The following is a 46,265-nucleotide window of genomic DNA, read 5'->3' as shown; positions in this document are numbered from 1 at the left end:
TACTCCCCCCCCTCTTTTTTTTTTTATAAAACTCGTTTTTGGGCGCCCCCGCCGGGGGGGGGGGGGGGCCCCCCCCCCCCCCGCGGCCCCGCATGGTGACCTGTCACCCAGATCAGTTGACAAGTGTCGCCGCCGCAGCCTGTGCCACGGATTCAATACCAAACAGGTTGACGACCCCCAGCAGCATCGCCGCCGCCGACGCCATCAGGAACCCATACAGGATCGGCGATCCGCCACGGTCCAGAACCTCGTCCCGTTCTTCGCCGAAATACATATAGAACACGATCCGCAGGTAATAGAACGCACCAATCACCGAGGCGATCACACCGGCAACCGCCAGCCAGACCAATCCGCCCTCAACCGCCGCACGCAGCACATAGAATTTACCAAAGAAACCCACCATCGGCGGCACACCCGCAAGCGAGAACAGCAGAACCAACATGGCCAATGCCTTGCCCGGTTCGCGTTTCGAATACAGATGCAGGCTGTCAATCGACACCACCGGCTGGCCATCTTTTTGCATCGACATGATGAAGGCAAAGGTGCCGACATTCATCGTCACATAGATCGCCATGTAGATCAGCATCGCCTGCACGCCAAAGACCGTGCCCGACGCCAGCCCCATCAGCGCATAACCCATATGTGCAATCGACGAATAGGCCATCAGCCGCTTGATGTTACGCTGGCCAATCGCGGCAACCGCGCCCAGGAACATCGACAGCACCGACAGCAGCGCAATGATCTGTTGCCAGTCGCTGGTGACGCCACCAAAGGCATCATGCAACACCCGCGCAAACAGGCCCATTGCCGCCACTTTCGGGGCTGTGGCAAAGAACGCTGTGACCGGCGTGGGCGAACCTTCGTAGACGTCAGGCGTCCACATGTGGAACGGCACCGCCGACACTTTGAACGCCAGACCGGAAATCAGGAACACCAGACCGAACAACAGCCCAAGCGACACTTCGCCCGACGCGGCCTGAATGATGCCCGCAAATTGCGTGGTGCCCGCAAAGCCATAGGTCAACGAAGCGCCATACAGAAGTAGCCCGGACGACAGCGCGCCCAGCACAAAATACTTCAACCCGGCTTCGGTCGATTTGATCGAGTCGCGGCGCAGTGCGGCCACAACATAAAGTGCAAGGGATTGAAGCTCCAACCCCATGTAAAGCGACATCAAATCGCCCGCCGACACCATCATCATCATGCCAACCGTGGCCAGCGCAATGAGCAGCGGATATTCGAATTTCAGGAACCCACGTGCCGCCATATACCCCTGGCTCATCACCAGGACCGCAGCCGCGGACAACAGGATCGTCACCTTGGCGAAGCGGGAAAATCCATCGTCGATGAACATGCCGCCAAAGGCCAGATGTGTGCCGCCGCCCGAAGTGCCGATCCAGAACGCCACAACCACAAACAAGGCTGCGGTGGCCCAGGTCAGCAGGCCGGCCATCTTGTCCTTGGTGGTATAGACCGCCAGGACCAGCGCCAACATCGCAAAGACCGCGATGATGATCTCGGGGAGGATGATAGTCAGATCAGCCTGGATCATGCTCCGGCTCCCTTAATGTCCGGCAACCTGAACCGCATCACTCGATGCGGCCAGCGCCGTCTGGTAGTTGGAAACAAGCGCCTCGACCGAGGGCCCGATGATGTCGGTGACCAATGCCGGGTAAACCCCCAGCAGAATGGTCATCACCACAAGCGGCGCAAAGATCGCGCGTTCGCGGCTGTTCATGTCAGTGATGGAACGCAGGCTTTCCTTGATCAACCCGCCCATGACAACCCGACGATAGAGCCACAGCGCATAGGCCGCCGACAGGATCACACCGGATGTGGCAATCGCGGCCACCCAGGTGTTGACCTGGAAAATGCCCATCAAGGTCAGGAATTCACCAACGAAACCCGATGTGCCCGGCAGGCCGACGTTGGCCATGGTGAACAACATGAAGATCAGCGCATAGGCCGGCATCCGGTTCACCAACCCGCCATAGGCGTCGATGTCCCGCGTGTGCATCCGGTCATAGATCACACCGACACACAGGAACAGCGCGCCAGAGATGAAGCCGTGGCTGACCATCTGAAAGATCGCGCCGTCGATGCCCTGTTGATTGGCAGCAAAGATACCCGCAGTCACATAGCCCATGTGGGCGACCGACGAATAGGCAATCAGCTTCTTCATGTCTTCCTGCACCAGTGCCACCAGCGAGGTATAGACAATCGCAATCGCCGACATCCACAGCACCAGCGGCGCCATGACATCCGCCCCGACCGGGAACATGGGAAGGCTGAACCGCAAGAAGCCGTAGCCGCCCATTTTCAACAGGATCGCCGCCAGAACAACCGAACCAGCCGTCGGGGCCTGAACGTGGGCGTCGGGCAACCAGGTGTGGAACGGCCACATCGGCATTTTGACCGCGAAGCTGGCAAAAAAGGCCAGGAACATCAACGTCTGTGCCCCGCCGACGATGTGGATACCCAGGACTGAGAAATCCTCAGACCCGAATTCATGCCGCATCAGCGTCGGAATGTCGGTGGTGCCGGCCTGATAGAACATCACAACCATCGCCACCAGCATCAGAACCGAACCGATGAAGGTGTAGAGGAAGAATTTGAAGCTGGCGTAGATCCGGTTCTTCCCGCCCCAGATACCGATGATCAAGAACATCGGGATCAGACCGGCCTCAAAGAACAGATAGAACAGCACGATATCCAGCGCCATGAACACGCCGAGCATCAGCGTTTCCAGCAGCAGGAAGGCAATCATGTATTCCTTGACCCGCGTGCTGATATTCCAGCTGGCAGCAATACACAGCGGCATGATGAAGGTGGTGAGCAGAACAAACAGCACCGAAATGCCATCCACACCCATCTTGTACTTCAGGCCCAACAGCCATTCGCCTTCTTCGACGAATTGAAAGCCGGTGTTGCTGGGATCGAACTGCGCCAGAATAAACAGCGAGATCAGGAATGTCGCCGCCGTGGCGATCAAGGCCAGCCATTTGGCGTTGCGATTGGCCGCAGCATCCTCGCCGCGCAGGAACACCCCAAGGATCAGCGCGCCCAAAGCCGGGATGAAAGTGACAATGGAAAGAAGGTTATCCATCAGTGCGCTCCTCCGCCGATCGACATCCATGTGACAAGGATCGCGATCCCGATCACCATGGCAAAGGCGTAGCTGAAAATGTAACCGGACTGGAAACGGCCGGCGAGACGGGTGAAGAACGGGATAAGTCCCATCGAGACACCATTGATGGTGCCGTCAATCGTGTTTTCATCGCCGCGTTTCCACAGGAAACGGCCGACGGCCTTGGCCGGTTGGATGAACAGGAAGTCATAGATCTCGTCGAAGTACCATTTGTTCAACAGGAACTGGTAGAGCGGCCGCTGCTGCTCGGCCAGTCGGACCGGCACCGTTGGATCGACGATATAGAACCAGAATGCCGTGGCAAAACCGATCAACATCGCGATGAAGGGCGAGATTTTGACCCAAGTCGGCGCGTGGTGCGCGTCGTCCATGACATGGTTGTCCGGGTGGATAAAGATCGCGCCCTGCGGCGCCTCTCCGGCCACATCATGCCCGGCATCTGCCGCGTCGCCATGCGCCTCATCGGCGGCATGCGCCGCTTCTTCGGCGTGGCCATCGTCGGCAGCCGCGTGATCCGTGGCATCGTCGTGACCGGTATCTTCGCCATGTCCGGCATCCATCTCTGCGTGATGGGCAGGAATACCAAAGAATTTGTTCACCCGGTCATGATCGCCAAAGAAAGACCCATACCAGATCATGCCCGCAAGCACCGATCCCGTCGCCAGCACACCAAGCGGCACCAGCATGACCATCGGGCTTTCATGCGCATGTTCGTGGGTGTGTTTGTCGCCACGCTGCTTGCCATAGAAGGTCAGGAACATCAGCCGCCAGCTGTAGAAGCTGGTGAACAATGCCGCCACAACCAGCGCCCAGAAGGCAAATCCGCCCTGAGTGCCCGCATAGGCGCTTTCGATCACCGCATCCTTCGACAGGAAGCCTGCGAAACCGATGTGGGTCAGCGGAATGCCAACGCCGGTGATCGCCAAAGTGCCGATCATCATCGCCCAGAAAGTATAGGGGATCTTTTTGCGCAGGTTGCCGTAATTGCGCATGTCTTGTTCGTGATGCATCGCGTGGATCACCGAACCGGCGCCAAGGAACAACATCGCCTTGAAAAACGCGTGGGTGAACAGGTGGAACATCGCCACCGAATAAACCCCGACCCCGGCCGCCACGAACATATAGCCCAGCTGCGACATGGTCGAATAGGCGATCACGCGTTTGATGTCGTTTTGCACCAGACCGATGGTCGCCGCGACAAAGGCCGTGGACGCGCCAAGGAACGTGACAAAGGCCATCGTTTCCGGGGCATATTCCATCAACGGCGACATGCGGCACACAAGGAACACACCCGCGGTTACCATGGTCGCGGCGTGGATCAGGGCCGAAACAGGTGTCGGACCTTCCATCGCGTCCGGCAACCAGGTGTGCAGGAACAGCTGGGCCGATTTGCCCATCGCGCCGACAAACAGCAGGAAGGCAATCAGATTGGCCGCATTCCATTCGCGCCACAGGAAGGTGATCTGAACATCCACCAAGGACGGAGCGGCGGCAAAGATATCATCAAACCGGATTGAATCTGTCAGGAAGAACAGACCAAAGATCCCGAGCGCAAAACCAAAGTCACCAACCCGGTTGACCACAAAGGCCTTGATCGCGGCGGCATTGGCCGAGGGCTTGCGATAATAGAACCCGATCAACAGGTAGGAAGCAACGCCCACACCTTCCCAGCCAAAGAACATCTGAACCAGGTTGTCGGATGTCACCAGCATCAGCATGGCGAAGGTAAAGAACGACAGATAGGCGAAGAAACGCGGTTTGTAGCTTTCGCCATCTTTCCACTGCGGATCATGCGCCATGTAGCCAAAGCTGTAGAGGTGAACGAGCGAGGACACGGTGGTGACCACAATCAACATGATGGACGTCAGCCGGTCCAACCGGATCGACCAATCGGTCGACAGCGAGCCGCTTTCGATCCAGCGCAGGATCTGAATGTGCTGGGTTTCCGGGCCATGGGTCAGGAAGACAATCCAGGAAAAGGCGCAGGCCGTGAACAGCAGGCCGGTGGTAATCCACATCGCGCCGCGTTCGCCGATCAGCTTCCAGCCGAACCCGGCAATCAGCGCCCCGACCAGCGGGGCAAAGAGAATGATGCTTTCCATGGTCTCAGCCCTTCATCACGTTGACGTCTTCGACGGCAATGGTGCCGCGGTTGCGGAAGAAACAAACGAGGATGGCAAGGCCAATCGCCGCTTCGGCTGCGGCCACCGTCAACACAAACAGCGTGAACACCTGCCCGACCAGATCACCAAGATGGGTCGAAAAGGCGACCAGGTTGATATTCACAGCCAAGAGCATCAGCTCAATCGACATGAGCAGAATGATCACGTTCTTGCGGTTCAGGAAGAGGCCGAAAATGCCAATGACAAAAAGCGTCGCCGCCACCGTCAGATAATGTTCAAGTCCGATCATGTCGTCCCTCTGGGCTTTTGCCCGTTTGGTCTTTCATCTCTCCCGTCCTTGTTGGACGGGTTGTTATCTCAATTCGGGGTCCGTTGCCGCCAGGCACGCAACCACCGCAGGGCCACCAGCCCCAACATCGCCTTCAACACCCAAAGCCCGGCAAACCCGAGGACCCCAACCTTCAGAAAAAAGGCATGGGCCAGCGCAATCATGTCCGCCATGATCAGAGCCCCTGCCCTGGTTTGACGTCTTTCAATTCCATGGCCGTCGCCGGATCGCGGTACATCTGCGCCAGCACATTCTGACGCTTCACATCCTGACGATGGCGCAGGGTCAATACGATCGCCCCAATCATCGCCACCAAAAGGATCAGGCCCGACAATTGGAACAGCAGGAAGTAATCGTCATAAAGGATCACGCCCAGAGCATGGGTATTGTGCACATCCGTCGGTGTCACCTGTGCCCGCAGGCTCTCGGCGACTTCGGCGTATTGCCAGGCCCCGACAGCCATGGCGAATTGCATCAGCAGGATCACACCAATCAACAGCGCCAACGGCATATAGCGCGCCATTTCGGCCTTCAGCTCGGCGAAATCAATGTCCAGCATCATCACCACGAACAGGAACAACACCGCCACCGCGCCGACATAGACAATGATCAGCAGCATCGCGACGAATTCCGCGCCCAGCAGGACAAACAATCCGGCGGACGACAGGAATGCCAGGATCAGCCAGAGCACCGAATGCACCGGGTTGCGGCTGATCACCGTGAACAGCCCCCCGGCGATGGTGCTAAGTGCAAACAGGTAAAAGGCGAACACGGCCATTATGCGTCATCCTCATTTTCGACCATGACATCGCGGGCCATTTCCATGGCGCGATTCATGGCGGGAAGGCCTGCGAACATCGACATCTGTGCGATGGTCTCGGCAATTTCATCTTTGGTGGCACCCGCCGCAAGGGCGTGGCGCACGGTCATGCGAAACGGTGTGTCGGCCTGTGCGCCCTGCATCGTCAGACCCGCAAGGGTCAACAACAACCGTGTCTTGGCGTCCAGCCCTTCTTTGGAAATTCCGCGGCCAAAGGCCATTTCCATCATTTCCTTGGGCATCGTCGGCCAAATCGCCTCGAACCCCTTGGGCGAAAATGTCTCAAGCGCCGGGTTAAAGGCCTTCGCCATTTCCTGGGCTTGTTCCATCATCAATTCGAACGGTGTCTTGCCTTCGCTCATGTGGCTTCCTCCTCGGATTCGAAAACCTCAAGAGCGGCGTTCAGCGCATTGATCATCGCCGGAAAGCCACCATAAAGCGTCATCTGAAAGATGATTTCTGCAATCTCTTCACGAGATGCACCAACCGCGCGGGCGCTGGCAATATTCACCTTCAATTGCGGCTTGGTCTGACCACCCAACGCCGCAAGCGCCGCAATGGTTGCCAGAAGCCGGGTCTTTTCGTCCACCACACCGCGGGCATAGAATTGGCCATAAGCCACATCCACCAGGGTCCGCGACAAACCGGGCACCAGCGCGTCATACCGCGCCTTCAAAGCATCCTCCATACCGGGATTGACCGCTTCGGAAAGCGTCTTGCCGCGGGCATAGCTGTCGCTGTTATGTGGTTCGTCGAGGCTCATCTGTAAGGTGCGTCCACTTCGAGGTTCGCCGCAATTTCGGCTTCCCAACGCTCGCCATTGGCCAGCAGCTTGTCCTTGTCATAGAACAGCTCTTCGCGGGTCTCGGTGGCGAATTCGAAATTCGGACCCTCGACAATCGCATCCACCGGGCACGCCTCCTGACAGAAACCGCAGTAGATGCATTTGGTCATGTCGATATCATACCGCGTGGTCCGGCGGCTGCCGTCGTCGCGGGGTTCCGCATCAATGGTAATCGCCTGTGCCGGGCAAATCGCTTCGCACAGTTTGCAGGCAATGCAACGTTCTTCGCCATTGGGGTAACGGCGCAGGGCGTGTTCCCCACGGAAACGCGGCGACAGCGGACCTTTTTCATGCGGATAGTTCAGGGTCGCCTTTGGGGCAAAGAAATACTTCAGCCCCAGTTTGAACCCCTGAACAAAATCAGCGAGCAGGAAATATTTGGCCGCGCGGCCATAGTCGATCTGGGTCATGTCAGTTCCCTTGCTCAAATTGGGATGTCATCATGTTGGATGTGTCCCCGGTCGTCATGTCGTTGTCTGCCGGGACAGGCCCGGCTGGTTTGGTTGTCTCGGCCTGTTTCGCCGCCCAGCGAAAGATCGCGGCGGCGACCTCGTTCTGTTGGGGCAGCGGGTTGCCGTCGTCGTCACTGTCCGGCAGCCCGCAATCCTGCACCACGAAATCAGCCAACGACACCATGTCGATGTATTTCGCGTCCAGAATGGCAGCTTTCAGATCAATCATCTCAGCCCCCAATGGCCCAGCGGGCATAGACGCCCCAGAACCAGCCGAATTTCGCAGCAAAGGCGACAAAGACCACCCAAACCAGGCTGAACGGCAGGAACACTTTCCAGCCCAGACGCATCAATTGGTCATAGCGGTAGCGCGGGGTGATCGCCTTTACCATCGCGAAGATGAAGAAGAAGAACGCCATTTTCGCGACCATCCACAGCACCCCGTCCGGCAGCCCCGGAATGGGCGACAGCCAACCGCCAAAGAACAGCAGCGAGGTCAGGGCGCACATCAGGAAGATGGCGATATATTCCCCGGCCATGAACAACAGGAACGGCGTGGCCGAATATTCCACCTGATAGCCCGCCACCAGCTCTGATTCCGCTTCGGGAAGGTCGAACGGCGGCCGGTTTGTTTCGGCCAGACAGGAGATGAAGAACAGGAACACCATCGGGAAGTGCGGCAGCCAATACCAGGAGAAGAAGCCAAAGCGGCCATCCTGTGATTGGACGATATCGCCAAAATTCATGCTCCCGGTCGAGATGATCACACCGATGATGATCAGACCGATCGACACCTCATAGGAAATCATCTGCGCCGCAGAGCGCAGCGACCCCAGGAAAGGATATTTCGAGTTCGAGGCCCAGCCGCCCATGATCACGCCGTAAACCTCAAGCGAAGACATGGCGAAGACATACAGAATGGCGACGTTGATGTCCGACAGGACCCAACCATCGGCAAAGGGGATCACCGCCCAGGCAATCACCGCCAGAACAAAGCTGGCCATCGGCGCAAGGAAGAACACCGGCTTGTCCGCACCTGCGGGCACCACCACTTCCTTGACCACATATTTCAGCGCATCCGCCACCGATTGCAAAAGCCCAAAGGCCCCCACAACGTTTGGTCCGCGCCGCATTTGGACCGCGGCCCAGATTTTGCGGTCACCGTAAACCAGGAACAGCAGCGAAATCATCACAAAGCCCAGCACCGCAAGGCACTGCGCGAGGATGAGAACACCAATTCCCAGTGGAGTCGAAAAGAAATCAGCCATGGTCCCTCACACAGTCGGAATGCGTTGTTCGCGGCAGTTCGCCACCACGACTTCGGCATCTATCGTCTTCAATCCATCGGGCAGCGACGGCGAGATGGTGTAAACCGCATCACCCCGCCAAAGGCCAGCCTCAACTTGCGTATTCGTGCGCAGATGTCGCGCAAATCCGTATCCACGGATCAGCGTATACTGCGCCGCAGCACATTCCGCGTAATCCGCCACATCCTGGGCGTCGCGCGCACCGGCCATTTCCACATGGAAATTCACCAGATCGCCGTCCAACAGCCGGGTTTCGATGCCACGATATTCGGGCTCGAACGGGATATCATTGGCCGCTTCAGACATTTCGCATCCGATCAGGGCGAACGCCATCGCGGGCAAAATTGCTGCCCGGGGCAATATCCGCTTGTGGTCGATCATTCCGCTGCAATCTTCGCCTCCCCGCGCGCCTTCGCATTGGCGCTCAGCTCGGCCATCAACTGGCTGGCACGGGCAATTGGGTTGGTCAGCCAGTAATCCTTGACCGCATTGCGGAAATCCGCAGCGCCCAGTTTGCCGGGTTCAACCACTTGCCATTTGTTTTCCGGCACGTCGTCAATATTGCCGAGATGCGGCACGTCCTTGATCAGGCTTGTCCGCAGTTGCGCCAGCGAATCATACGGCAGTTTGCTGTCCAACTCGCCCGACAGCGCACGCAGGATGGCCCAGTTTTCCTTGGCCTCGCCCGGCGCAAACCCGGCGCGCAGCGCCAGTTGCGGGCGGCCCTCGGTGTTGACGAACACCGCGTTTTCCTCGGTATAGGCGGCGCTCGGCAGGATCACATCGGCGCGGTGCGCGCCACGGTCGCCATGCGACCCCTGATAGATCACGAACGGTCCTTCGGCGATGTCGATCTCATCTGCACCAAGGTTATAGACCACGTCGGTGCCTTCCAGCGCGTCCATGCCACCCTCGGTCACCGCGCCGACATCCATCGCACCGACACGCGCGGCGGCGGTATGCAGCACCATGAGTTTGGAACTGGCCGCTTCGGCCATTTTCATCGCTGTGCCAAGCACCGCGGCGCCGTCGGCCTCGCGCAATGCGCCTTGGCCGATGATCATCACCCCGGCGGTGTCTGCCTTGTCGGAGTGGTCCATCTCGGCCAACTTGGCCAAAGTGGCCCGGTCCGTGCCCAGATGGGTATAGTCAAACGTCAGATCGACCGCCTCGCCGATCAACGCAACCTTGGCGCCACGCGCCCAGGCCTTGCGGATACGGGCGTTCAGCACCGGCGATTCTTCCCGCGGGTTTGTGCCGATCAACAGGATCATGTCCGCGCTGTCGATATCCTCAATCGCGGCGGTCCCGACATAGCCGGAACGGTTGCCAGCAGGCAGCTTCGCGCCGTCGGTCCGGCATTCGACATTGCCGCCCAGACCTTCGATCAGGTTTTTCAGCGCATAAGTGGCTTCAACCGGGGCCAGATCACCCACAAGGCCAGTGGCCTTCTTGGCCCCTTTCAGGGCCTCGGCGGCTTTGGTCAGCGCCTCGCCCCAAGTGGCGGGACGCAGTTTGCCATTGTCACGGATGTAAGGCTTATCAAGCCGTTGGCGGCGCAGACCGTCCCACACAAAGCGTGTTTTATCGGAAATCCATTCCTCGTTCACGCCGTCATGGTTGCGCGGCAGGAACCGCATGACTTCGCGGCCTTTGGTATCGACGCGGATGTTGGAACCCAGCGCATCCATCACGTCGATGCTTTCGGTCTTGGTCAGCTCCCACGGGCGGGCGGTAAAGGCATAGGGTTTCGACACCAGCGCGCCAACCGGGCACAGGTCGATGATATTGCCCTGCATGTTGCTGTCGAGCGTTTCGCCAAGATAGGCGGTGATTTCGGCATCTTCGCCGCGTCCGGTCTGGCCCATCTGGGTGATGCCGGCCACTTCGGTGGTGAAACGCACACAGCGGGTGCAGGAAATGCAGCGCGTCATATGGGTTTCAACCAGCGGGCCGAGGTTCAGATCGTCGGTCGCGCGCTTTGGTTCGCGGAAACGGCTGAAATCCACGCCATAGGCCATCGCCTGATCCTGAAGATCACATTCGCCGCCCTGATCGCAGATCGGGCAATCCAGCGGGTGGTTGATCAGCAGGAATTCCATCACGCCTTCGCGGGCCTTTTTGACCATGGGCGAATTGGTTTTGACCACCGGCGGTTCACCATCCTTGCCGGGACGCAGATCGCGGACCTGCATCGCGCAAGAAGCGGCAGGTTTCGGCGGGCCGCCCACAACCTCGACCAGACACATCCGGCAGTTGCCCGCAATCGACAGACGTTCGTGATAACAGAAGCGCGGCACTTCAACCCCAGCCTGTTCACAGGCCTGGATCAGGGTCATGGCCCCGTCTACTTCGATCTCGTTACCGTCGATGATGATCTTTTTCAGGTCGCTCATGGCTCTCACTTCACTCTCAGAAAGGCGCCGATCTGGCTGTCTTTCGCAACTTCTTGACGCCCCAGGGCGCAATATGTTTCTGGCTCGCCCGACTTGACACCGTTGGCCCGCATATAGGCTGCGGCCTCGCCTTCAAGGCGTTTTCGCTGCGCTTTGCTTTCCACGAAATCGGAAATCTCGTCCTTGCTGTAGCCCATTTCACTGGCGCGCGATTGCAACGACCGCGCAAAGGACCAGCCGGCCACCATCCGCGCGCTGATCGACGGACAGGCAATGCGAATTTGATCGGCGATCATCAAGCTGCGCAAACCGTCATTGATGAAGGCCACGCTGGACAACGGCGGCAGCGCCGCCACCGATGTCGACATCGCAAACAGGGATATGAGCGCCAGTCGCATCATTCCACACACCGGCCTTTCAGCACGACCTTGTCACTGTCGATTGGCAGAACTTCTGCATCCGGGTCGATGTCCCAGGCGATATCGGAAATGCCGAACCAACGGATGCAATAGCGTGTGCCCTGATGGCGCACCGCTTCGCGCACACCATCAAGCGACCGCGACGCCGGACCGGCCGTCGCAATGAAAATGCGGCGGTCTGCCTTGTCCACGGTTTTGGCCGTGCCACGGAACCGCTCACCATCAAATGTGATCTGACGGCTGTCATCCCGGGAACAGGCCGCAACCGCCCCCAGCGACATACAGAGAAGAAAGATCACAGCCCGCATTTTATCAGCCTTCCACACAGAGCACTTCGAATTCCGCCGCCGCGCCCCGGATGCCCGCCACAACGGTGCCCAGTGGCTTGCCACCGGAACAGGCCACAACGCTGGCAAATCCGCCGGCGGCGGTCATGTCACCCTGCCGCACCGGTGCGCCGTCCAGCCGGGTCACACTTACAAACACCTGTTTCGCCGGGCGCGTGCCGCCCGAACCGCGCGACGTCAGGGACACCGCAACGCTTTGGGTCACGGCCTGATAGGTCGAATTCTTGTAGGTCGCCGCCGCAAGCGGGGCCGCAGCCACCGACAGAGCCACAAGAACAGGAAAGAGGTGTTTCACTGTCATCACTCCGCGGCCATTGCGCCCATGCGGCCCGATTTCTGGGCCTTGATACGATCCTCGATCTCTTCGCGGAAATTGCGGATCAGGCCCTGGATCGGCCAGGCCGCCGCATCGCCAAGCGCACAAATGGTGTGGCCCTCGACCTGTTTGGTCACATCGAACAACATGTCGATTTCTTCGACCTCGGCCTCGCCACGCACAAGACGTTCCACAACCCGCATCATCCAACCGGTGCCTTCGCGGCAGGGGGTGCACTGGCCACAGCTTTCGTGTTTGTAGAATTTGGACAGCCGCCAGATCGCCTTGATGATGTCGGTATTCTTGTCCATCACGATCACCGCCGCGGTGCCAAGGCCAGACCCCAGCTCTCCGCGCAGGTAATCGAAATCCATGATCGCATCGCGCATGTTTTCGCCGCGCACACAAGGCACCGAAGACCCGCCCGGGATCACCGCCAGAAGATTGTCCCAGCCGCCGCGAATGCCGCCGCAATGGGTCTCGATCAGCTCTTCAAAGCTGATCGACATGGCTTCTTCGACGACACAGGGGTTGTTGACATGGCCCGACACCGCAAACAGCTTTGTGCCCGCGTTGTTTGGACGGCCAAACCCGGCAAACCATTCCGGCCCACGCCGCAGGATCGTCGGCACAACCGCAATCGATTCCACATTGTTGACCGTGGTCGGGCACCCATAAAGACCAGAGCCGGCCGGGAACGGCGGCTTCATGCGCGGCATGCCCTTTTTGCCCTCAAGGCTTTCGAGCAGCGCGGTTTCCTCACCACAGATATAGGCCCCTGCCCCGTGGTGCAGATAGATGTCGAAATCCCAACCGGACCCGGCAGCATTCTTGCCCACCAGACCAGCGTCATAAGCTTCGTCAATGGCGTTTTGCAGCGCTTCACGCTCGCGGATGTATTCACCCCGAATATAGATGTAACAGGCATGCGCCTGCATCGCGAAGCTGGCAATCAGACACCCCTCGACCAGCGTATGCGGATCATGACGCATGATTTCGCGGTCTTTACAGGTGCCCGGCTCTGATTCATCGGCATTGACCACCAGATAGGACGGTCGGCCATCGCTTTCCTTGGGCATGAAGGACCACTTCAAACCGGTCGGGAACCCCGCGCCGCCGCGACCACGCAGGCCACTGGCCTTCATCTGGTCGATGATCCAGTCGCGGCCCTTTTCGATGATGCCCGACGTGCCATCCCAATGGCCACGTTTCTTGGCGCCTTCGAGCGTGCGATCATGCATCCCGTAGATGTTCGTAAAGATCCGGTCCTGGTCCTGCAGCATGTGCGATGCCACCCTTTTAATTGTCCTGACGCTTGCGCCAGATCTGATAGATATTGACAAACGCCCAGATGAACGCCGCCAGAGCAAAGAGATCAATCAGCAGCGCATAGCGCCCTGCCAGACCGATCCTAGGCCCGATGAACTGGGCCGCGATCCAGATCAGCATCGCCCCGGCAATCACCAGCGCCGTCAGACGCCCTTGCCGCGCAATCGCTTGATCCTTGTCTTGTCCCATCCTTTTGTGTCCCCGTTAATACACGTCGCCGTCGCGCGCGCGTTTCGAGAATTCAGTCACCCCGCCATCGGCAAGGATTTTGGCCTGAGCGACCCAATCATCGCGGCTGACCCGGCCTTTGAAGCCCGCAAGATTGGCATCAACCCAAGCCACTTCCTGCGCCGACCACGCCGCGACCTGGTCGAAATGATAAAACCCCATCGAATGCAGAAGCTTTTCCAACTTCGGCCCGACGCCCTTTATTTCCTTCAGATCGTCGGGACCGCCATCGCGGGCCACATCGAGAGTTTGCGGTTTCGCAACTGCGTCTGAACCTTCGTCTGATCCAAGCTGATCTTCGTCTTCATCTTCCACAGCTTCTACTGTGCCGTCCTTCGTCACCGGACCGTATTTCCACGCGCCCTTGCGCCCGGCCAAATCACTCTCGCCCGCGAGCGGGGCTGATGGTTTGACCAATGTCGCGGCCCCATCCGTATCAGCGGGCGAAGCTGCGACTGGGTCTTCATGCGCGGTCTCGGTTGGCGTCGCCGCTGCTGGTTCGACCGGCTCTGGATCTGGCGCAATGGTCGGCGGCGTCGGGGTAACGGTGGCCGCAGCCGGCGCGGCGGCGGTGCTGGCCAAAGCGGCGGCGGCGGTGGCCGTGGTCATTTCCGTCGATGTCGACGCGGATGCGGACGATTGCACGTCAGCGCGCTGTGCGGTCGTGGCCGCGGTGCAGCCCAACCAGACCAGAAGCATCCCCAAAAGAACCAGCGTGATCACCGCCAGGACAATTGCCGCCAGAAGGCTGTAATCGCCGTTGAATTTCAGCATGAGAAAGACCAGCACCGCCACAACCGTGGCGGCGGCCCAGCATTTGCTGGTGCAGTTTGCGACTGATCCGTTACTCATGGTTCAAAACCCCGTACCGCCCCTTTCGGCTTAATACACGTCACCCTTTTTCACACGCGATGAGAATTCAGTCTCTTCGCCCGAAGCCAGTTTCTTGGCCTGGGCCACCCATTCGTCCCGCGTCACCCGACCTTTGAACCCTTCGAGGTTCTGATCGACCCAGGCCACTTCAGCGGCGGTCCAGGCGGCGATTTGGTCGAAATGGTAGAAGCCAAGAGAATTGCAGAGAATTTCCAGCTTTGGCCCGATACCCTTGATATTTTTCAGGTCGTCTGCACCACCTTCGCGCGGCCCGTCCAGAGCGGCGGGGCGTGAACCCTCGCCCATATCTGCGGCGGCCTCTTCCGTCGTGGCCGACGTCTTCGGCGCATCGGCGGTCACCGGTTTGCCTTTGGTCACGGCCTGGGCCGCGCGGTTGTCGACACCGGTTTCATCAACCGGGACATCCTTTGTCGGGCGCGGTTGGCTGGCCGGGGCGGCGGCGATATGGGCCGCGGCGTCACCGTGATTTGCCCCTTGCTGCCAAGGCGCGCGCAGCTCTACTTCGGTGCCATCAATCCGCTTGATGCTGTCCCCAAGATCCACCGCCAGCTGGGCAGAGCCGTTGTGGTCGGGGCGTCCCTCGGCGTGGTCTTTCAGGCTGGTCAGGCCGGATTTCGGCTCTGACGTGTAGCGCCCGTTTTGCGGACCCGGCACCGGAACCCCACCTGCGGCCATTTCGTCAATGATTTCCGCCAGACGTTCGGTCGTCAGATCCTCATAGTAATCTTTGCCGATCTGGGCCATCGGCGCATTGGCACAGGCCCCCAGACATTCCACTTCTTCCCAGGAGAACCGGCCATCGGCGGACAGTTCATGTGCCTTGGCAGCGATCTTTTCCTTGCAGACGCCAATCAGATCCTCGGCGCCACAGATCATGCAGGACAAGGTGCCGCAAACCTGAATATGGGCCACAGAACCAACCGGTTGCAGTTGAAACATGAAGTAGAACGACGCCACTTCCAGCACCCGCATATAGGCCATGCCCAGCATTTCAGCGACATGTTCAATCGCCGGACGCGTCAACCAGCCCTCTTGTTCCTGTGCACGCCAGAGCAGTGGAATCACGGCGCTGGCCTGACGGCCCTCGGGGTATTTCGTCACCTGCGCCTCGGCCCAGGCGAGATTGGCCGGGGTGAAGGCGAAACTTTGCGGTTGGTCATGATAAAGACGGCGCAGCATGATCGTTCTTTCCGTTCCTCACCGAAGCGCGAAGGCTCCGAAACTTTCTATTCTGGGGGATCCACGCCGCAATCGGCGTGCATCCCATGTATCGGCCCGTGCCTCAGGTCGCGGCGGCGACCGTCTCGGGGGTGCAGGCGCCTGTGGTCAGACGCACGCCACCACTTTGCAACCGCACGGCCTGTTCGCGGGCCAGCCGTTGTTCGGTGATCGCAATCGTCTGTTCACGGGTCAACCCGGCCTGAAATTCCACCGCGCCATAATCCGCATCACTGACCAGCGTGCAGCCGATGCTGCGCACCGCTTCGTCATAAGCAGCGAGATTATCAACGTTGGTGCCTTCTGGCGGCACTTCCATACAGGCGGTCAGCGAGGCCAGCGCGCCCAGGACAATGGCGAAACGAACCCCGGTCACCTATCAATCTCCCCAAAGACGATGTCCATGGTGCCGATGATCGCCGCAACATCCGCGAGCTGGTGCCCACCGGCGACGTAATCCATCGCCTGAAGATGCGGGAAACCCGGTGCGCGCAGCTTGGCGCGATAGGGTTTGTTGGTGCCATCCGCCACCAGATAGACGCCGAATTCCCCTTTGGGGGCTTCAACCGCGGCATAAACTTCGCCCGCAGGTACTTTGAAACCTTCGGTGTAAAGCTTGAAGTGATGGATCAAGGCCTCCATCGACTGCTTCATCTCACCGCGTTTCGGCGGCGACAGCTTGCCCCGCGCCATCACATCGCCTTGCCCCTCGGGGGCACGCAGCTTCTCAATGGCCTGATGGATGATCAGCAGCGACTGACGCATCTCTTCCATGCGGACGAGATAGCGATCATAGCAATCGCCATTCTTGCCAACCGGAATCTGGAAATCGAATTCATCATAGCATTCATAGGGTTGCGCGCGGCGCAAGTCCCAGGCGAGGCCCGATCCACGCACCATGACACCCGAAAACGCCCAATTCTGGATGTCTTCTTCGGTGATGATGCCAATGTCGGCATTCCGCTGTTTGAAAATGCGGTTTTCGGTCAGAAGCCCGTCAATATCCGCAAGCACACGCGGGAAATCCTTGGCCCATTCCTCAATATCGTCGATCAGATCAGGCGGCAGATCCTGATGCACACCGCCGGGGCGGAAATAGGCCGCGTGCAGACGGGCGCCACAAGCGCGCTCGTAAAACACCATCAGCTTTTCACGCTCTTCAAAGCCCCAAAGCGGCGGTGTCAGCGCGCCAACATCCATCGCCTGGGTCGTAACGTTCAGCAGGTGGTTCAGAATGCGGCCAATCTCGGAGTAGAGCACCCGGATCAGACTGCCACGGCGCGGAACCTCGACACCGCAGAGCTTTTCAATTGCCAGACACCAGGCATGTTCCTGATTCATCGGCGCCACATAATCCAACCGGTCAAAATACGGCAGGTTCTGCAGGTAGGTCCGGCTTTCCATCAGCTTTTCGGTGCCACGGTGCAGCAGGCCGATATGCGGATCGCAGCGTTCTACGATTTCGCCGTCCAGCTCCAGCACCAAACGCAACACCCCATGCGCCGCAGGGTGCTGCGGGCCGAAGTTGATGTTGAAATTGCGGATTTTCTGTTCGCCCGACAGCGCGTCGGTGCTGCCATCATCAAACTTGGAACCGTCCATCAGCGCTTCTCCAACTCTTGCAGCTTCATCGCCATCCACCACAACAGGGCCAGCGCACCAAAGGGCACGATGCATACGGCGGCCCAAACCTTATCAATACCGAAATGCGGCAATAGTTTCAGCATCGGAATGATCGACACAGCCGTGACGATGATCCACCAGAGGAATTCCATTACTTGGCCCCCTCTTCGGTTTTCTCATCCCCCGGCAGGATGTATTCCGCACCTTCCCAGGGAGACATGAAATCGAATTGGCGGTATTCCTGCACCAGCGACACCGGTTCATAGACCACGCGCTTCTGCGCCTCGTCATAACGCACTTCGGTATAGCCGGTTGTCGGGAAATCCTTGCGCAGCGGATAGCCGCGAAAGCCATAATCGGTCAGGATGCGGCGCAAATCGGGGTGGCCGGAAAACAGGATGCCGAACATGTCAAACACTTCGCGCTCGAACCAATTGGCCGAGGGGTGAATGTCAAGGATCGACGGCACCATATCTTCTTCACGCACGCTCAACCGCAGCCGAATGCGGTGGTTCTGGTACATCGACAGGAAGTGATACACCACATCGAACCGCTTGGCGCGGGCCGGGTAATCCACCGCCGTAATGTCGACCAGCGTTGAAAACTGACAGTTCGGATCGCTGCGCAGGAATTCCACCAACCCCGGCAGATTGGCCGGGGCGACATCAATCGTCAGCTCACCAAAGTCGACCGACCAGCCAAGAACGCAATCGGTCCGTTTGATTTCGATATGAGCGCCAAGCTCTTGCAATGCTGCGGTCATGACCCTGCCCCTTACCTTGTGATCGTGCCGGTGCGGCGGATTTTGCGTTGCAATTGCATCAGACCATAAAGCAGCGCCTCAGCCGTGGGCGGGCATCCGGGCACATAGATGTCGACCGGCACAACCCGGTCACAGCCGCGCACCACGGAATAGCTGTAATGGTAATAGCCCCCGCCATTGGCGCAGGACCCCATCGAGATCACATAACGCGGCTCTGGCATCTGGTCATAGACCTTGCGCAGCGCCGGAGCCATCTTGTTGGTCAGGGTGCCGGCAACGATCATCACGTCGGATTGGCGCGGGGATGCACGCGGGGCGATCCCGAAACGTTCCGCATCGTAACGCGGCATCGAGGTGTGCATCATCTCGACCGCGCAGCAGGCCAGACCGAAGGTCATCCAATGCAGCGAGCCGGTGCGCGCCCAGTTGATGATATCCTCGGTCGAGGTCAGCAGAAACCCTTTGTCCTGCAACTCTGCGTTCAGCGCCTGGGTCGCGACCTCTTTGTCGAAGCCTGCGGTATTGGCGGCGGTACTTACTGCCATTCCAGCGCCCCTTTCTTCCATTCATAGGCAAAGCCGATGGTCAGCACGGCAAGGAACACCATCATCGACCAGAACCCGAGCATCGACACATCCCGGAACGCAACCGCCCAAGGGAAAAGGAACGCGATTTCAAGGTCAAAGATAATAAACAGGATCGAGACCAGATAAAACCGGACATCAAATTTCATCCGCGCGTCATCAAAGGCGTTGAACCCGCATTCATAGGCCGACACTTTTTCCGGGTCCGGGTTGCGGACGGCCAGAATCACGGCGGCAAGAATCAGGACAATACCAAGTCCGATGGCGACGGCGAGAAAGACGAGAATGGGAAGGTATTCCCTGAGCATCTCTTCCACGGGGCAGGCTCCTTTCAACACGCGCAAAAGGCGTGCGCTCAGTTGGCTCGCTTGGCTTGTTGGTCGGTTTATCGCTGCACCGCAGGGGGGTCAATGCGTCGATGAAACATTCACAATCGTGAATGTAATATCCTATCCCTGCCAAAGATAATTTAATTCAATGACTTACCGACACTAATGCGGATTCCAGACATGACAGGCCCGGAATTCGGTCAAAAATCACACCGCTTCGATCTTAGGCGATGCAGTTGCGGCAAAAGCCCTAGCTTTTTTGTCAGAAATGGAGTGTGAGATAGCGCTCACACCCATTGCGGCGGACGCTTGTCGAAAAACGCCGAAATCCCCTCTTGCGCTTCGTCTGTGTTCCAACGGTTTGCCAGCGCGTCGATGGCCAAATCCATGTCGCTTTGGCCGACCCCGCCGCCCAATGCCTGGATCAACGCCTTGGCCTCGCCAACGGCCCCCGGTGCGCAGGACAGATAGGGCAGGATCTGGTCTTCGACCGCCTGATCCAATTCATCGGCCTGCACCGCCTTGGCCACCAATCCCAGTGTCACCGCTTCTTCGCTGTCAAACAGCCGTGCCGACATAAACACCCGCCGCGCCATCGCCGCGCCCATGCGGCGCAGTACAAACGGGCCGATATTGGCCGGAATCAGTCCCAACCGGGTTTCGGTAAATCCAAACCGCAGGCCCTGCGCCGCGATCACCACGTCACAGACCGACATCAACCCCATGCCACCGCCAAAGGCATTGCCCTGCACCCGGCCAATCACCGGCTTTGGCAACCGGTCGAGCGCTTGCAGCATGATCGAAAGCTTGGCGCTCTCGCGTCGGCGGGTGTCGCTGTCCATATCAAATTGCGCCCGCATCCAGGCCAGATCGCCCCCGGCGCAGAATGTCTTGCCCTCGGCGGCCAGCACAACAACACGCACCGTGTCGTCCGCCCCCAACGTCTGGGCAGCATGGACAAGCTCGTCCAGCATCTCGGCCGACATCGCATTGTGTTTTTCGCTACGTGCCAGCCAGAGCGTGGCAACCCCGCGCGCATCGCTCTCGATTTTCAATGTCTGATACATGCCCGTTCCCTTTCGTCGTGCGCCAAATTCCGTGCAAGGCATTGCAATGATCCGTGCAGATTATTGCCCCGCATTCCGCAACCCGCGTGCCATATCCGCAGCCCTTGCAATCACGTCGTGATCAAGCCCGGTCTCCCAACCCAGATCCGCCAGTCGCCTTGCCACGGATTCGGTCGCGACATTGCCCGCCGCCCCCGGCGCATAAGGGCACCCGCCAAGTCCGCCGACCGCCGCATCAAAGACCCGTAGACCCTTGTCCAGCGAGACCTCGATATTGGCCAATGCCTGGCCGCCGGTATCGTGGAAATGCCCGGCCAGTTTCGCGGCCGGCACCACCGCGAGAACCGCATCCAGCATCGCCGCCACACTGTCCGGCGTGGCGCGCCCGATCGTGTCACCCAGCGAAATCTCGTAACAGCCCATCTCCAGCAAGGCCTTGACCACACGCGCCACCTGATCCGGCGCCGTCGGCCCGTCATAGGGGCATTCTACGACGCAGGACACATAGCCGCGCACCGGCAATCCCGCCGCCCGGGCGGCCTCGGCCACTGGCGCGAAACGCAACAGACTCTCGGCAATGGTGGCGTTGATATTGGCCTTGGAAAACCCTTCCGAGGCCGACCCGAAAATCGCCACCTCATCCGCCCGCGCGGCAATCGCGCCTTCAAGACCGCGCATGTTCGGCGTCAGCGCCGCATAGGACACCCCCGGCGCCCGCCTGATCCCCGCCAGCACATCGGCGCTGTCCGCCATCTGCGGCACCCATTTCGGGCTGACAAAACTGGCGCATTCAATGCGGCGGAACCCCGCCCTGCTCAGGCAATCCACCAGCGCGATCTTGTCCGCTGTCGCGATCCGGCTTTTCTCGTTCTGAAGACCGTCACGCGGCCCGACTTCGAAAATTTCTACAGTGTCAACCATGTCATACATCCGGCACAGGATAGAAATCCTGCGCAAAAAAGTCCTGTGTTCCATCCCGCGCCTTGGCCCGCTGATAGGCGGGACGCGCCTTCAGCCGATCCCAATAGGCCAAGAGCCCCGGAAATTCGTCAATCCGTGCGTAATATTGCGCCAACTCAAAGGTATAGGCGCACATGATGTCCGCGGTCGAAAACCCCGACGCCAACAGAAAATCACCCGCGATCCGCCCCTCCAGCGCGCCCAGCGCCGCGCGCAGCCGTGCGGTCAACAACTTGATCACCACGGGCGAGGCCTGAGCCGGGTCGCGCAGAAACACGCGGTTCAGGTTCAGATTTTCGACAAGACAGCCGATCGTCTCGGAATAGGCCATCATCTCAAGGTATTGCGCCCGCTCTGCATGCCCGGGCAGCGGTTGCAACCCCGCCTCTGGGTGAAGCTCGGTCAGGATCTGAAGGATCGCCGCACTTTCGAAAAACACCTCGCCCTTATATTCCAACGCCGGCACGCGCCCGGCAGGTGAAATTGCCAGAAACTCCGGTGCCCGCAACGACCCGTCACGGATCGAGTAATAGGCGACGTCATAGTCCAGCGCCAATTCCTCCAGCATCCACATCACCCGCAACGACCGTGCGAGCGGCACATGATGCAACCGGATCATGCGGCTGCCTCGTCGTCTTCTTCCTCCAGCCGGATAAGCGCGGCACCTGCGCTCACCTGATCCCCGGCTGCGACCAACACCTCTGCCACCACACCATCGCGCGGCGCGGTCAGCGCATGCTCCATCTTCATCGCCTCCAGCACGGCCAGACGGTCACCGGCGCTGACCTTGGCCCCAGCGGCGACCTCGACCCGCTGCACCAATCCCGGCATCGGCGCTTCGATGACAGACGCATCGCTGCCCGCCGCCGCTGCCCGATCCAACGCGCGGATCACACGGTATGCGCGCCCGTAATCGGCAAACACCGTCACCACGTCCCCCGCCACCGCAAAGGGCCAGGCGCGGCTGCCATCCAATGTCCAGCCGCCCGGTGCGCGCAGGCATTCCACCTGGTGGCCGTCAATCTCAACCAGACAATCCCCCGGACCCCGCACCATCAATCGCAGCTGATGACGCGTCTCGCCCTCGTCCAGAACCATCACCCGCCAAAGCGGCTGCCACAGGTGGAACCCGGTGTCCCAACCGTCGCTCTGCCACAACCCGGCCTCGATCAGCGCCGCCTGGGCCAGCGCGCTGCGGTTCTCTGCCGGAACTGCGGTCAGCGCGTCAATCTCGCGCCCGATCAGCCCGGTGTCGACCTCCCCCCGGCCAAAGCCCACATGCCCCGCCAAGGCGCCCAGAAACGCAAGGTTGGTCACCGATCCCGCCACTTCCGTCCGCGCCAGCGCCTGCCGCAGCCGCTTCAGCGCAATCTCACGTGTAGGGCCATGGGTGATCAGCTTGGCAATCATCGGATCATACCAGGGGCTGATCTCGTCGCCCGAACGCACGCCGGTATCGGCCCGCGCGCCCGCCGGAAACCCCAGATGGGTCAGCGTGCCGGTGGCAGGCAGGAACCCGGCTGGCACATCCTCGGCATAGAGCCGCGCCTCGAAAGCATGACCGTTGATCGTCAGATCTTCCTGCCGGGTATCCAGCGGCTCGCCCGCTGCCACCCGCAATTGCCATTCCACCAGATCGACGCCGGTGATCATCTCCGTCACGGGATGTTCGACCTGCAAACGCGTGTTCATCTCCATGAACCAAAACCCATCGGCGCGCAGCCCGTCCGAGCCGTCGACAATGAATTCCACCGTGCCGGCACCACTGTACCCAATGGCCTCCGCCGCGCGCACCGCCGCAGTGCCCATCGCGGCGCGCATCTCTTCGGTCATGCCCGGCGCCGGGGCCTCCTCGATCACCTTCTGATGACGGCGCTGCAAGGAACAATCGCGCTCAAACAGATGCACAGCGCGCGTGCCATCACCAAACACCTGCACCTCGATATGGCGCGGCTTGGTGACAAACTTCTCGATCAGCACCGCATCATTGCCAAAGGCGGTACGTGCCTCGGCCCGCGCACTCTCCAACGCCCGGTCAAAGTCCGACGCAGCCTCGACCAGCCGCATCCCCTTGCCGCCGCCGCCCGCCACGGCCTTGATCAACACCGGATAGCCGATCTCTTCGGCCCGCGCCTGCAACCCGGTCTGATCCGCCCCGTGATAGCCCGGCACCACCGGCACACCGGCCTTCTCCATCAGCGCCTTGGCCGCATCTTTCAGCCCCATCGCCCGGATTGCCTCCGCCGAGGGGCCAATAAACACCAATCCCGCCGCCACAACCGCATCAACGAATTCCGGGTTCTCGGACAGGAAACCGTATCCGGGATGAATGGCTTGCGCCCCGCTGGCCAGCGCCACCTCGATGATCCGGTCACCGCGCAGGTAACTGTCGGCCACCGCTGCGCCACCAATGCAATGCGCCTCATCCGCCATCGCCACATGCGCCGCCCCGGCATCCGCCTCGGAATAGACCGCCACGCACCGCACACCCAGCCCCTGCGCCGTGCGCATCACACGACAGGCAATCTCGCCCCGGTTCGCAATCAGGATCGTGTCAAACATCGCTTATTCCTTCCCAATCCGCAGGTCTTCTTCTGTTCAAAAATATCCCGGGGGAGTCGCCCCGGCGACGGGGGCAGAGCCCCCAATCTCTTACATCCGGAACACGCCAAAACGTGTCTCCTCGATCGGGGCGTTCAAGGCCGCATTCAGGCTCAGCGCCAGCACGTCGCGTGATTTGCGCGGGTCAATGATCCCGTCATCCCAAAGCCGTGCGCTGGCATAAAGCGGATGGCTCTGTTCCTCGAACATGTCGATCGTCGGTTGCTTGAACGCGGCCTCTTCCGCTTCGCTCCAGCTCCCGCCAGAGCGCTCGATCGCGTCGCGTTTCACCGTCGCCAGCACGCCCGCCGCCTGCGGTCCGCCCATCACCGAAATCCGGCTGTTGGGCCAGGTCCACAGGAACCGCGGCTGATAGGCCCGCCCCGCCATGCCGTAATTGCCAGCCCCGAACGAGCCGCCAACCAACATGGTGATCTTGGGCACCGAGGTGCTGGCCACCGCTGTCACCATCTTGGCGCCATGCCGGGCGATACCCTCGTTTTCATATTTCCGCCCGACCATGAAGCCGGTGATGTTTTGCAGGAACACCAGTGGCGTTTTCCGCTGCGAGCACAATTCGATGAAATGCGCGCCCTTTTGCGCGGCTTCGGAAAACAGCACGCCATTGTTGGCGATGATGCCCACCGGGCAGCCGCGCACATGGGCAAACCCGGTCACCAGCGTTTCGCCAAACCGGGGTTTGAATTCATCAAAGCGGGATCCATCGACCAGCCGGGCAATCACTTCGCGGATGTCATAGGGCGTGCGCAGATCGGCCGAAACCACACCAAGGATTTCCTCCGGGTCATAGGCCGGTTCTTCGCTGGTCTCCAACGTCAGGCTGCATTGGTTCCGGGCACCGCCCAACGATCCCACTGCGCGCCGCGCCAGCGCCAGCGCATGGGAATCATCCTCGGCCAGATAATCCGCCACCCCCGACAGGCGCGTGTGCACATCGCCACCGCCCAGATCCTCGGCGCTCACCACCTCGCCCGTGGCGGCCTTGACCAATGGCGGGCCCGCCAGAAAGATCGTGCCCTGTTCGCGCACAATGATGGTCACATCCGACATCGCCGGCACATAGGCACCACCAGCGGTACAGGACCCCATGACAACCGCGATCTGGGCGATCCCCTTGGCCGACATCCGCGCCTGATTGTAGAAGATCCGCCCGAAATGGTCGCGATCCGGGAACACCTCGTCCTGATTGGGCAGGTTCGCGCCGCCGCTGTCGACCAGATAGATGCAGGGCAGATGGTTTTCCTCGGCGATCTCCTGGGCACGCAGGTGCTTCTTGACCGTCATCGGATAATAGGTGCCGCCCTTCACCGTGGCATCATTGCAGACCACCATGACCTGCCGGCCCATGACCCGGCCAATGCCGGCAATCGCCCCGCCACCCGGCGCCGCACCACCGTACATGCCATGCGCAGCCGTGGCCCCGACCTCAAGAAACGGCGAACCGGGATCCAGCAGATTTGCCACCCGGTCGCGCGGCAACATCTTGCCCCGGTCAAGATGGCGCTGGCGCGATTTTTCACCGCCGCCTGCCATCGCGGCTTCTGCCGCTTGCCTGACGACATCAAGGCTCTCCAGATGCGCGGCCCGGTTTGTCTTGGCCACATCGGACCCGGCAACATACGTCGTTTGCAGTTTCATTTTCCGTCCCTCTCAGGTGTCGCTACGCGGCTATTGGGGTCACTTGTCATTTCTGGCCGATTGTTTTTTTGGCCCGACTGAATTCCTGGGCCAACTCATTGTTCGGGCCGCAGCCGGGGCCGCACAGGCGGCGGTGGGTTGACCCAGCCGATCTCGACCGCCGGGGCAACCAAATCCAGATATCGCGCCACTTCCCAGGCCAGAACCGCGTTTTGCAACCGCGTATTCGCCTCACGGGCCTCGCACCACACCTGCAAAACCTCGGTCGACCCGGCGCAATCCGGTCCCGCCGATGTGCCCCGCGCCAGGGCAAATGCCCGTGCATAAAACGGCACCGCCCAATGACCGTTCCAAGCCTCCGTGTCGAACGCCACGGCGTCCGGTTTCGGCAAATGGTTCAGCACCGCGACGCTCAGATTGTCCTGCCTGTCGACCAGCTGTTTTTGACAGGGAATCGGGGCTTCGGACCGATCACAGGACACAATGCCAACCGATCCGCAGTAATAGACCCCCTGCACCCCGGCGATCGAAAACTCTTCCGCGCCGCCTTCGCGTCGGTGCAGCCAGGTCAACGCGCGTTCAAAACGCGCGATTTCGATATCCATACAGGTGGCAAAATCCGGCAGCCGGTCACGCTCTTGCGCGGGGCTGCCTGTGGCGACCCATGCGCAAAACGCGGCGGTCAGAAACGTCCGAACCCTAAGCCTCATCCGCCACCTCCGCCGTGGCCCAGGCCTTGAGCTCCTTGCGAATGACCTTGCCGGTGACCGTCATCGGCAAGGCGGCGACCAGCGACAGTTCTCTGGGATAGGAATAGCTGGCCAGCCGATCCTTGACCCATTGCTGCAATACGCCCGGCTCTGTCGTCACGCCCGGTTTCAACACCACATAGGCTTTGACGATCTCATGCCGGATCGCATCGGGCTTGCCGACCACACCACAGGTGGCAACGCCGGGATGGGTCATCAGACAATCCTCGATCTCGGCCGGACCAATGCGATAGCCGCCCGAAGAAATCACATCATCCTCACGCCCGACAAAGCGGACGTAGTCGCCTTCTATCTGCCCGCGGTCGCCGGTCAACATCCAGTCGCCGCGAAACTTTTCCGCCGTCGCCTGGGGGTTATTCCAATAGCGCAGCATCATCGACGCCGCCCCCCGGCGCACGGCAATGTCACCTTCGCCTGCGGTTGGCGCGCCAGCCGCGTCAACAACCGCAACCTCACAGCCCGGCACGGCCCTGCCGATGACACCCGGCACCGGGTGGAAGAGGCGCCCGCAAGAGGACACCACCATGTTGCATTCAGTCTGGCCGTAGAACTCGTTTATCGTCAGGCCAAAGGCCCCCTGCCCCCAGGCCAGCATCTCTGCGCCCAGCGGCTCGCCGCCCGATGCGACACTGCGCAATCCCGGGATTGCGAAATCCGCCGCTTTCAACATGCGCAAGGCCGTTGGCGGAAAGAACACGTTGCGCACCCCGCCCTCCAGGCAAATGCGCAGCGCCTCTTCGGGGGTGAATTTGGCCATACGGCAGGCCACTACCGGCACGCCCAGCGCCAGCCCCGGCATCAGCACATCGAACAACCCGCCGATCCAGGCCCAATCCGCAGGCGTCCAAAGACAATCGCCCCGCCCATCATCCGGTTGCCCCAGAAAATCATGGCTCATCTCTACACCGGGCAGATGCCCGCGCAGCACCCGATGTCCATGCAAAGCGCCCTTGGGTTTGCCCGTGGTGCCAGAGGTATAGATCAACACCGCAGGCGTTTCCGGTCCGGTCGCGGCAAACGCCACCGGCGCGGTCGCAGACGCTGGCAGCGCATCGACCAGAACCGGCACCGCCAAATCGCCAAGCAACGCCGCCCCCGGTGCATCCGTCACCACCAAGGACAGACCGGCATTGCCAATCCGGCTGGCCAATGCATCCTGTTTGAACAATTTGAACAGCGGCACCGAAACCGCACCGATGGCCCAGATCGCCAGATGCGCCGCCGCGCACCAGGGATCCTGCCCCAGCAAAACGCCAACCCGGTCGCCCGGTGCCACGCGCCCCTCCAGATGGCCTGCCACCCGGGCCACCATATCGCGCAACGCGCCAAAAGTCACATCACGGCGCACACCATCCGACAGGTCGATAATGGCCAGGGTCTCATCCGACCGGGCCAGGATCTGCTCTGCCATGTTCAGCCGTTCCGGCAGATCCCAATGGAATCCGCCGTACATGGCCTCATATGATTTCGCCGTGGGCAACATCAGCGCATCGCACCCATCATTTCGCGCCCAATCAGCATACGCCGAATTTCCGATGTGCCAGCCCCGATTTCCATCAGTTTGGCATCGCGGAAGATGCGCGCCACCGGGGTTTCGTTCATGAAACCGGCGCCGCCCATGGCCTGTACCGCCTGATGCGCCACCACCATCGCCTCTTCGCTGGCATAAAGACAGCAGGCCGCCGCATCCTGACGGGTCACCTGACCGCGATCACAGGCCTTGGCGACCTCATAGACATAGGCGCGTGCCGAATTCATCTTGGTGTACATATCGGCGATCTTGCCCTGCATAAGCTGGAACGACCCGATCGGCTGGCCGAATTGCTTGCGCTCGGCCAGATAGGGCATGACCTCATCCAAACACGAAGCCATGATGCCGGTGCCGATCCCGGCCAGCACCACGCGTTCGTAATCCAGACCGGACATAAGAACGCGCACGCCGCGCCCCTCCTCGCCCAGAACGTTTTCGAACGGCACTTCGACATCTTCGAAGATCAATTCAGCGGTGTTGGACCCGCGCATCCCCAGCTTGTCAAAATGGGCAGAGGTGCTGAAGCCCTTCATCTCTTTCTCGACAATGAAGGCGGTGATCCCCTTTGATCCTGCATCCGGGTCGGTTTTGGCATAGACCACCAGCGTATCGGCGTCCGGGCCATTGGTGATCCAGAACTTGTTGCCATTCAACACATAGCGATCATTGCGCTTTTCGGCCCGCAGGCTCATCGAGACCACATCCGATCCGGCCCCGGCCTCGCTCATCGCGAGCGCACCGATATGTTCGCCCGACAGCAAACGCGGCAGGTATTTCGCCCGCTGCGCATCGCTGCCGTTCAGCTTGATCTGATTGACGCACAGGTTGGAATGCGCGCCATAAGACAGGGACACGCTGGCCGAGGCCCGCGCGATTTCCTCGACCGCGATCACATGCGCCAGATACGACATGCCCGCGCCGCCGAATTCCTCTGACACGGTTACGCCCAACAGGCCCAATTCGCCCATTTCGCGCCACAGCTCATTCGGGAATGCATTGTTGGCGTCAATTTCCGCCGCCATCGGGCGCACCCGATCCTGCGCCCATCGGTGCACCATATCACGCAACGCATTCACATCTTCGCCCAGGTCGAACGCCATCACCGCGTTGAACATCGTGCTTGCCTCCCAGTAAATGAACAACTGTTCAATAAATGCCACATCGGCTGCCCTGCGTCAATCCCCGTCGCCCGGCTGGACCACGCAGCCCCTGCAGCCGTCGCTGTTGACGGACCGCCAGGAGCACCCGACAATGAAAGGATTGCACGTAATCATTTAAGGACCAAAGACATGCGGGACTTTTTCTTTGCCGCCATCGCGAGCCTGTTGATGACCGGCGCGGCCTCTGCCGCCGAATGGCGGTTTCTGGGCCCGAACGGAGAGTCGTCTGATGGATATTCCCTAACTGAATCATCGGCCTGCACCCATCGGCTGAGCGGGCAAATCGAAAAGGGCGATACCGCGCTGATTCAGGCCGACCTTGAGCAGACGACCAAATTCTATGTGACGGGCGGGCTGCAACTGGCGCTTGTTCCGCGAATCCCACCGGATGCCGGCACACCAATGGCCCGGGATCTAAGCCGTGACGAAACCAAATTGCTGCAAAGCGCCCTGGCCCAGAACGGGTTTTATTCCGGGGCCATTGACGGCGTAGCAGGTTCGGGGACACAGGATGGGTTGCGGCGGTTCATCGGATACCGCGAACGCAATCTGGATCTCATGGCCCCGCTCGAGGCGCTGGTGATCGTGCTTGTCACATCGCGCCAGAAAGTGCCCGATTACATCCTGACGGAATTGGGCATTGATCGCAGCCTCTTTGAAACCTACGCGCAAGATCTGGATTTCTTTGTCTGTCTGGACAGCCCCGGCGGCGTCCTGACCGAAGGTGTGAACCTGGCCGCGCTGTTCAAGGATCAGCATATCCCAACCAAGATCGAAGCCGATGCCGTCTGTGAATCCGCCTGTGCGCTGGCCTTTATGGGCGGCACCCAAGGATATTCCGAAAGTGGCGTTGCCGTCATGCGGGTGTTGCATCCATTGGGGCGGCTTGGGTTCCACAGTCCCGCGCTCGACATTGCTGCCGGGCAATACAGCCAAGACAACGTGGAAAAAGCGTTTCAATTGGCGCTGGAGGCCATTGCCATGATAAACGAGCAACTTACCTCGCAAAGCGAAGGCACCGAACCTTATCTCAAACCTTCGCTTCTGTCGGCGCTCTTGCGCACCCCGGCCAGCACGATGCTGTATGTCGATACCGTGGACCGGGCCGGACAATGGAGCATTGATGTCGGGCCCATACGCGATCTTCCCGCCGTCAGCGACAAGACCCTGACCCGGTCCTGTATTCAATCCGTGCAATGGGCCCAAGACCGAAGCGCCTTTGACACGGTCTACAGCTATGACAATCCGTTATATATCAGCAAGAAGCCAGACGGGCGCACCTCCGTGCTTTATGGCGAGATGCAGGAATTGGAATGCCTCTACCGGATCACACCGCAAAACGGTCTGCCAAAGTATGAGGCTGAGCTGCCACGGCATGTCACGGGGCGGTTTTCGGCCTTGTCCTATTTTTCGGCTGACACGCCCCTGCGGCATCTGGCCCGCCGGTAATCGCCCAAACCATTTGGCCGCAGGATCGTGCGGCCAAATGCGGATCGCGTCACCCGGCCTGAAAAACCGCCGCCACCTCTGCCCGGATGATCCGCGCAATCAGGGCACAATCCTCTGTCGAGAAGGTCAGCGGCAGGCGCATATCGACGATACCGCGCAAGACCCGGTCGCTGGTCGGCATCGGCTCTGACACGGCATACCGCCAAGAGTCGTAGCGCGAGGTGAAGGCCACCGGCTCTGCCCCGCCAAACCATTTCAGCTCGACGCCACGCGCACCACAGCGGCGCAACACCTCGGCGATTGCGGCCTCGGACCAATCCAGCAGCAGGAACTGGATCGACGAGCCGACAAATCCCTCGCCCGCGCGCCGCGCCACCCGCGTCAACCCCGGCGTGTCGCGCAGACCGGCCTCGACCACGCGATAGCGTTCGTTCCAGCGATCAACCTGTTCCGGCAGCCGCGCCAATTGCGGGCGCAAAATAGCCGCGCGCAGATGATCCATCCGGCCCGACACATTTGGCGTGTCATATTTGATCTGTTCAAACACCTCTGGCGCGGGCGCGGCAAGGTGACGGTCATACAGCATATATGACCCCGACAGCATTACCGCCCGGGCCATGACCATATCATCATCAGACACCAAAAACCCGCCTTCGCCGGCATTGATGTGTTTATAGGTTTGGCAGGAATAACAGCCCACAACGCCATGCCGCCCCGACGGCACACCGCGCCAGGTCGCCCCCATGGTATGGGCGCAATCCTCGATCACGGTTACATCCGCCGCGTCGCATAGCGCCATCAGCCGATCCATGTCGCAGATATGGCCGCGCATATGGCTGAGCAGCAGCACCTTGGCCTGATCCAGCTTGGCAGCCAGATCCTCCAGATCAATCACCAGCCCCTCGGTCACGCCGACAAAGACCGACACCGCGCCGACAGATGCAATCGCCCCCGGCACCGGCGCCAGGGTAAAGGCATTGGTCAACACGCGATCACCGGGCATCACCCCCACCGCGCGCAGCGCACAGGCCAGCGCATATCCGCCGGACGCCACCGCAAGGCAGTATTTCGCACCGGTCAGATCCGCAAATTCCTGCTCCAGACGCGACACCGCGCCCGGTTCATCGCCCACAAGGTTATAGCGATGCAAACGCCCGCTGCGCAGAACCTCAACCGCCGCTTCGATCCCCTCTTCCGGGATCGGCTCTTGCTGGGTGAAATTGCCGGTAAATCGCTCACTCATGGTCTAGTTTCGCACTCCACCAAACGTCAGGCCGGCCATGCCGCCCGGCCGCTTCATTACATATCGTCTTTTATCAAGCCGCAGACAATTTGATGCAAATCGTCATAGTCATGCAGCAATGCCTCGGGCTGCAAGGCAGCCATATCTTCGCCCGACGGACCGAAAGTGACCAGCACACAAGGCACGCCCGCCGCCCGCGCGGTTTCGCGATCGGTGTCACTGTCGCCAATCAACACCGATTGCGCCACCTTGCCCCCGGCACGCTCTACCGCCGCGACATAGGGCGCAGCATCGGGTTTGCGCACCGGCAGGGTATCCGCCCCGACAAGCGACCCAAACAGATCCCGCACCCCAAGCGACACAAGCAATTTATCGGCCATCGCTTCGGGTTTGTTGGTACAGACCCCCACTCGGAAACCATCGGCCAACAGCGCCTTGATCGCGGCAATTGCGCCGGGATAAAGCACCGTCTGATGGTCCAGCGCGCGATCATATTCCGACAGAAGACGCGGATACCATTGCGCCACCGCCGCCGCGTCATCCCCCCGGCCCATCCGCGCCAGTCCCAGCGTCAGCATCGCCCGCCCGCCGCGCAGCGCCGTGCCCGCATCGCGCACAGGGTCCAGCACGTCCCCCGCGCCCATGTCCCGAAAACAGGCATTCGCCGCCGCGATCAAATCACCACTGGTATCCGCCAAAGTTCCGTCAAGATCGAAAATCACTGTCCGCATAGGGCACCCTTCCTGACACAAACCGCAATCCAACGTGAGGATCGCCACCTTGCGAGTTTCAATTCAGCGGATAAAACGGGGGCGAGGCAATTACAAAGAGAAAGCGCAATGAGCATCGCACTTGTCATTCTGGCCGCCGGTAAAGGCACCCGGATGCGTTCCGACCTGCCAAAAGTTCTGCACAAGGTTGCCGGCGCGCCCCTTCTGGCCCACGCCATGCAATCCGGTGCCGCGCTGGAACCCGACCGCACAGTGATCGTGACCGGTCACGGCGCGGATTTGGTGGAAACCGCCGCGCGAGACATCGACGAAACAGCAACCTGTGTCGTGCAATCGGAACAACTGGGCACCGGCCATGCCGTGCTTCAGGCGCGCGACGCGCTGGCCGGGTTTTCCGGCGATGTGATTGTGCTTTATGGTGACACGCCGTTCATTCGTCCCGAAACGCTTGCCGCCATGGCCGAGGCACGGAAAACCCATGACGTGGTTGTGCTGGGATTTCAGGCGGCTGATCCGGGCAAATATGGCCGGTTGGTCATGGATGGCGACGCGCTGCAACAGATCGTTGAATTCAAAGACGCGGGCATGCGCGAACGCGCGATTGATTTCTGCAATTCCGGGGTGATTTCCGCCGACGCCGAGACGATGTTCACCCTGCTTGATCAGGTTGGCAACGACAACGCCTCTGGCGAATATTATCTGACGGATATTGTCGCCCTCGCCCGCGCTGCCGGGCTGAGCGCCACTGCGGTCGCCTGTGACGAGAGCGAGACCATGGGCGTGAATTCCCGCGCCGATCTGGCCGTGGCCGAAGCCGAGTTTCAAACCCGCGCCCGCGCAGAGGCGCTGGAAAATGGCGTATCCCTTGCCGCGCCTGCCACGGTCTATTTCGCGTTTGACACCTACATCGGCCCGGATACCGAAATCGAACCGAACGTGGTGTTTGGCCCCGGTGTGACGATTGAAAACGGCGCACAGATCCGCGCCTTTTCACATCTTGAGGGATGTCATGTGTCGCGCGGCGCAATTGTTGGCCCCTACGCCCGCCTGCGCCCCGGTGCCGAACTGGCCGAAGATGTGCGGGTCGGCAACTTTGTCGAGATAAAGAATGCGACGCTAGACGCCGGGGCCAAGGTCAATCACCTGACATATATCGGCGACGCACATGTCGGCGAAAAAACCAACATCGGCGCGGGCACGATCACCTGTAACTATGACGGGGTTTTCAAGCACCGAACAGAGATCGGCGCGCGGGCCTTCATCGGATCAAACACCATGCTGGTTGCCCCGGTCAAAATCGGCAACGAGGCCATGACCGCAAGCGGCACCGTGGTGACCAAGGACGTGCCCGATGCCGCCATGGCCATCGCCCGCCCCGAACAGATCAACAAACCGGGCCTGGCACGTAAATTGTTCGAAATGTTAAAATCCAAAAAGGCCAAACAGGCCGGAGGCACCGAATAATGTGTGGTATTGTCGGGTATCTTGGCGGGCATGAAGCCGCCCCAATCCTGGTTGATGCGCTGAAACGGCTGGAATATCGCGGCTATGACAGCGCCGGGATCGCAACGGTGCATCAGGGTCGGCTGGATCGGCGGCGCGCGGTGGGCAAGCTGGTCAACCTGTCGGATCGGCTGGTGCATGAACCTCTGGCGGGGCGCTCCGGGATCGGGCACACCCGCTGGGCCACCCATGGCGCCCCGACCGAGGCCAACGCACACCCCCATAATGCCGGCAAGGTTGCCGTTGTGCATAACGGCATCATCGAAAACTATCGCGCCCTGCGCGAGGAACTGGCCGCAGCCGGGCTCAGCTTTGCCACCGACACGGACACCGAAACCATCGCGTTGCTGACGCGGTTTTACATGGATCAGGGCAAATCCCCGGTCGAGGCCGCCTTTGCCACGTTGGACCGGCTGGAAGGGGCCTTTGCGCTCGCGTTCCTGTTTGACGGCGAGGCCGATCTTCTGGTGGCGGCGCGCAAAGGATCGCCACTGGCGATTGGCCATGGTGACGGCGAGATGTATGTCGGCTCTGACGCGATTGCGCTTGCGCCGCTGACCGACCGCATCACCTATCTCGACGAAGGTGACAGGGCGATTGTCACCCGCACCAGCCTGGAAATCCGCGACGCCGACGGGCAACTGGCCAACCGTCCGGTCAAGACGGTGAAACTGGATGCCGCCAAAGTCGACAAGGCGGGCTATAAACACTACATGGCGAAGGAAATCGCCGAACAGCCGGCGGTGATCCAAAACGCTCTGGCCGAATATCTGACCGCCGATGGAAGCGCGCTGGTCTGGCCGGAAAACCTCCCCGACTTTTCCAAAATCGACCGCATCACCATGGTGGCCTGTGGCACGGCGTTTTACGCCTGTCTGACCGCGAAATACTGGTTCGAACAGATCGCGCGCCTGCCGGTCGAGGTCGATGTGGCCTCGGAATTCCGGTATCGCGAACCGCCGATCCCAAAAGGCACCGCCGCCCTGTTTGTCAGCCAATCGGGCGAAACCGCTGATACGCTTGCCGCGCTGCGATATGTACGTGGCAAAGCCGATCATGTAATGTCGGTGGTCAATGTTCCCGAAAGCTCGATCGCGCGGGAAAGCGATGTGGCCCTGCCCATCCACGCCGGTGTCGAAATCGGCGTCGCCTCGACCAAGGCCTTTACCTGTCAATTGACCGTGCTGCTTTTGATGGCACTCAAGGCCGCCCATGACCGCGGCACGATGGACACCCCACAGCTTCAGGACCGGCTGTCGCAGCTGCGTGCGTTGCCCGGCCAGATCAACGATGCCCTGACCCAAAGCGACGCGTTGCGCGACATTGCCTATGATCTGTCCAAAGCCAAGGACATCCTGTTCCTTGGTCGGGGCCTTATGTATCCCATGGCACTTGAAGGTGCGCTGAAGCTAAAAGAAATCAGCTATATACACGCCGAAGCTTATGCATCAGGCGAGCTGAAACACGGCCCCATTGCCCTTGTTGATCCGATGGTGCCGGTGGTGGTGATGGCGCCCTGTGACGCGCTGTTCGACAAGACTGTGTCCAACATGCAAGAGGTCATCGCCCGTGGCGGCAAGGTGGTTCTGATCACCGATGCCCGGGGTGCGGCGCGCGGCAGCGGCGATGTCTGGCACAACCTGACCCTGCCAACCGTGCCGGATCTGTTGACCCCGATCCTCTATGCCATCCCGGCACAGCTGCTTGCCTATCACACCGCTATTGCCAAAGGCACGGATGTCGACCAGCCTCGAAACCTTGCAAAATCTGTCACGGTGGAATGATCCATGGCCAAACAATTTCCGGCGATTGAGGCGGCACATCAAACCATGATCGAGGCGCAGCATGTCTTTTTCTGCGCCACTGCGGCGACGACGGGCCGGGTCAACCTGTCCCCCAAGGGCATGGACAGCCTGCGGGTTCTGGGGCCGAACCGGATCATTTGGCTGAACCTGACCGGATCGGGCAATGAAACCGCCGGGCATCTTGCCGAAGTGCCGCGCATGACCTTGATGTGGTGTTCCTTTGACAAACGACCGCAGATCCTGCGCACCTATGGCACCGCGCGCAGCGTACATCGCAATGATGCCGATTGGCCGGAATTGATTGCCCATTTCGGCGACCGGATCGACGCCCGCCAGATTTTCGACCTGTCGGTCGAGATGGTCCAGACCTCCTGTGGCTATGCGGTGCCCTTCATGGATTTTGCCGGCGAACGGGACACGCTGACGCGGTCCAACACATCCAAGGGCGCGGAGGGCATGCGCGATTACTGGGACACGTATAATCGCGAAACCATTGATGGTCTGCCCACCGGCATTGATGCGAATTTACAATGACGCCTGAGGCCGCGCTGGACGCGATGAAGGCCCATATCGAACCGGGCCGCGCCGAAGGGTCCGCCGCATATCACAAGGTGCCGCGAGCGTATCTGGGCGTGCCAAACCCGGCCTTGAACGAATTGACCACCGCTTGGCGCAGGACGTTGACGCTGGCCGAACGTGTGGCGCTGGCGGATGGCTTGTGGAAAACCGACATTCACGAAGCCCGCATTGCGGCGGCAAAACTTCTGACCCAGGCGCGCATCCGTCCCGATGATGCGGTTTGGGATCTGATCCTGTCGTGGGTGGCGGATTTTGACGCCTGGGCCATTGCCGATCACGCCTGTATGGCGGCGCAAAGACGCCTGACCGCCGATCCATCCCGTCTGGATCAGATCGAAGCCTGGACAAGATCCGATCACATGTGGACCCGGCGCGCGGCGTTGGTGGCCACCCTGCCCTGGACAAAATTGCGCCACCCCAAACCGGATGACATTGTCCGACGCGACCGCATCCTTGGCTGGGCCGCGGGCTATGTGGAAGACAAGGATTGGTTCATTCAAAAGGCCGTGGCCTGGTGGCTGCGCGATCTGTCGAAACATGCGCCCGACGCCACAGAGGCCTTTCTTGGCCTGCATGGGGACCGGATGAAGCCATTCGCCCGCCGTGAAGCGGGCAAATACCTCAGTTCCTGAAGACCAAAATCTCTGGCAGACCGGTCAGCGGCGCTTCGATCAACCGCATGGCCGCCAGCGAAATCCGGCTGCCGGCCGTGGCCGGCCCGTCAATCGGTATCAGATCGACCTGCGCAGATTTGCCAGAGCCGGGAAATTCCACCCGGCCCTTGGTCGCGGCAGTCACCAAGGGCGTTTCCAGCCAGAACCCCGGCCGCACCGGATCACCAAGTGACGCCACCGTGGACCCAAGCGCCGTCTCGCCACCGCTGGCAGGCACTTCCGCGGCCTTTTCACGGTCTTGCACCGTGGTCGTGTCAAAATCTTCGGCTGAAACCGCATCTTCCGGCGGCCGTGTGGCGGGGGCAATACTGCGCGACGGATCCGGGGTGTCGGCCTCTTCCACGGCGGCCGTATCGCGATCGCGCGGCCGCAGCATCCCACCAAACCCGCCTTTGTCACCGCAGGCAGACACCAATAAAAGCGCCACCGCGCCGAGGATCAAACGTTTTGTCATGGCCCCATCCATACGCCTTTGGTCGCCCCCGTCAACGCCACATTCCCCTTGTTCGGCGGGGTGGCGCACCCTACCTTACCGGTCATGACAGTCAAACTCATCGACCCGTTTCAACGCCCGATTTCCTATCTCAGGGTCTCGGTCACCGACCGCTGCGATTTCCGCTGTGTCTATTGCATGGCCGAGAACATGACATTCCTGCCGAAAAAGGAATTGCTGACGCTGGAGGAGCTGGACCGCATGTGCAGCACCTTCATCGGCCTCGGGGTCGAGAAACTGCGCATCACCGGCGGTGAACCGCTGGTGCGCCGCGACATCATGACGTTTTTCCGCGCCATGACCCGCCATCTCGACAGTGGCGCGTTGCAGGAACTGACTCTGACCACCAATGGCAGCCAGCTGGAACGATTTGCCGATCAGCTGTTTGACGCCGGTGTCCGCCGGGTGAACGTGTCGCTGGACACGCTGGACGAAGACAAATTTGCCCGCGTCACCCGCTGGGGCCGCCTGCCCCAGGTGTTGCGCGGCATTGATGCGGCCCAGGCTGCGGGGCTGCGGGTGAAAATCAACGCCGTGGCCCTAAAAGGGTTCAACGAGGATGAGCTGTTCACCCTGACGGAATGGTGTGCCAGCCGCGACATTGACCTGACCTTTATCGAGGTCATGCCAATGGGGGATCTCGGCAATGAAGACCGCATCGGCCAATATTGGTCGCTCGACGATCTGCGCGGCCAACTGGCCCAGAACTACACCCTGATCGACCTGCCCGAGCGCACCGGCGGCCCCGCACGTTACGTGCAGCTTCAGGAAAGCGGCCAGAAAATCGGCTTTATCACGCCCCTGACCCATAATTTCTGTGAAAGCTGCAATCGCGTGCGGCTGACCTGTACCGGCGAATTGTTCATGTGTCTTGGCCAGGAGGACAACGCCGATCTGCGCGCCGCCCTGCGCAACCACCCCGACAGCAATGCACCGCTAGAGGCCGCGATCCGCGATGCAATCTCGCTCAAGCCCAAGGGCCATGATTTCGACTATTCCCGCCAACGCGCCGATGGTCAGGTCAGCCGCCACATGAGCCACACTGGCGGCTGATCCGCCGCGGCGCCAACGACCGGAAACCCGGGGCCCGCCCGGACCCTGCCCGGACCCCGGTCTTCTTCTCTTTTTAAAATACGCAAATCCGCCTCCCCCGAACCAGGACCAGAGCCAGTGTTCTGCGGCATGTTCTGCGTTTTCTTTGGGCTCCGGCGCGGGGGCATCTTTGGTCAGGCCCGCTTCTATTCGATCAGGCCCAGTCCGGCCCCAAGTCCGCACGCGCGCGATCAATCCAATGATCCCGCAACCAGCCACAAGGTTTGGAATAGCGAATGAACTGGCCGGTATAGCCGTCCACCGCATCCGGCATCTTGGGGCGGCCATGAAAACATACCACCCGCGCCTCATCCGGCAGCCGCGGTGACATCAGGTAATTGCGCGGAAACGGGTTGCAATCATACTTATAGCTCACCACCCATTCGCCGGGGATATAGTCAAACACCCCGTTGTCCATCGCCTTGTGCGAGGTATAGCGCTGCTCTGACCCGCGGGCCTTTTCCACCTCGTCATATGGGTTGGCCGCCAGATCGCGGTACAGAAATCCATGCTCGCCCGGGTCAAACCGAAACACCGATCCATGACCGGTGGGCCGTCCTTTGCGCTTTTCTGTCCAGTCATGGCGCATGGCAATCTTGCCCGGTGACATCTGCCAGATCGGCGTCAGATCGCCGGTGATCACCACGTCCAGATCAAACCCAAGCACCGGCCCATCCAGATCCGGCACCAGATCGGGGCGAAACAGCGACACCTTGCGCATTGCGCCCTGCCGGTTGGCCACCGCCAGCGCAGCATTCATCGGCTCCGAAAAGGGTTCGACCGGCAGGTCAAGCACTTCGATATCCGGATGCAAACCGTCGGTTTCCTCGGTCATGCAGAAAAACCGCACCGGGGCGTCGATATTGCGCCGCACCCCGGAGTACAGCCGATTGACATATTCCGGCCCGAACAAGGTGCCCCATTTGATGCACATGATATTGGCGACCACGGGCGACTCCTTTTTCTGTTGCCAGCGACTTAGCGCGTATTGCGGCTGCATACCAGTCGGGCGCGACATTTCTGCACAGCAGCATTTATTGTGCAAGTGCAGAAACTCTGCTACGTTCGTTAGCGCTAACTTATACTGTGACGAAGGGGGAAATCACCATGACCACAGCCCAGAATACAAACCAAACCGTCGACACCGCCGCCATTGCCGAAGCTGCGTTTTACATCTGGCTGAACGATGGCCAGCCGCATGGATGCGAACAGGATCATTGGCTTCGCGCAGAGGCCGCTTTGCGCGCGCCCAAAGCCGCGCCGAAAAAGCGCCGCGCACCGGCCAAATCTGCGGCCGCAAAAACCGCCCCCAAATCCGCTGCCCCAAAAGCTGCCGCCAAAACCGAAGCACCAGCCAAAGCCGCGACAAAGACCGCTGTGAAGACCCCGGCAAAAGCAGCGGCAAAAACCACAGCCAAAGCCACAACCAAAGCGCCCACAAAGGCCGCCGCCAAAACGCCCGCAAAAACACTGGCAAAAACACCGGCCAAAGCAGCCCCGAAAGCCGCCGCCAGGCCAACCGCCGCAAAAGGCTGACATCTTCCGGGTGAACGGCGCGATTTGCCGTTCACCACCCCCTTGATCCGGCGCGCGCGTCGGACTAATCTAACACGAACCCAATTCAGCGCAGGAGGGCATCATGGAAATTGTGTGCACCCTGCGGGTGGCGGTCTGATCCGCTGTCCGGGCCGAAATCATGCTTGAACCCCAAGCATTCGATCTTCCTGATACGGGACAAAACCATTGACAGTTAAAACCTTGCCTGACCTCGGATGGTCAGATCATTTCGCGCGGCAAATTGAAGAGGCCGACGCACATCTCCCCCCTGCCCGCGTGGCGGAAATCCACCGTGACCGGCTTGTTGCCCTGACCCCCGACGGTATGTTCGATCTTCACCCGCGCGAGGCCAGCGGCGCCTATGCGGTGGGCGATTGGATCTTGTCCGACGGCGTTTCGGCCCTGCGCCGTCTGGACCCGGTCACCGACCTGACCCGGCGCGCCGCAGGCCCCGGCGTCGCAGCCCAGCGCATTGCGGCGAATATCGACACCATTGCAATTGTCACCAGCTGCAATGACGATTTCAACGTTGCGCGACTGGAACGTTATTTGGCGCTGGTGTCTTCGGCCGGTTGTTTGCCATTGGTTGTGTTGACCAAATCCGACATGGCGGACACCCCCCATGACTATCTGCGTCAGGCCGAACGTTTGTCGCCGCTGGTCACCGCGCTGACGGTCAATGCCAAAGATCCGGAAGAGGCCAATCGCCTCGCGCCGTGGTGCTCGAAGAACCAAACGCTTGCGCTGATTGGATCTTCCGGTGTGGGCAAGACCACCCTGCGCAATGCTTTGACCGGGGAAAACGCCGAAACCCGCGATATTCGCGACGATGATGCGCGCGGCCGCCACACCACGACCTTTCGCGCCCTGCGGCCAACCCTTGCGGGGGGCTGGTTGATCGACACCCCCGGCATGCGGGAGCTGCAATTAAAAGATGCGGCGGATGGCATTGGCGCGGTCTTTGATGACCTTGAGCAATTGGCAACCCAATGCCGGTTCAACAACTGTGGCCACGACAGCGAACCGGGATGTGCCATCACGGCGGCAATCAAATCGGGTCAGGTCGACCGCGAGCGGATTGCCCGTTGGCAAAAACTGTTGCGCGAAGACCGGCACAATTCCGAAACGCTGGCGCAATCGCGCGCCCGGGGCAAGGCCTTTGCCAAGTCGATCAAGGGCGCACAGGCCAAAGGCCGACACAAGCGCGACATCGAACGCGAGTAAGGGGTTCGCTTGATGTGCCCGCCCCCGTCAACCGCGCCTGATCTTTGATCTGGGGTCGCGTTGCATGGGCCAAATGCATTGATCAGAAAACGGGGTGCGCGTGACTTGCGCACCCCACCTCACGCGCCCGCTAGGCCGCAGGCATCCGGTTTTCGACAATCTCGGCCCACCAGGAACAGCCGGCGGGGATCGCCTCGTCGTTGAAATTGTATTTCGGGTGATGCAGATCGGCGCTGTCGCCATTGCCGACCAGGATATAGGCGCCGGGCCGTTCCTCTAGCATATAGGCAAAATCTTCGCCGCCCATGGTAATCTGGGCCAGATCACATGCGCCGGCGACCTTTGTGGCGACCTCCGCCGCAAAGGCGGTCTGTTCCTCTTGGTTGACCATGCACGGGTAGCCATGATGATAGGTCACATCCGCCGACCCGCCAAAACTGGCCGCGATCCCGTCACAGATTGCCTTTACCCGCGTTTCGGCCTGGGCACGCAATTCGGCGCTCATGGTGCGCACCGTGCCCTTCAGCTCGACTTTCGCCGGTATGACGTTGAACGCGTTGGAAGAGGTCTCAAAAGAGGTGACAGAAACCACGATCTGATCTGCCGGATTGGCGTTGCGGCTGGCAATCGTCTGTAGCGCCGTCACCGCATGGGCGGCCATCACCACGGTATCGACGCCCAAATGTGGCATGGCGGCATGGCCCCCCAAACCCTCAAAGGTGATCTCGAATTGATCGGTGGCAGCGAAAAACGCACCGGGGCGAATGGCAAAAGACCCCAATGGCAAACCGGGCCAATTGTGCATGCCATAGACCTCCTGGATGCCCCAACGATCCATCAGACCATCTTCGCACATCTCACGGCCACCGCCGCCGCCCTCTTCTGCCGGTTGAAAGATCACCACAACCGTGCCGTCGAAATTCCGGGTTTCGCTCAGGTATTTTGCCGCCCCCAACAACATCGCTGTATGGCCATCATGGCCGCAGGCGTGCATGGCGCCATCGGTTTTCGAGGCATATTCTACCCCGGTCTGTTCAAGGATCGGCAGCGCATCCATATCGGCGCGCAGGCCAATCACCTTGCCGCTGTCCGCAGAGTTGCCCTTGATCACCCCGACAACGCCGGTGCGCCCCAGCCCGGTCACCACCTCGTCACAGCCAAAGTCCCGCAGCCGGTCCGCCACGATTCCCGCCGTGCGATGGGTATCAAACAGGATTTCGGGGTTTTCATGCAGATCCCGCCGCCAAGCGGTGATTTCCCCCTGCAATTCGGCAAATCGGTTCTTCACGGGCATGGCGAAACTCCTTGAACGTCTGATGATCTGTAGACTGGTCTGGCGCAGCGGGCATGTATGCCCCTGACGCGACCGATCCCCGGCCTTTGCATCAACAGGTGGCCCCACAGCACCGCAACGTCAATACCCGCCGGGGCCGCCGGGCCGCAAATCCGCCACCTGCCCCTTGATCGCTCTGCAAATAGCCTGCATGTGAGTTCAAACAGAACCAACGAGGCGGCCATGTTCGAATATTTCAGCTTTGAAGACACCAGTGCAAAACAGGCCAGTGTCATAATGGCCCTGATCCTTGGCATGCTGTTCGGCGTGCTGGCCGAGCGGACGAAATTCTGTTTTCGGCGCGCGTTGGTCGGCGATGATCGCAAACAGGCGGCGGGCATTTGGGCCATGGCATTGGCCACTGCGGTGCTTGGCACCCAGGGCGCGGTGGCCGCAGGCTGGATCGACTTTGACGGCCACCGTTTCATGACGCCGGATCTGGCCTGGCTCGCTATTGGCCTGGGCGGGGCGCTGTTTGGGGCCGGCATGGTGCTGACCCGTGGATGCGTGTCGCGGCTGGCGGTGCTGGGCGGTACGGGAAACCTGCGCGCCTTGACCGTCATTCTTGTGTTCTCGGTTGTCGCCCATGCCACGCTCAAGGGCGTCTTGGCCGCCCCCCGCACCGCGCTGGCCAGCGTGAGCCTTCCGCTGGGCGAACATATCTCGCTGGCGGCCCTGCCCGGCGGCGCATTGCTGTGGACCGCGGTGATTGCCTTGCTGGCGCTGTTCCTGGCTGTGCGCTCTGGCAACACGATCCGGCATTTGGTCATGGCCGGCCTGCTGGGCCTGCTTGTGCCTGCGGCCTGGGTTGGAACCGGATTTGTGTTGTTCGACGACTTCGACCCGATCACAATGGAAAGCCTGTCCTTCACCGCGCCGGCCACCGAAACCCTGTTCTGGGCCATCGCCAGCACCGCGATCACCCCGGGGTTTGGCGTCGGCCTGTTTGGCGGCGTCCTGACCGGGGCGCTGCTGGCCTCGCTCAGTTGCAAGACCTTCCGCTGGCAGAGCTTCACCAGCCCGCGCGAAACCGGGCGCTACATGTTCGGCGCGGCGCTGATGGGGGTTGGCGGCGTCCTGGCGGGCGGCTGCACCGTTGGCGCGGGGCTGGGCGGCATTCCCACCCTTTCGGTCGCGGCGTTGCTGGCGCTTTGCTTCATGGCGATCGGCGGGCTGACCACACATGCCCTGACTAAGGTTTCGCGCTAAGCCGCTTTTTCATCCGGTGCAGGAACCAGGCCACCGCCCCGACAACCGGCAGCGTCAATCCCGCCAGCACCCATTCCTTGCTTATCCCCACGGCCTTGCCAAAGGGATAGGCAAGATACCCCGCCAGCGACACCGCGTAATAGCTGATCGCCACAACCGACAGCCCCTCAACCGTCTCTTGCAGACGCAGTTGCAATTCCGCCCGTCGGTTCATCGCCTCCAGCTGCGACTGGTTTTGGGCAGAGCGCTCGACCTCGATCCTGGTACGCAAAAGCTCGCTGGCCCGCATCGCCCGCTCCGCCATGGTGGCCAGCCGCCGCTCGGTTGATTTCACCGTGCGCATCGCCGGATCATACCGGCGGACCATGAATTCATGCCAGCTTTGCCGACCGTTGAAATGGCTTTCGCGCAGCATCTCGATCCGTTGCAGCACAATCGCCTCATAGGCACCGGTCGCACCGAACCGAAACGACGATTTGGCCGATTGCGCCTCAAGCTCCGCCGATATCGCCAACAGGGCCTGAAGCGTTTCCTCGGCCTGTTGTTTTTCATCCGTCATCCGGGTCATCAAATCGGTCAACTGATCATCCAGCGCCCCCAGGACCGGTCCCAGCTCGCCAGACTTGGAAAACCCGAGCATCGAAAGCGATTTGTACAACTCGATTTCGCAGATCCGTTGCAGGATACGCCCCACCCGGCTTTCGCCGGTGCCATCGGCAGGAAACACCGCGAACCGCACATGTCCCGCCGGATCAATTCGGAAATCACCGGCCACAATCGCCGCCTCTTCCAGAACATGGCTGACCGCCAGGCTTTCCGGCACAAACCAACTGACCAGATCCTCGGCCAGACGGGCCTGATCGGGCTGCGCGCCAATCCGGATCATCGCCGATGTCACCCGCTGCCCCGGCGCACGCGCCAGCCAATCTTGCGGAAACACATCAAAATCCGCCGGGTCAAACGGACGCTCGCCCGCGCCATCCATGAACACCGAATATGTCACCACCTCGGTATGGCTTTCCCATTTCAGATTGTGCTTGCCGATCTGCGCCGAATAATGCGTCGCCCCCGGCTGGGGATGCGGCGCGCCATAGCGGTTCAGCAAATCAATCAGATGGGCTAGATCTTCGGATTTGTCGCGCGATGCCGCGTGATCTTCTTTGCGCACAACCAGATAAACCGCCCGCCCCGGGGTGCCCACCGTCGGAAAGGGCCGTGCATGCAGCTCGTTTGACAGCTGATAGCGCAGAGGATGGTCAGAGAACTGGGTCATGAATGCGGCCTTGTATTTTGCCGCAACTTATCCTGATCCAACACAGGATAAACCAAAAAATTCAATTTCTTTCAATACGTTACAGGAATACAATTGCATACCATTCACCGACATCGCGCGCCCCGTCGGCTAACCCCGCAAGAAGAAACAAAAACACCGGATTTGCCGCCCCGGCGAATTTCGCGCACCAGATCGCTTTCGTGTCAGGAATGCAACAAAGCAAACCACCGCCTGCAACCGGGTGCCCGGCTTCTTCTGTTCAAAAATATCCCGGGGGAAATTGTGGCCTGCCACAATTGGGGGCAGCGCCCCCGTTTGACCTGCGCAAGAAAAAGCCTCCCCGAATTGCTCCGGGAAGGCCATTGTGACTGTCAACAGCGGCGTATGTGCCGCCGTCAATCTCACTCGATCATTGGCAGCAGTTTGTTGAGGCTGTCTTTGGCGTCGCCATAGAACATGCGGGTGTTCTCCTTGAAGAACAGCGGGTTCTCGATGCCGGAATAGCCGGTGCCCTGGCCGCGTTTCGACACAAAGACCTGTTTCGCCTTCCAGCATTCCAGAACCGGCATGCCGGCGATGGGGCTGTTGGGGTCGTCCTGGGCGGCGGGGTTCACGATGTCGTTCGACCCGATCACGATGGCGACGTCCGTTTCGGGGAAGTCCTCGTTGATCTCGTCCATCTCCATCACGATGTCATAGGGCACCTTGGCCTCGGCCAGCAGCACGTTCATGTGCCCCGGCAGACGCCCGGCAACCGGGTGAATGGCGAAACGCACGTTCTTGCCCTTAGCGCGCAGCTTGGTCACCAGCTCGCTGACCGCGTTCTGCGCCTGGGCCACCGCCATGCCGTAGCCTGGGATGATGATCACGCTGTCGGCCTCGTT

50 protein-coding genes are annotated in these 46,265 nt (G+C 60.5%); 9 read left to right on the top strand and 41 right to left on the bottom strand.

Annotation, left to right across the window (positions count from 1 at the left end):
* Positions 1–112 precede the first annotated feature (112 nt).
* The 34 genes from nuoN to Q4577_RS20840 form a co-directional block, all read right to left on the bottom strand.
* Positions 113–1,552, bottom strand: a complete 1,440-nt coding sequence (gene nuoN, locus Q4577_RS21005; protein ID WP_303469991.1) for an NADH-quinone oxidoreductase subunit NuoN — start codon at positions 1,550–1,552, stop codon at positions 113–115.
* A 12-nt stretch (positions 1,553–1,564) separates the two neighbouring features.
* Positions 1,565–3,106, bottom strand: coding sequence for an NADH-quinone oxidoreductase subunit M (locus tag Q4577_RS21000; protein WP_303469992.1), 1,542 nt, complete (start codon positions 3,104–3,106; stop codon positions 1,565–1,567).
* Positions 3,106–5,250 carry an NADH-quinone oxidoreductase subunit L gene (nuoL, locus tag Q4577_RS20995; RefSeq protein WP_303469993.1) on the bottom strand — a complete coding sequence of 715 codons (2,145 nt, stop codon included), beginning with the start codon at positions 5,248–5,250 and terminating at the stop codon, positions 3,106–3,108. Before nuoL ends, Q4577_RS21000 begins: the two co-directional genes overlap by 1 nt.
* Before the next feature lie 4 nt (positions 5,251–5,254).
* Positions 5,255–5,560 carry an NADH-quinone oxidoreductase subunit NuoK gene (gene nuoK / locus Q4577_RS20990; protein ID WP_244687446.1) on the bottom strand — a complete coding sequence of 102 codons (306 nt, stop codon included), beginning with the start codon at positions 5,558–5,560 and terminating at the stop codon, positions 5,255–5,257.
* A gap of 68 nt (positions 5,561–5,628) precedes the next feature.
* Complete coding sequence (locus Q4577_RS20985) at positions 5,629–5,772, bottom strand: hypothetical protein (RefSeq protein ID WP_244687448.1); 144 nt, start codon at positions 5,770–5,772, stop codon at positions 5,629–5,631.
* Between the two features lie 2 nt (positions 5,773–5,774).
* Complete coding sequence (locus Q4577_RS20980) at positions 5,775–6,377, bottom strand: NADH-quinone oxidoreductase subunit J (RefSeq protein WP_244687450.1); 603 nt, start codon at positions 6,375–6,377, stop codon at positions 5,775–5,777.
* Entirely contained in the window at positions 6,377–6,781 is a 405-nt protein-coding gene (locus Q4577_RS20975; protein WP_244687453.1) for a carboxymuconolactone decarboxylase family protein, read from the bottom strand. The genes Q4577_RS20980 and Q4577_RS20975 overlap by 1 nt, the downstream gene beginning before the upstream one ends.
* Positions 6,778–7,182 carry a carboxymuconolactone decarboxylase family protein gene (locus tag Q4577_RS20970; protein ID WP_244687455.1) on the bottom strand — a complete coding sequence of 135 codons (405 nt, stop codon included), beginning with the start codon at positions 7,180–7,182 and terminating at the stop codon, positions 6,778–6,780. Before Q4577_RS20970 ends, Q4577_RS20975 begins: the two co-directional genes overlap by 4 nt.
* Complete coding sequence (nuoI, locus tag Q4577_RS20965) at positions 7,179–7,673, bottom strand: NADH-quinone oxidoreductase subunit NuoI (protein WP_244687458.1); 495 nt, start codon at positions 7,671–7,673, stop codon at positions 7,179–7,181. The genes Q4577_RS20970 and nuoI overlap by 4 nt, the downstream gene beginning before the upstream one ends.
* A 1-nt stretch (position 7,674) precedes the next feature.
* Positions 7,675–7,944 carry a hypothetical protein gene (locus tag Q4577_RS20960; RefSeq protein WP_303469996.1) on the bottom strand — a complete coding sequence of 90 codons (270 nt, stop codon included), beginning with the start codon at positions 7,942–7,944 and terminating at the stop codon, positions 7,675–7,677.
* 1 nt (position 7,945) lies between these two features.
* A complete protein-coding gene (nuoH, locus tag Q4577_RS20955; RefSeq protein WP_244687462.1) occupies positions 7,946–8,983 on the bottom strand; it encodes an NADH-quinone oxidoreductase subunit NuoH in 1,038 nt (345 codons plus the stop codon).
* Positions 8,984–8,989: 6 nt separating this feature from the next.
* Positions 8,990–9,328 carry a hypothetical protein gene (locus Q4577_RS20950; RefSeq protein ID WP_303469998.1) on the bottom strand — a complete coding sequence of 113 codons (339 nt, stop codon included), beginning with the start codon at positions 9,326–9,328 and terminating at the stop codon, positions 8,990–8,992.
* Positions 9,329–9,399: 71 nt separating this feature from the next.
* Entirely contained in the window at positions 9,400–11,418 is a 2,019-nt protein-coding gene (nuoG, locus tag Q4577_RS20945; protein WP_303470000.1) for an NADH-quinone oxidoreductase subunit NuoG, read from the bottom strand.
* Between the two features lie 5 nt (positions 11,419–11,423).
* Positions 11,424–11,819 (bottom strand): DUF5333 domain-containing protein, encoded by a 396-nt coding sequence (locus Q4577_RS20940; RefSeq protein ID WP_244687468.1) that lies wholly within the window; start codon positions 11,817–11,819, stop codon positions 11,424–11,426.
* A complete protein-coding gene (locus tag Q4577_RS20935; protein WP_303470003.1) occupies positions 11,816–12,145 on the bottom strand; it encodes a hypothetical protein in 330 nt (109 codons plus the stop codon). The genes Q4577_RS20940 and Q4577_RS20935 overlap by 4 nt, the downstream gene beginning before the upstream one ends.
* A 4-nt stretch (positions 12,146–12,149) precedes the next feature.
* On the bottom strand, positions 12,150–12,485 hold the full coding sequence (locus Q4577_RS20930; protein ID WP_303567650.1) for a hypothetical protein: 336 nt from the start codon (positions 12,483–12,485) through the stop codon (positions 12,150–12,152).
* On the bottom strand, positions 12,485–13,783 hold the full coding sequence (gene nuoF, locus Q4577_RS20925; RefSeq protein ID WP_244687474.1) for an NADH-quinone oxidoreductase subunit NuoF: 1,299 nt from the start codon (positions 13,781–13,783) through the stop codon (positions 12,485–12,487). Before nuoF ends, Q4577_RS20930 begins: the two co-directional genes overlap by 1 nt.
* A 16-nt stretch (positions 13,784–13,799) precedes the next feature.
* Positions 13,800–14,018, bottom strand: a complete 219-nt coding sequence (locus Q4577_RS20920; protein ID WP_244687477.1) for a DUF5337 domain-containing protein — start codon at positions 14,016–14,018, stop codon at positions 13,800–13,802.
* A 15-nt stretch (positions 14,019–14,033) separates the two neighbouring features.
* Positions 14,034–14,909: an endonuclease gene (locus tag Q4577_RS20915; protein WP_303470006.1), complete on the bottom strand. Its 876-nt coding sequence runs from the start codon at positions 14,907–14,909 to the stop codon at positions 14,034–14,036.
* A 30-nt stretch (positions 14,910–14,939) separates the two neighbouring features.
* Positions 14,940–16,130, bottom strand: coding sequence for an NADH-quinone oxidoreductase subunit E (locus Q4577_RS20910; RefSeq protein WP_303470008.1), 1,191 nt, complete (start codon positions 16,128–16,130; stop codon positions 14,940–14,942).
* Between the two features lie 103 nt (positions 16,131–16,233).
* Entirely contained in the window at positions 16,234–16,545 is a 312-nt protein-coding gene (locus Q4577_RS20905) for a hypothetical protein (protein ID WP_244687484.1), read from the bottom strand.
* Positions 16,542–17,771 carry an NADH-quinone oxidoreductase subunit D gene (locus Q4577_RS20900; RefSeq protein ID WP_244687486.1) on the bottom strand — a complete coding sequence of 410 codons (1,230 nt, stop codon included), beginning with the start codon at positions 17,769–17,771 and terminating at the stop codon, positions 16,542–16,544. Before Q4577_RS20900 ends, Q4577_RS20905 begins: the two co-directional genes overlap by 4 nt.
* Entirely contained in the window at positions 17,771–17,944 is a 174-nt protein-coding gene (locus Q4577_RS20895) for a hypothetical protein (RefSeq protein ID WP_303470010.1), read from the bottom strand. Before Q4577_RS20895 ends, Q4577_RS20900 begins: the two co-directional genes overlap by 1 nt.
* Complete coding sequence (locus Q4577_RS20890; protein WP_303470012.1) at positions 17,944–18,555, bottom strand: NADH-quinone oxidoreductase subunit C; 612 nt, start codon at positions 18,553–18,555, stop codon at positions 17,944–17,946. Before Q4577_RS20890 ends, Q4577_RS20895 begins: the two co-directional genes overlap by 1 nt.
* A gap of 11 nt (positions 18,556–18,566) precedes the next feature.
* A complete protein-coding gene (locus Q4577_RS20885; RefSeq protein WP_244687490.1) occupies positions 18,567–19,100 on the bottom strand; it encodes an NADH-quinone oxidoreductase subunit B family protein in 534 nt (177 codons plus the stop codon).
* Entirely contained in the window at positions 19,091–19,456 is a 366-nt protein-coding gene (locus tag Q4577_RS20880; RefSeq protein WP_244687492.1) for an NADH-quinone oxidoreductase subunit A, read from the bottom strand. The genes Q4577_RS20885 and Q4577_RS20880 overlap by 10 nt, the downstream gene beginning before the upstream one ends.
* A gap of 299 nt (positions 19,457–19,755) precedes the next feature.
* A complete protein-coding gene (locus tag Q4577_RS20875) occupies positions 19,756–20,535 on the bottom strand; it encodes a crotonase/enoyl-CoA hydratase family protein (protein ID WP_303470013.1) in 780 nt (259 codons plus the stop codon).
* Between the two features lie 60 nt (positions 20,536–20,595).
* Positions 20,596–21,456, bottom strand: a complete 861-nt coding sequence (locus tag Q4577_RS20870) for a hydroxymethylglutaryl-CoA lyase (RefSeq protein WP_303470014.1) — start codon at positions 21,454–21,456, stop codon at positions 20,596–20,598.
* Between the two features lies 1 nt (position 21,457).
* Complete coding sequence (locus Q4577_RS20865; RefSeq protein WP_303470015.1) at positions 21,458–22,114, bottom strand: glutathione S-transferase family protein; 657 nt, start codon at positions 22,112–22,114, stop codon at positions 21,458–21,460.
* Positions 22,111–24,057: an acetyl/propionyl/methylcrotonyl-CoA carboxylase subunit alpha gene (locus Q4577_RS20860; RefSeq protein ID WP_303470016.1), complete on the bottom strand. Its 1,947-nt coding sequence runs from the start codon at positions 24,055–24,057 to the stop codon at positions 22,111–22,113. Before Q4577_RS20860 ends, Q4577_RS20865 begins: the two co-directional genes overlap by 4 nt.
* Before the next feature lie 90 nt (positions 24,058–24,147).
* Positions 24,148–25,755, bottom strand: coding sequence for a carboxyl transferase domain-containing protein (locus Q4577_RS20855; protein ID WP_303470018.1), 1,608 nt, complete (start codon positions 25,753–25,755; stop codon positions 24,148–24,150).
* Positions 25,756–25,850: 95 nt separating this feature from the next.
* On the bottom strand, positions 25,851–26,465 hold the full coding sequence (locus tag Q4577_RS20850; protein WP_303470020.1) for a hypothetical protein: 615 nt from the start codon (positions 26,463–26,465) through the stop codon (positions 25,851–25,853).
* Entirely contained in the window at positions 26,455–27,978 is a 1,524-nt protein-coding gene (locus Q4577_RS20845; RefSeq protein ID WP_303470022.1) for an AMP-binding protein, read from the bottom strand. The genes Q4577_RS20850 and Q4577_RS20845 overlap by 11 nt, the downstream gene beginning before the upstream one ends.
* Before the next feature lie 29 nt (positions 27,979–28,007).
* On the bottom strand, positions 28,008–29,171 hold the full coding sequence (locus tag Q4577_RS20840) for an isovaleryl-CoA dehydrogenase (RefSeq protein ID WP_244687689.1): 1,164 nt from the start codon (positions 29,169–29,171) through the stop codon (positions 28,008–28,010).
* A 174-nt stretch (positions 29,172–29,345) separates the two neighbouring features.
* Between Q4577_RS20840 and Q4577_RS20835 the strand changes: the two genes are divergently transcribed.
* On the top strand, positions 29,346–30,665 hold the full coding sequence (locus tag Q4577_RS20835; RefSeq protein ID WP_303470023.1) for a peptidoglycan-binding protein: 1,320 nt from the start codon (positions 29,346–29,348) through the stop codon (positions 30,663–30,665).
* 49 nt (positions 30,666–30,714) lie between these two features.
* On the opposite strand, the gene Q4577_RS20830 is transcribed toward Q4577_RS20835, so the two are convergent.
* Positions 30,715–31,908 carry a DegT/DnrJ/EryC1/StrS aminotransferase family protein gene (locus Q4577_RS20830; RefSeq protein WP_303470024.1) on the bottom strand — a complete coding sequence of 398 codons (1,194 nt, stop codon included), beginning with the start codon at positions 31,906–31,908 and terminating at the stop codon, positions 30,715–30,717.
* Between the two features lie 56 nt (positions 31,909–31,964).
* Positions 31,965–32,639 (bottom strand): HAD-IA family hydrolase, encoded by a 675-nt coding sequence (locus tag Q4577_RS20825; protein WP_244687512.1) that lies wholly within the window; start codon positions 32,637–32,639, stop codon positions 31,965–31,967.
* A gap of 108 nt (positions 32,640–32,747) precedes the next feature.
* Here Q4577_RS20825 and glmU point away from each other — a divergent pair, with 108 nt between their 5' ends.
* From glmU to Q4577_RS20805, 4 genes are read left to right on the top strand one after another with little or no spacing between them, the layout of a single operon-like run.
* Entirely contained in the window at positions 32,748–34,103 is a 1,356-nt protein-coding gene (glmU, locus tag Q4577_RS20820; protein WP_303470025.1) for a bifunctional UDP-N-acetylglucosamine diphosphorylase/glucosamine-1-phosphate N-acetyltransferase GlmU, read from the top strand.
* Positions 34,103–35,926: a glutamine--fructose-6-phosphate transaminase (isomerizing) gene (glmS, locus tag Q4577_RS20815; protein WP_303470027.1), complete on the top strand. Its 1,824-nt coding sequence runs from the start codon at positions 34,103–34,105 to the stop codon at positions 35,924–35,926. Before glmU ends, glmS begins: the two co-directional genes overlap by 1 nt.
* Positions 35,927–35,929: 3 nt before the next feature.
* Positions 35,930–36,481 (top strand): pyridoxamine 5'-phosphate oxidase family protein, encoded by a 552-nt coding sequence (locus Q4577_RS20810; protein ID WP_303470028.1) that lies wholly within the window; start codon positions 35,930–35,932, stop codon positions 36,479–36,481.
* Positions 36,478–37,158 carry a DNA alkylation repair protein gene (locus Q4577_RS20805; protein WP_303470029.1) on the top strand — a complete coding sequence of 227 codons (681 nt, stop codon included), beginning with the start codon at positions 36,478–36,480 and terminating at the stop codon, positions 37,156–37,158. The genes Q4577_RS20810 and Q4577_RS20805 overlap by 4 nt, the downstream gene beginning before the upstream one ends.
* Here the strand turns inward: Q4577_RS20805 and Q4577_RS20800 are convergent.
* Positions 37,148–37,654 (bottom strand): hypothetical protein, encoded by a 507-nt coding sequence (locus Q4577_RS20800; protein WP_303470030.1) that lies wholly within the window; start codon positions 37,652–37,654, stop codon positions 37,148–37,150. The genes Q4577_RS20805 and Q4577_RS20800 overlap by 11 nt on opposite strands.
* 84 nt (positions 37,655–37,738) lie before the next feature.
* Between Q4577_RS20800 and moaA the strand changes: the two genes are divergently transcribed.
* Complete coding sequence (moaA, locus tag Q4577_RS20795) at positions 37,739–38,746, top strand: GTP 3',8-cyclase MoaA (protein WP_303470032.1); 1,008 nt, start codon at positions 37,739–37,741, stop codon at positions 38,744–38,746.
* Positions 38,747–38,939: 193 nt separating this feature from the next.
* Here the strand turns inward: moaA and Q4577_RS20790 are convergent, their stop codons facing one another.
* Positions 38,940–39,719 carry a glycosyl transferase gene (locus Q4577_RS20790; RefSeq protein WP_303470054.1) on the bottom strand — a complete coding sequence of 260 codons (780 nt, stop codon included), beginning with the start codon at positions 39,717–39,719 and terminating at the stop codon, positions 38,940–38,942.
* Between the two features lie 173 nt (positions 39,720–39,892).
* On the opposite strand from Q4577_RS20790, the gene Q4577_RS20785 reads away from it, so the two are divergent.
* Both Q4577_RS20785 and rsgA read left to right on the top strand, forming a co-directional pair.
* A complete protein-coding gene (locus Q4577_RS20785; protein WP_303470035.1) occupies positions 39,893–40,321 on the top strand; it encodes a DUF2934 domain-containing protein in 429 nt (142 codons plus the stop codon).
* Positions 40,322–40,528: 207 nt separating this feature from the next.
* The gene (gene rsgA, locus Q4577_RS20780) at positions 40,529–41,566 is read left to right on the top strand and encodes a ribosome small subunit-dependent GTPase A (protein ID WP_244687529.1); all 1,038 of its coding nucleotides are present in this window, start codon (positions 40,529–40,531) and stop codon (positions 41,564–41,566) included.
* Positions 41,567–41,696: 130 nt separating this feature from the next.
* Here rsgA and Q4577_RS20775 read toward each other — a convergent pair whose 3' ends face one another.
* Positions 41,697–42,860, bottom strand: coding sequence for a M20 aminoacylase family protein (locus Q4577_RS20775; RefSeq protein ID WP_303470040.1), 1,164 nt, complete (start codon positions 42,858–42,860; stop codon positions 41,697–41,699).
* Between the two features lie 222 nt (positions 42,861–43,082).
* Here Q4577_RS20775 and Q4577_RS20770 point away from each other — a divergent pair, with 222 nt between their 5' ends.
* The gene (locus Q4577_RS20770) at positions 43,083–44,108 is read left to right on the top strand and encodes a YeeE/YedE thiosulfate transporter family protein (protein WP_303470042.1); all 1,026 of its coding nucleotides are present in this window, start codon (positions 43,083–43,085) and stop codon (positions 44,106–44,108) included.
* On the opposite strand, the gene Q4577_RS20765 is transcribed toward Q4577_RS20770, so the two are convergent.
* On the bottom strand, positions 44,092–45,381 hold the full coding sequence (locus Q4577_RS20765; RefSeq protein ID WP_303470044.1) for a DUF3422 family protein: 1,290 nt from the start codon (positions 45,379–45,381) through the stop codon (positions 44,092–44,094). The genes Q4577_RS20770 and Q4577_RS20765 overlap by 17 nt on opposite strands.
* 401 nt (positions 45,382–45,782) lie before the next feature.
* Positions 45,783–46,265: NAD(P)(+) transhydrogenase (Re/Si-specific) subunit beta (locus tag Q4577_RS20760; protein WP_303470046.1), on the bottom strand; the 483-nt coding region annotated here is incomplete at its 5' end.

Source organism: Marinovum sp. 2_MG-2023 (assembly GCF_030548265.1).
In the GTDB taxonomy this organism is placed as follows: Bacteria; Pseudomonadota; Alphaproteobacteria; order Rhodobacterales; family Rhodobacteraceae; genus Marinovum.
The sequence above is the reverse complement of the archived record's forward strand: the minus strand, read 5'-3'. Positions and strand labels throughout refer to the sequence as shown.

Coding starts and splice junctions, on each gene's coding strand:
- nuoN (WP_303469991.1), bottom strand. CDS start 1,552: ATGATCCAGGCTGATCTGACTATCATCCTCCCCGAGATCATCATCGCG.
- Q4577_RS21000 (WP_303469992.1), bottom strand. CDS start 3,106: ATGGATAACCTTCTTTCCATTGTCACTTTCATCCCGGCTTTGGGCGCG.
- nuoL (WP_303469993.1), bottom strand. CDS start 5,250: ATGGAAAGCATCATTCTCTTTGCCCCGCTGGTCGGGGCGCTGATTGCC.
- nuoK (WP_244687446.1), bottom strand. CDS start 5,560: ATGATCGGACTTGAACATTATCTGACGGTGGCGGCGACGCTTTTTGTC.
- Q4577_RS20985 (WP_244687448.1), bottom strand. CDS start 5,772: ATGGCGGACATGATTGCGCTGGCCCATGCCTTTTTTCTGAAGGTTGGG.
- Q4577_RS20980 (WP_244687450.1), bottom strand. CDS start 6,377: ATGGCCGTGTTCGCCTTTTACCTGTTTGCACTTAGCACCATCGCCGGG.
- Q4577_RS20975 (WP_244687453.1), bottom strand. CDS start 6,781: ATGAGCGAAGGCAAGACACCGTTCGAATTGATGATGGAACAAGCCCAG.
- Q4577_RS20970 (WP_244687455.1), bottom strand. CDS start 7,182: ATGAGCCTCGACGAACCACATAACAGCGACAGCTATGCCCGCGGCAAG.
- nuoI (WP_244687458.1), bottom strand. CDS start 7,673: ATGACCCAGATCGACTATGGCCGCGCGGCCAAATATTTCCTGCTCGCT.
- Q4577_RS20960 (WP_303469996.1), bottom strand. CDS start 7,944: ATGATTGATCTGAAAGCTGCCATTCTGGACGCGAAATACATCGACATG.
- nuoH (WP_244687462.1), bottom strand. CDS start 8,983: ATGGCTGATTTCTTTTCGACTCCACTGGGAATTGGTGTTCTCATCCTC.
- Q4577_RS20950 (WP_303469998.1), bottom strand. CDS start 9,328: ATGTCTGAAGCGGCCAATGATATCCCGTTCGAGCCCGAATATCGTGGC.
- nuoG (WP_303470000.1), bottom strand. CDS start 11,418: ATGAGCGACCTGAAAAAGATCATCATCGACGGTAACGAGATCGAAGTA.
- Q4577_RS20940 (WP_244687468.1), bottom strand. CDS start 11,819: ATGATGCGACTGGCGCTCATATCCCTGTTTGCGATGTCGACATCGGTG.
- Q4577_RS20935 (WP_303470003.1), bottom strand. CDS start 12,145: ATGCGGGCTGTGATCTTTCTTCTCTGTATGTCGCTGGGGGCGGTTGCG.
- Q4577_RS20930 (WP_303567650.1), bottom strand. CDS start 12,485: ATGACAGTGAAACACCTCTTTCCTGTTCTTGTGGCTCTGTCGGTGGCT.
- nuoF (WP_244687474.1), bottom strand. CDS start 13,783: ATGCTGCAGGACCAGGACCGGATCTTTACGAACATCTACGGGATGCAT.
- Q4577_RS20920 (WP_244687477.1), bottom strand. CDS start 14,018: ATGGGACAAGACAAGGATCAAGCGATTGCGCGGCAAGGGCGTCTGACG.
- Q4577_RS20915 (WP_303470006.1), bottom strand. CDS start 14,909: ATGAGTAACGGATCAGTCGCAAACTGCACCAGCAAATGCTGGGCCGCC.
- Q4577_RS20910 (WP_303470008.1), bottom strand. CDS start 16,130: ATGCTGCGCCGTCTTTATCATGACCAACCGCAAAGTTTCGCCTTCACC.
- Q4577_RS20900 (WP_244687486.1), bottom strand. CDS start 17,771: ATGGACGGTTCCAAGTTTGATGATGGCAGCACCGACGCGCTGTCGGGC.
- Q4577_RS20895 (WP_303470010.1), bottom strand. CDS start 17,944: ATGGAATTCCTCTGGTGGATCATCGTCACGGCTGTGTCGATCATTCCG.
- Q4577_RS20890 (WP_303470012.1), bottom strand. CDS start 18,555: ATGACCGCAGCATTGCAAGAGCTTGGCGCTCATATCGAAATCAAACGG.
- Q4577_RS20885 (WP_244687490.1), bottom strand. CDS start 19,100: ATGGCAGTAAGTACCGCCGCCAATACCGCAGGCTTCGACAAAGAGGTC.
- Q4577_RS20875 (WP_303470013.1), bottom strand. CDS start 20,535: ATGTATCAGACATTGAAAATCGAGAGCGATGCGCGCGGGGTTGCCACG.
- Q4577_RS20870 (WP_303470014.1), bottom strand. CDS start 21,456: ATGGTTGACACTGTAGAAATTTTCGAAGTCGGGCCGCGTGACGGTCTT.
- Q4577_RS20865 (WP_303470015.1), bottom strand. CDS start 22,114: ATGATCCGGTTGCATCATGTGCCGCTCGCACGGTCGTTGCGGGTGATG.
- Q4577_RS20860 (WP_303470016.1), bottom strand. CDS start 24,057: ATGTTTGACACGATCCTGATTGCGAACCGGGGCGAGATTGCCTGTCGT.
- Q4577_RS20855 (WP_303470018.1), bottom strand. CDS start 25,755: ATGAAACTGCAAACGACGTATGTTGCCGGGTCCGATGTGGCCAAGACA.
- Q4577_RS20850 (WP_303470020.1), bottom strand. CDS start 26,465: ATGAGGCTTAGGGTTCGGACGTTTCTGACCGCCGCGTTTTGCGCATGG.
- Q4577_RS20845 (WP_303470022.1), bottom strand. CDS start 27,978: ATGTACGGCGGATTCCATTGGGATCTGCCGGAACGGCTGAACATGGCA.
- Q4577_RS20840 (WP_244687689.1), bottom strand. CDS start 29,171: ATGTTCAACGCGGTGATGGCGTTCGACCTGGGCGAAGATGTGAATGCG.
- Q4577_RS20835 (WP_303470023.1), top strand. CDS start 29,346: ATGCGGGACTTTTTCTTTGCCGCCATCGCGAGCCTGTTGATGACCGGC.
- Q4577_RS20830 (WP_303470024.1), bottom strand. CDS start 31,908: ATGAGTGAGCGATTTACCGGCAATTTCACCCAGCAAGAGCCGATCCCG.
- Q4577_RS20825 (WP_244687512.1), bottom strand. CDS start 32,639: ATGCGGACAGTGATTTTCGATCTTGACGGAACTTTGGCGGATACCAGT.
- glmU (WP_303470025.1), top strand. CDS start 32,748: ATGAGCATCGCACTTGTCATTCTGGCCGCCGGTAAAGGCACCCGGATG.
- glmS (WP_303470027.1), top strand. CDS start 34,103: ATGTGTGGTATTGTCGGGTATCTTGGCGGGCATGAAGCCGCCCCAATC.
- Q4577_RS20810 (WP_303470028.1), top strand. CDS start 35,930: ATGGCCAAACAATTTCCGGCGATTGAGGCGGCACATCAAACCATGATC.
- Q4577_RS20805 (WP_303470029.1), top strand. CDS start 36,478: ATGACGCCTGAGGCCGCGCTGGACGCGATGAAGGCCCATATCGAACCG.
- Q4577_RS20800 (WP_303470030.1), bottom strand. CDS start 37,654: ATGACAAAACGTTTGATCCTCGGCGCGGTGGCGCTTTTATTGGTGTCT.
- moaA (WP_303470032.1), top strand. CDS start 37,739: ATGACAGTCAAACTCATCGACCCGTTTCAACGCCCGATTTCCTATCTC.
- Q4577_RS20790 (WP_303470054.1), bottom strand. CDS start 39,719: ATGTGCATCAAATGGGGCACCTTGTTCGGGCCGGAATATGTCAATCGG.
- Q4577_RS20785 (WP_303470035.1), top strand. CDS start 39,893: ATGACCACAGCCCAGAATACAAACCAAACCGTCGACACCGCCGCCATT.
- Q4577_RS20775 (WP_303470040.1), bottom strand. CDS start 42,860: ATGCCCGTGAAGAACCGATTTGCCGAATTGCAGGGGGAAATCACCGCT.
- Q4577_RS20770 (WP_303470042.1), top strand. CDS start 43,083: ATGTTCGAATATTTCAGCTTTGAAGACACCAGTGCAAAACAGGCCAGT.
- Q4577_RS20765 (WP_303470044.1), bottom strand. CDS start 45,381: ATGACCCAGTTCTCTGACCATCCTCTGCGCTATCAGCTGTCAAACGAG.